Source organism: Pseudoxanthomonas sp. Soil82 (assembly GCF_040446535.1).
Lineage (GTDB): Bacteria > Pseudomonadota > Gammaproteobacteria > Xanthomonadales > Xanthomonadaceae > Pseudoxanthomonas > Pseudoxanthomonas kaohsiungensis.
In genome coordinates this window covers 735,362-790,800 of the sequence record NZ_JBEAAK010000001.1, presented here as the reverse complement: position 1 = coordinate 790,800, position 55,439 = coordinate 735,362, and the positions used below count along the sequence as shown (strand labels likewise).

Here is a 55,439-nt window from a genome sequence, read left to right as displayed (position 1 = left end):
TCGTCGTCCTGGTTGGTGATCTCGAAGTCGACGCCGGCCTTCATCCGCAGGCCCAGGCGCTGGATCCGGCTCTCGATCACCTCCGGGCGGCCGATCAGGATCGGGAAGGCCACGCCCTCGTCGATCACCGTCTGCACCGCGCGCAGCACCACCTCCTCCTCGCCCTCGGCGTAGGCCACGCGCTTCTTGTCGGCGCGGGCGCGGTCGTAGACCGGCTTCATCATCAGGCTGGTGCGGTAGACGAACTGGCCCAGCTTCTCGCGGTAGGCGGCCATGTCCTCGATCGGGCGCTCGGCAATGCCCGAGTCCATCGCCGCCTGGGCCACCGCGGAGGACAGCTCGACCAGCAGACGCGGGTCGAACGGGCGCGGGATCAGGTACTCGCGGCCGAAGCTGGGGATGTCGTCGCCGTAGGCGCTGCCCAGGTCGGAAGCCTCGCGCCGGGCCAGCGCGGCGATCGCGTGCACGCAGGCGACCTTCATCGCCTCGTTGATGCCGGTGGCGCCCACGTCCAGCGCGCCGCGGAACAGGTACGGGAAGCACAGCGCGTTGTTGACCTGGTTCGGGTAGTCCGAACGGCCGGTGGCGACCACCGCATCCGGGCGCACGCGCTTGGCGTCCTCGGGCAGGATCTCCGGGTAGGGGTTGGCCAGGGCCAGGATGATGGGGTTGTCCGCCATCGTGGCGACCATTTCGGGCTTGAGCACGCCGCCGGCGGACAGGCCGAGGAAGACGTCGGCGCCCTTGACGATCTCCTCCAGGGTGCGCGCCTCGGTGTCGCGCGCGTAGCGCTGCTTGTCCGGGTCCAGGTCGGTGCGGCCGGTGTGGATCACCCCGCCGCGGTCGAAGGCGGTGATGTTCTCCGGCTTCAGGCCCAGCGAGACCAGCATGTCCACGCAGGAGACGCCGGCGGCGCCCATGCCGGTGGTGGCCAGCTTCACGTCCTCGATCTTCTTGCCGACCACGTGCAGCGCGTTGACCACCGCGGCGCCGACGATGATCGCGGTGCCGTGCTGGTCGTCGTGGAACACCGGGATATTCATCCGCTCGCGCAGCTTGCGCTCGACGATGAAGCACTCCGGCGCCTTGATGTCCTCCAGGTTGATGCCGCCGAAGGTCGGCTCCAGCGAGGCGATGATGTCGACCAGCTTGTCCGGGTCGTTCTCGTCGATCTCGATGTCGAACACGTCGATGCCGGCGAACTTCTTGAACAGCACGCCCTTGCCTTCCATCACCGGCTTGCTGGCCAGCGGGCCGATGTTGCCCAGGCCGAGCACGGCGGTGCCGTTGGTGACCACGGCCACCAGGTTGCCGCGGACTGTCAGCTCGCTGACCTGCCTGGGGTCCTCGACGATCGCCTCGCAGGCGTAGGCCACGCCGGGGGAGTAGGCCAGCGCCAGGTCGCGCTGGGTGAGCATCGCCTTGGTCGGGGCGACCTTGATCTTTCCGGGGCGCGGGTGGCGGTGGTAGTCGAGGGCGGCCTGCTTGAAGTCTTCTTGTTCGGACATGTCCGTCACGGCGAGGGGCAGGCACGGGATTCTACGCGGACCCCGCTGGCGGGGTCCCGGCTGTGGCCGCCGCGCGGGCTGACGGAATCGGCACAGGCGGTTGCGGCAAGGGGGTGACACCGGTTGCAGGCGGCTACCGGCCCGGATGGTGCGGGGCGGCGTGGCGCGGTCCGCGCGCCTCTCGTATGAAAAAGTTTTCCAGCCCCTGTGCGACGTGGTACATAGGTTGCGGGCAGGAAGGCGGGGGCCACGGGCCGGATCGGGATGCAACACGATAATTTGTTTCAGCCGGCGGGCGGTGAGTTGGCCGGCAAGGGCCTGGGCGCCGGCCAGGCGGTGTTCGACGCCAAGGAAGTCGCCGCGGCCGGCTGGCGCATCCTCGAGGGCGAGGTCAGCCTGCCGGTGGCGGTGCTGCGCGACTCGGCCCTGGCCCACAACCTGGACTGGATGCGCCGGTTCATGGCCGCCTACGGGGTCGAGCTGGCCCCGCACGGCAAGACCACCATGAGCCCGGAGCTGTTCGCGATGCAGCTGCAGGCCGGCGCCTGGGGCATCACCCTGGCGACCGCGCCGCAGGTGCGCGATGCCTGCCGCCACGGCGTGCGCCGGGTGCTGATGGCCAACCAGCTGGTCGACCGCGCCAACATGGCCATTGTCGCGGGCCTGCTGGCCGACCCGGGGTTCGAGTTCTGCTGCCTGGTCGACTCGGCGGCCAATGCCGATGCGCTGGGCGCGTTCTTCGCCGATCGCGGTCAGCGCCTGCGGCTGCTGCTGGAAGTGGGGGTGGCCGGCGGCCGCACCGGCGTGCGCGACGACACGCAGGCGCGCGAGGTGGTCGCGGCCGTCGCCCGCTGGCCGCAGTCGCTGGCGCTGGTCGGGGTGGAAACCTACGAAGGCGTGCTCAAGGACGAAGCCGGCGTGCGCGCCCTGCTCCGCCGCACGGTCGCCACGGTGCAGACGCTGCGCGAGGCCGGCGCGTTTGTCGAAGAGCAGGTGCTGCTCTCCGGTGCCGGCTCGGCCTGGTACGACGTGGTCGCCGAGGAATTCGCCGTGCTGGCCAAGGACCCCGGCGTGCGCGTGCTGCTGCGCCCGGGCTGCTATCTCACCCACGACGTGGGCGCGTATCGCGAAGCCGACGCGCGCATCCACGCCTCCAACCCGGTGGCACGGCAGATGGCCGAAGGCCTGCGCCCGGCGCTGCAGCTGTGGGCCTGCGTGCAATCGCGGCCCGAGCCCGGCCGGGCCATCGTCGGCCTGGGCAAGCGCGACGCGGCGTTCGACGCCGGCCTGCCGCTGCCGGCGCTGCACTACCGCGCCGGCGACGACGCGCCTCGCGACGCGCCGGCGCACTGGCGGCTGGGCGCGATGATGGACCAGCACGCGTTCCTCGAGCTGGCCGCCGATGACGACCTGCAGGTCGGCGACCTGCTGTGCTTCGACATCTCCCATCCGTGCCTGACCTTCGACAAGTGGCGGCACCTGCTGCGCGTGGACGACGCTTGGCGGGTGACCGGCGCGGTGCGCACCTGCTTCTGACGGAGCCTGCATGAGCGATCCCGCATGACCCCAGGAAGCCTGCTGCTGCTCTACGCCGCGATCGCGATCTGCGCGCTGGTCGTGCTGATCGCGCGCTACCGGCTCAATCCGTTCATCACCCTCACCCTGGTGTCGCTGGGCCTGGCCCTGGCCGCGGGCATGCCGGCCGGCGAGATCGTCGCTGCCTACGAGCAGGGCGTGGGCCGCACCCTGGGCCATATCGCCCTGATCGTGGCGCTGGGCACCATGCTCGGCAAGATGATGGCCGAGTCCGGCGGCGCCGAGCGCATCGCGCGCACGCTGATCGCGTGGTTCGGCCCGAGGAACGTGCACTGGGCGATGATGCTGGTGGCGTTCGGCATAGGGCTTCCGATCTTCTTCGAGGTCGGCTTCGTGCTGCTGGTGCCGATCGTGTTCAACGTCGCCCGCCGCACCGGAGTACCGCTGCTGCTGGTCGGGCTGCCGATGGTCGCCGGACTGTCGGTGGTGCACGGGCTGGTTCCGCCCCATCCGGCGGCCATGCTGGCGGTGAAGGAATACCAGGCCGACGTCGGCCAGACCGTGTTCTACGCGCTGCTGGTCGGCCTGCCGACCGCGGCGCTGGCCGGGCCGGTGTTCGCCAGGTTCGTCGCCCCGCGCGTACGGCTGCCGGCGCACAACCCGATGGAAGCGGCACTGCTGGACGCAGGCCACGGCCGCGTGCCGGACGAACAGTTGCCCGGCTTCGGCATCACCGTCGCCACCCTGCTGCTGCCGGTGGGGCTGATGCTGCTGGGCGGCTGGGCCGACGTGCTGGCCACGCCGGGCACCCAGGCCAACGAATGGCTGCGCTTCCTCGGCAATTCGGTGGTGGCGCTGCTGCTGGCCACGCTGCTGAGCTTCGTCACCCTGGGCCTGATGCGCGGCTTCAACCGCGAGCAGATCCTGAAGTTCTCGCAGGAGTGCCTGGCGCCGACCGCGGCGATCACCCTGCTGGTCGGCGCCGGCGGCGGACTCAACGGGATCCTGGTCAAGACCGGCGTGGCCGCGGAGATCACCGCGCTGTCGCAGCGCTTCGAGCTGTCGCCGCTGCTGATGGGCTGGACCGTGGCCGCGCTGATGCGCATTGCCACCGGCTCGGCGACGGTGGCGATGAGCACCGCCGCGGGGATAGTGGCTCCGATCGCGCTGGCCGCCGGCTACCCGCACCCGGAACTGCTGGTGCTGGCCACCGGCGCCGGCTCGCTGATCCTGTCGCATGTCAACGACGGCGGCTTCTGGCTGATCAAGGAGTACTTCAACATGTCGGTGGCGCAGACGTTCAAGACTTGGACGGTGCTGGAGACGCTGGTATCGCTGGTCGCACTGGCGCTGACCGCGCTGCTGGCGACGGTGCTGGGCGCGTGACCGTGCACGATTTCGTCTACCAGCTGCGCCAGCGCCTGGACGGTTTCAGCCCGGTGGAGCGGCGCGTCGCCGATGCGATCCTGGCCGACATCCCGGCCGCGGCGCAGTCGGGCGTGGGCGAGCTGGCCGCGCGCGCCGGGGTGAGCGTGGCCGCCGTGTCGCGCTTCGCCAAGGCGGTCGGCTGCGCCCATGTACGCGAGTTGCGCGCTCGCCTGGCCGAGGCCGGCGCGGTCGGCCGGCGCTTCCTCGAGCAGGCCGACGCGCCGCCGCTGCCGGCGCTGCACGCGCAGATCGCCGGCGACGTCGAAGCGGTGGTGCGCCGCAACCTGGCCGGCCTGGCCGAGCCGGTGGTCGGCTCGCTGGCGCAGGCGCTGGCCGGCGCGCGCCGCGTGCACGTGTTCGGCATGGGCGGCAGCTCGGCGGTGTTCGCGCAGGAACTGCAGCACCGGCTCACCCGCCTGGGCCTTCCCGCCGCCGCCTGCAGCGACGCGGTGGCCATGCGCATGCTCGCCGCGGCGATGGAGCCGGGCGACGTGGTGGTCGCGCTGTCGGTGGGCGGGCTCAACCCGGAACTGCGCGAGGCACTCGAAATCGCCCGCGGCTACGGCGCGCGGCTGGCGGCGATCACCCGCGCCGGCACGCCGCTGGCCGCGCAGGCCGAATGGCTGCTGCCGCTGGTGCTGGACGAGACCGATTTCGTGTTCAAGCCCTCGGCCTCGCGCTACGCGGTGCTGCTGGCGATCGACGTGCTGGCCACCACCGTGGCCCTGTGCGATGCGGCCGGCAACCGCGAGCGGCTGCGCCGGACCAAGCTGGCGCTGGACAACTGGCGCGGCGGCGGCGACGAACGCCTGCCGCTGGGGGACTGACGTGGGCCGCAAGCGCTCCCCTGCCCGCCATGACTACGACCTGGTCGTGCGCGGCGCGTGCGTGTACGACGGCAGCGACGCGCCGGGCGCGGTCGTCGATGTCGGCGTGCGCGACGGCTGCATCGTCGCGGTCGGCACGGTCGAGGGCAGCGCCGGCGAGACCGTCGACGGCAACGGGCTGGCGCTGGCCCCGGGCTTCATCGACGTGCACACCCACGACGACCTGGAAGTGATCCGCCAGCCGGCGATGCCGGCCAAGCTGAGCCAGGGCGTGACCACGGTGGTGGTGGGCAACTGCGGGATCAGCGCCAGCCCCGTGCGGCCGGGCGGCGGCGCGGGTGGCGGCGGTGGTGGCGGCGTCCCGGATCCGATGAACCTGCTCGGCGCCGACGAAGAGTTCGCCTATCCGCGCTTCGCCGACTACCGCGCGGCGGTCGAGGCGGCGCGCCCGGCGGTGAACGTGGCCGCGCTGGTCGGCCACACCGCGCTGCGCCAGAACCACATGGACCGCCTCGACCGTGCCGCCAGCAAGGCGGAGATCGCGGCCATGCGCGCGCAACTGCGCGAAAGCCTGGACGCCGGCGCGCTTGGGCTGAGTACCGGCCTGGCCTACGCCTCGGCGCTGCAGGCCCCGGACAGCGAGGTGCTGGCGCTGTCGGAGGAACTGGATGGCCGGCGCCATGCCTATGCCACCCACCTGCGCGACGAGTTCGCGCGGATCGTGCCGGCGATGGAAGAGGCGGTGGCGGTCGGCCGCCACAGCGGCGCGCCGGTGCGGATCTCGCACCTCAAGTGCGCCGGCGTGGACAACTGGGGCCGCAGCGGCGAAGTGCTGGCCGCGCTGGAGCATGGCGCGGACGGCCACGACGTGGCCTGCGACTGCTATCCCTACGCGGCCAGTTCCTCGACCCTGGACCTGAAACAGGTGACCGGCGACTACGACATCCTGGTCACCTGGTCGGACCCGCATCCGGACCAGGGCGGCCGCCTGCTGGCCGATATCGCCGCCGACTGGCACACCACGCTGGTCGGCGCGGCCCGGCGGCTGCAGCCGGCCGGCGCGGTCTACCACTGCATGGACGAGGCGGACGTCCGCCGGATCCTGGCCCACCCGCTGACCATGATCGGTTCCGACGGCCTGCCGCGCGACCCGCGCCCGCATCCGCGGCTGTGGGGCACCTTCCCGCGCGTGCTCGGCCATTACGTGCGCGATGCGGGGCTGTTCCCGCTGCACACCGCCGTGCACAAGATGACCGGCCTGCCGGCCTCGCGCTTCGGCCTGCACGACCGCGGTGTGATCCGCGCCGGCATGGCCGCCGACCTGGTGCTGTTCGACCCGGCCACGGTGCGCGACGTGGCCGACTTCCACGATCCGGTGCAGCCGGCCGCGGGCATCCACGCGGTGTGGGTCAACGGCCGCCGCGCCTACGACGGCCAGGCCGTGGCTACCGGGCGCCACGGCCGCTTCCTCGCGCCGCGCTGACTTCCTTCCGTTCCCAGGAGACGATCCATGAGCGACATCATCCGCTACGGCGCCGAGGGCGGCACCGGCCAGGGCCGGCAGCACATGCCGTTCTCGCGCGCCGTGCAGGCCGACGGCTGGCTGTATGTGTCGGGGCAGGTACCGATGCGCGACGGCGAGCTGGTCACCGGCAACGTTACCGAGCAGGCGCACGTGGTGATCCAGTCGCTGCTGGCGATCCTGGCCGAGGCCGGCTACGGTCCGGAGCACGTGGTCCGCTGCGGGGTGTGGCTGGACGATGCGCGCGACTTCTACGCGTTCAACAACGTGTTCCGGCACTACTTCGGCGAGCACCCTCCGGCGCGCGCCTGCGTGGAATCGCGGATGGTGGTGGACTGCAAGGTCGAGGTGGACTGCGTGGCGTACAAGCGGCCGGCGTGATCACGCTGCTCCTGCCGGTTCGTCGGCGACCCGGCGCCACTGGCAAAGGGGGAGCGGCTCGCGGACCGGGCGGCGCGGTCGCCCATGAGGATGGGCTTCTACAGGGACGCGCACGCCGCGCAACCAATCGCGCACCGCCACGCTTCCCGTGTAGTCGCCCATGAGGATGGGCTCCTACGGGGGCGTACGCGCCGCCAGGGGCATGCGCACCGGCACCGACGCGCCGGCGAGGACGTGGGCACTGCGGCGCCTGCAGGGAGGTCCGCAGCGCCGCGCTGTTTGTAGGAGCCGATTCATCGGCGACCCGGCGACGCCCCGCATTGGCGATGCCGTCGCGGACCGGGCGGCACCCTCGCCCATGAGGATGGGCTCCTACAAGGACACGCGCGCCGCCGCGGTTGACGTCAATCCAGCGGGCAGTCGGCGATCCGGTCCATCCGGATGCGGTTGGCGAACAGCGAGAACGCGAGCATGCCGGCCAGGCCGCTGGCGCGGTGCGCCCACGGCGGCAGCCAGCGCGGCGGCGCGAGGGTGCCGTCATCGAACAGCGGTTCGAAGCGGACCAGGTCGTCCAGGGTCATCTTGCCGGCGAACAGCCAGCGGCACAGGCGCAGCCGGTCCTGCTGCAGCGCGCGGCGGAAGAAGGTGTGCACGCCGATCAGCCCGCGCAGATACACGGTGTCCTTGGTGAAGGCGTGGCCGCCGGTAAGCGGCACGCCGCGGAACACGCGCTGGGCCGAGACGAAGCTCTCCGCCTCGTTCTGCCCACCATCGAGGAAGTAGCGGAACACCTGCAGGAAGTCGGCGCCCTCCAGCGCCATGGCCACCGCCTCGATGCGCAGGCTGATCCGCTTCATGCGCTCGATGTCGATGCTGCCGGTGATCTGCTCGGCGAACGTGGCCAGGCCCTCCTGGGTGGCGGTGACCCGCGGCGAGGCCAGGCCCAGGCTGCGCAGGTGCGGCTGCTCGCGGCCGTTGATCGCGGTGAGCGAGTGCACCAGCGCCTCGTGGTGGAACAGCTGGCGGCGGTCGTAATCGCTGAAGGCGGCGCCGGCGCGCAGGCGGATCCGCGACGGCCCGGCGGCGGCCTTGGCGATCAGCTCCGGATCCAGCTCCACCGTGATTACGCGCGCGCCGAAGAACCCGTCCAGGTCGCGCTGCAACTGCAGCGACAGCGCGGTCGCCGAGATCGGCACCTGTTCCTGCGGCGCGAGCAGCTCGTGGTCCAGCTCGCTGGCGATCTGGATGAAGTGCCCCGCGGCCTCGCGTGCGGTGGGGCCGTCGCCGGGCAGCACCTCGTCCGGGCGGCCGAACAGCGCGATCGACTCGGTGCAGGCCTGCGCCGTGCCCAGCACCTCCAGCAGTGCGGCGGCGCGGCTCCAGCTGGCCGCGGATTCGCGCAGGTAGTCGCCGAGCGGATGGCCGGGCTCGGCCGCGATGGCGATCGCGTCCAGTTCGCGCCGTTGCGCGCTGAAGTCCAGTGGCCGATAGGCGACCTCCGGCAACGCCGCCACGCCGCGATGCCAGCGCTCCAGGAACCTGACCTGGACCCGGGCCGGCCAGCTGGCCAGCGCCAGCAGGCGGATGTCGCGCACCGCCTCGACCATGCGCGCGTCGAGCGCGGCGTGGTGGACCACGTCGCGCGGCGCGCCGGTCATGATGGCGGGCCCGCTCATCCGGCCAACCGGGCTCGCAGGCCGGCGAGGGGCAAAGCGACCACGCGGATGGGCAGGGGCATCGGCATACGCTGGCGCAGGAGGTCGCAGCCAGTCTAGCCAAGCCGTCCGCCGGCCGGCATTCACGGCGGGGAAACGCCCGCGCGGGAACTCTGCTGGCGAGCCGCTTGCCCTGGCCATCGGCGACCGGGTCCTCACCCTGCCGCTGGCGGTGTCGGGTTCCGGTGCGCGCTACGCCGACGCCCAGGGCAACGAGCTGTGGACCAAGGGCATGGAGGACGGCAGGTTGACCCTGGCCGGCGAGTCGCCGCGCACCTGCGTTGCGGCGGAGTAGCCGCCCGGCCGCGCGTCAGCGGCGCGGGTACTTCTCGTCGATGCGCTTGCGCAGCGCCTTGTTCTGCACGCGCGCGTCGGACTTCTGCGCCAGCCGGGTGGCCAGGCGGTCGGCGGCGCCGGCGATCTCGTCGCGCAGCTTGAGGTAGTTGGCAACCCGCGCCGGGTCCAGCGCACCGGCCTCGATCGCCGCGCGGATCGCGCAGCCCGGTTCGCTGCGATGGGCGCAGTCGCTGAAGCGGCATTGCGCGGCGACCGCCTCGATGTCGGCGAAGCCGCCGTCGGCGAGTTCTTCCTCGCCGGTGGGCTTGAGCTCGCGCATGCCGGGGGTGTCGATCAGGCAGGCGCCCGACGGCAGCGCGATCAGCGCGCGGTGGGTGGTGGTGTGGCGGCCGCGCGAATCGTGCTCGCGCACCGCGCTGGTGCGCATGCGTTCCTCGCCGAGCAGGCTGTTGGTCAGGGTCGACTTGCCCGCGCCGGAGGAACCGACCAGCACCGCGGTGCACCCCGGCGCCAGCCACGGCGCCAGCGCGGCGACCGCGTCGCCGTCCTTGGCGTTGAGCGCCAGCACCGGCACGCCCTGCGCGCGCAGGTCGGCCAGCGCGGCCAGTGCGCTGTCGACGTCGGCGCCCTCGCGGTCGGCCTTGGTCAGGACCACGACCGGCTGCACGCCGCCACCGCCGACCAGCAGCAGGTAGCGCTCGATCCGGCGCGGGTTGAAGTCCGCGTCCAGGCCGCAGACCACGAACGCGGTATCGACATTGGCCGCGATCACCTGCTGCTGGTAGTGCTCGCCGGCCGCGGCGCGCTTGATCGCGCTGCGCCGCGGCAGCAGGGCCAGGATCCGGCGGCCGTCGTGCAGCACCCAGTCGCCGACCGCGGCGCGTTCGTGCAGTGGGATGCCGTCGGCGGTGAATACCGGGCGACGCTGCCATTCCGGCGGCGACTCGGCGCGGAAACCCGTGTCGGGGGCGTCGGCGAGCACGTAGCCGGTGCGGTGCTGTTCGCTCACCCGCGCCGGGCGGGCGCCGGGATGGCCCGCCGCCAGCGCCTGCCAGTCCGTGTCCTCCGCTTCGCCCACCCACGGCCAGCCGATGCGGCGCAGGGAGGGGTAGTCGGGGGCGGCAGGCGTCATTGGCGCATTGTAGTCAGCCCCGGGCGACGAACCCAGCGGAACGGACCGACGCCCTGCCCCCTCGTACGAACAGGTGCCGTGTCACGCACGCGGGTCCGGCGGCAGGCACGCCGACCTGCCGGCTGCCCCGGGCGGTGGTTCAGTCCGCGGCGGCGGTGGCGCGCCCGTCGCGATCGAGCAGGCCGTGCATGGCCAGCCAGCGCACGTAGGCATCGAACCAGCCGGTGCTGGTGGTGGTCTTCGGGTACATGCCGAAGCCGTGCCCGCCCTGCTCGTAGAAGTGGAACTCGACCGGGCGCTTGGCCGCGCGCCAGCTTTCGACCAGCCCGAAGCCGCTGTTGGCGAACAGGCCGTCGTCGGCGGCCAGGGCGATGAACAGCGGCGGCGCATCGGCCGGCACGGCCACCGGCGCCAGCGGGCCGTAGATGTTGGCGATGAACGCCGGCTTGGCCTCTTCGCCGGCCAGGGTAGTGGCCATGGTCAGCATGGCGCCGGCGGAAAAACCGACCATGCCGATCCGCTGCGGATCCACGCCCCACTCGTCGGCGCGCGCACGCACCAGCGCGAAGGCGGCGCGGGCATCGGCGATCTGCGGGCCCAGGCCGGCGATCGCCTCGGCCGGATCCGGGCGCCGTGGCGGGCCGCCGGCGAACATCTCGCGCATCGATTGCGCGAAGGCGTCCATGTCGGCCGGGGTCTGGTTGAGCCGGTACTTCAGCACGAACGCGGCCACGCCTCGGTCGGCCAGCGCGCGGGCCACGTCCCAGCCCTCGTTCTCCATCGACAGGGTGCGGAAGCCGCCGCCCGGGGCGACGATCACGGCGGTGCCGGTGGCCTTGGCCGGGTCGGGCAGGAACGGGGTCAGGGTGGCCACGGTGACGTTGCGCGCGAAGACCCTCTCGTACTGGCGATGCCACGACTCGGCGGTGCCGGCCCCCGGCAAGGCACCGGTGCCCAGTTCGATGGCATCTGGCTGGGCCGGGATCGCGATCGGGACCATCGCGTCGTCCTGCGCCCGTGCGGCCGGCACGGCGGACAACCCGGCCAGAGCGAACAGCCAGGCCGCCGCGTGGGCGAACGCGGCAGTGCGCAGGAGCGCGCGGGGAGTGGACGTCATCGGGTTGCCTCCAGGATGGGACGATTCGAGTACGGATGCATGCGCGCTGGCGAGCATAGGCCAGCGTCCGCGGCGCAGTGATCAGGAGTTGCGTGGCCGACATAACGCCTTGGTGATGGCTGTGCGGCGCGGAATGGGCGCACCGGCCTGCGGCCCCCCCATCCGCGGCCCGGCCCGGGCTCCGTTGCGACAGAAACAGATCGCGCCGGCGCGGCCGTGCCGTCCCCAATGGCAACAGGCACTTGCGGGCGCTTTTTTCGCTACCATGCGAACCTCTTCCCCACCCCCCGCCGGCGTGCCGCCATGTCCACCGAGAAACCGCTCAGCGTCCGCGAGCGCCTGTCAGAAGTCCGCTACGAGATCCGCGGAGAACTGGCCCGGCGAGCGCATGCGCTGGAGGCGGAAGGACGCACGCTGATCAAGCTCAACATCGGCAATCCCGGCGCGTTCGGTTTCCGCGCCCCCGCGCACCTGCAGCGGGCGATCATCGACGACATCGACCACACCGACCCCTACACCCACCAGCTCGGCCTGCCGGCCGCGCGCGAGGCGCTGGCCTCGGCCTACCGCGCGCGCAACGCGCCACACGTGGACAGCGACCGGGTGTTCGTCGGCAACGGCGTGTCCGAGCTGATCGACATGACCCTGCGCGCCCTGCTCAATCCGGGCGACGAAGTACTGGTGCCCTCGCCCGACTACCCGCTGTGGTCGGCGGCCACCATCCTCAACGACGGCCGCCCGGTGTACTACCGCTGCGCGCCGGAGAACGGCTTCCTGCCCGACCCGGTCGAGGTCGAGGGCCTGGTCTCCTCGCGCACCCGCGCGATCGTGCTGATCAATCCGAACAACCCGACCGGCGCGGTCTACCCGCGCGAGCTGCTCGAGCGCCTGGTCGCCATCGCCCAGCGCCACAACCTGCTGCTGCTGGTCGACGAGATCTACGACCAGGTGCTGTACGACGGCGCCGCGTTCGAGCCGCTGGCGCCGATCGCCGGCGACCACCCGTGCATCACCTTCAGCGGCCTGAGCAAGGTCCATCGCGCCTGTGGCTGGCGGGTCGGCTGGGCCGTGCTCACCGGCACCCGCGAGCGCACCTCCGAGTACCGCAACGCGCTGGACCTGCTGTCGGGCCTGCGCCTGTGCGCCAACGTCGCCGGCCAGTACGCGATCGCCGCGGCGGTCAACGGCCCGGACACGATCAGCGAACTGTGCGCGCCCGGTGGGCGCCTGTACGAGACCCGGCGCGCGGTGATCGAGGCCTGCGCGGCCAGCGAGCACCTGCGCCTGGTCGAACCGGCCGGCGCGCTGTACGCGTTCCCCTCGGTGGTCGGCCCGGCCGCGCGCGGCTTCGACGACCACCAGTTCGCGCTGGAGCTGCTGGAGACCGAGGGCGTGCTGATCGTGCCCGGCTCCAGCTTCAACGTGCCCTACCGCGACCATTTCCGCGTCACCCTGCTGCCGCAGGCCGGGGTGATGGGCGAGGTGTTCGGGCGTATCGACCGTGCGCTGGCGCGCCGTGCCGAAGCGGCGACCAAGGTCGTGCCGCTGAAGGCCAAGTCGCGCACCGCGGCGGCCTGAGCACGACCCGTCGCGCGATGACCGGCACGGCCGATCCGACCTCCGCCGCCGCACCGGCCTACCTGGCACTCGGCGATTCCTACACCATCGGTGAAGGCGTCGAGCCGGCCGGGCGCTGGCCGGTGCAGCTGGCCGCCGCCTTGCGTGGCGAAGGCATCGCGGTCGCCGATCCGCGGATCATCGCCACCACCGGCTGGACCACCGACGAACTGGATGCGGGCATCGACAGCGCGCACTCGCAGGCGGCGATCGGCCACGACCATGCGCTGGTCAGCCTGCTGGTCGGGGTCAACAACCAGTACCGCGGCCGGCCGCTGGACGAGTTCCGCGTCCAGTTCGCCGCGTTGCTGCAGCGGGCGGTCGCCTTCGCCGGCGGCGAACCGCGGCGGGTGCTGGTGCTGGCGATCCCCGACTGGGGCGTGACCCCGTTCGCCTTCGCCCAGTCCCGCGATGCCGGCCTGGTCGGCGCGCAGGTTGACGCGTTCAACGCGGTCTGCCGCGAGGAGGCCGCACGCGCCGGCGCGCACTGGATCGACATCGCCCCGGTGAGTCGCGCCCGCGGCGGCGAGGCCGGGATGCTGGTCGACGACGGCCTGCATCCGTCGGCGGCGATGTACGCGCTGTGGACCGCGCTGGCGCTGCCCGCCGCGCGGCAGGCGCTGGGCCGGTGATCGATGCGTCCGCCACCGCTGCGCGCAACGATCCGGCGCGCCGGCCGTTGCCCGGCGCGCGCGCGCAGGTGATCGCGCGTGCGTTCCTGCCCGACTGGCCGCTGGGCAACCGCTACCACTACTACTACGCGCAGGCCAAGCTGCGCAGCGACCCGCTGTATCCGGGCGTGTGCGAGGCCTTGCGCGACACCCGCGCACCGGTGCTCGACCTGGGGTGCGGCATCGGCCTGCTGGCGCATGCGCTGGACCAGGACGGCATCGGCGTGCGCTATTTCGGCGTGGACAACGATGCGCGCAAGATCGCCTCGGCGCGCCGCGCCGCCGCGCGCGCCGGCCTGCTCGACGCCGGCTTCGAGACCCTGGACCTGTCCAAGGCGCTGCCGCCGCACCGCGGTAGCGTCGCTATCCTGGACGTCATGCAGTTCTTCGAGCCGGCGCGGCAGGTCGCCATTGTCGATGCGCTGGTCGGGATGCTAGACCCCGGCGCGGTCCTGGTGATCCGCACCGGCCTGGACGATGGCAGCCCGCGCGCCCGCATCACCCGCGCCGGCGATTTCCTCGCCCGCGGCTTGCGCTGGATGAACGCAGCGCCGCGCCATTATCCGGAAGCGGCGATGCTGCGCGCGCGCTTCGAGGCGGCCGGGCTGCGCAGCGAGTTCACCCCGCTGTACGGCGACACGCCGTTCAACAACTGGCGGGTCGTAGCCTGGCGCGAGTAGCCGTGACCTGTTGAAGCGTCAGCTCCGGACGGGGCCGCCGTGACCTGTTGAAGCGTCAGCTCCGGACGGGGCCGCCGTGGCTTGCGGATATGTCCCACCCTTCGGGACGACGTCCTGTCTTTACGAAGGGCCGTGGCACATCCATGTGCCACTTGGGACATATCCGCAAGCCACGGCGTCCTTCGTGGACGTCAGGATGGTGGCTTCGATCATCGTGCAAAAGAGCCGGCTCCCACTTTCAGGGTGGCGATGGCCGCCTGTGGGCACGCGCTCCTAATCCGCCAACTCCGCCGAAGACACGGAATGAATCCCCGGCCGCGCGCACAGCGCCGCCTCCACCAGCGCCGCGGCGATCCGCGATGCCGGATTGATCCGCCAGGCGCGCGGCAGCAGCGGTCCCAGCGCGCCCAGCACCACCGCGGCGACGCTTTCGCCGGTGCGCTTCTCGCTGCGCTCTCCGCCGATCAGCCCGGGCCGCACGAAGGTCAGTGACGGATAGCCCAGCCCGGCGAGGTCGCGTTCGAGCTCGCCCTTGACCCGGCTGTAGAAGAACAGCGCCCGTGGATCGGCGCCCTTGGCCGAATTCAGCGCATAGGCGCCGGCGCCATGGCGACGCGCCAGCTCGGCCACGCGCATCGGATAGTCGTAGTCGACCCGGCGGAACGCTTGGCGGCTTCCGGCGATGGCCATCGTGGTCCCCAGCGTGCACACGACCGCGTCGACCGCCCACCAGGAGGCATCCTCGGGCAGCTGCTCGTAGTCGAGCTGCACGTCCAGCAGCTTGCGATGCGGGGGCAACGGCCGGCGCGTGGGCGCGACCACGCGCTTCACGCGCGGATCGGCCAGCAACAGCGCCAGCACCTGTCGCCCCACCAGGCCGCTGGCGCCGGCGAGCAGCACGGTTCGGGCGGGCGCGTGGTCGTCCATGGCCACACCCTAGCCCATCCCATGCCGGCGCGTCCCCGCGCGACCGGGCGACACGCTACGCCGGCGGTTCGAGCGTCGCGTAGCCGCGCTCCTCGAGCAGGCACAGCGTCGCCTCGACGATCTCAACGCTGCGGCCGTGCGCGGCGCCCTCGTGTAGCAGCACGATCGCGCCGGGAGCCAAGTCGCGGCTGATGCGTTGCAGGACCCGCAACGGATCGCCGTCGACCGCGTCGTAGCCGCGCGCGGTCCAGGCCACGCGCGCCAGTCCATGCGCGCGCAACGGCGCGGCCACGAACGGGTTGGTATGCCCGACCACCGAGCGGAACCAGCGTGGCGGCGCGCCGGCCAGGCGGGCCAGCGCCTGCTGCGCCTGCCCGACCTGGGCGGCCATCGCACGCGGCCCCAGCGCCCAGAAGCGGCCGGACGGATGGGTCTGGCTGTGGTTGCCGATGCCATGGCCACGGCGGAGGATCTCGCCGACCAGGCCAGGGTGCGCCTGCGCCCGTTCGCCGACCAGGAAGAACGTGGCGCGCGCCCGGTGCCGGTCCAGCGCAGCGAGGATGGCGGCGGTGTCCTCGGATGGACCGTCGTCGATGGTCAGCCAGACCGCGCGTTCGTCCCCCGGCAGGCGATCGAGGACCGGGGCGTACAGGCGGGCCCGGGGCATGAACACCGGGATGACGAAGGCCAGGTGCGAGAGCACCAGCGCCGGCAGGCCCCAGGCCCAGCCCAGCCGCCACCACAGCAACGCCACCGCCAGCTGCGACAGCAGCAGCCAGGCCAGCCAGGCGTGGGGATGGCGCGGGACGCGATGCAGCGTTGCCGGAGTGGTCATCGCCGCATGATGCCACGGGGGTAGAATGGCCGGCCCGACGTTCCCCTACGCGAGTCCCGCCATGTCCCTCGATCCCGCCCTGCGTTCGCGCATCGAATCGCTGCTCCAGGCCAACCGCGTGGTGCTGTTCATGAAGGGCCAGCCGGGCATGCCGCAGTGCGGCTTCTCGGCCAAGGCCACCGGCGTGCTCGAGGACCTGGGCGTGGAGTACGCGCACGTCAACGTGCTGGCCGACCAGGAGATCCGCGAGGGCATCAAGGTGTTCGGCAACTGGCCGACCATCCCCCAGCTGTACATCGACGGCGAGCTGGTCGGCGGCAGCGACATCATCGAGCAGCTGTCGGCCAGCGGCGAGCTGTCGCAGCTGCTGGGCCTGCCGGCCCCGGACCGCACGCCGCCGCAGGTGACCGTGACCGACGCGGCCGCCGAGAAGCTGCGCGGCGCGCTGGCCGATGCCGGCAATGCCGCGCTGTCGCTGGGCATCGACGCGCGCTTCCAGCCGCGTTTCCAGATCGCGCCGCGCAACGAGAACGCGATCGCGGTGGAAACCAACGGCCTGCGCATCCAGTTCGACCCGGCCAGCGCGCGCCGCGCCAACGGCATCACCATCGACTGGGTCGACGATTTCCGCGGCCAGGGCCTGGCGATCGACAACCCGAACGCGCCCAGGCCCGTGCAGGCGATCACCCCGGCCGAAGCCGACCGCCAGGTGCGCGCCGGCGAGCTGGTGCTGGTCGACGTGCGCCCGGCGGACGAGCGCGCGATCGCCTCGGTCGGCGTCGCCCACCGCACCTTCGACGGCGGCGGCCGCGATGACCTGGAGGCGCTGCCGAAGGACACCCGCCTGGCGTTCCTGTGCCACCACGGCGGTCGCAGCGGCCAGGCGGCCGAGGAGTTCCGCGGCAAGGGCTTCACCAACGTGTTCAATGTCGAAGGCGGCATCGACCGCTGGGCCGGCGAAGTCGACGGCAGCGTGCCGCGCTACTGAGCGGCCGCCCATGTAGGAGCCCATCCTCATGGGCGACGCCGAGGCGCATCCGGCTCCCGCGATGCCCGAAGTCCCGGGTGCCCCGGGTCGCCGATGAATCGGCTCCTACAGGTTCAGAAGCCCCCACCTGCGTCCAGCCACGCCTGTTCCTCAGGCGTGCTCTCCCGCCCCAGCGCCCGGTTGCGGTGCGGGAACCGGCCGAAGCGCTCGATGACCTGCAGGTGCTCGATCGCGTACTTCGTGTACAGCTCCACGCCCAGCGCCTGGAACAGCTCCACCGAGCGCCGCTGGTCGGCCATCTCTTCCGAGTGTTCGAACGGCAGGTAGAAGAACGCGCGCAGCATCGGCTCGAACGCGGCGTCGTGGCCGGCGGCCAGCGCGCGCCCGGCGTAGTGGCGGGCCAGGCCATCGCTGGCGAAGGCGTGGCCGCTGCCGCGGAAGATGTTGCGCGGGATCTGGTCGAGCAGCAGCAACAGCGCCAGCGCGCCCTCGGCCGTGTCCAGCCAGTCCTCGTGTTCGCGCCGCGCGGCGGCCAGGTGGGCATCGAGGAAGCGCGACTCGCATTGGCGGTCGAACGCCTCGCCACCGTTGAACCATGCCTGGGCCCCGGCCTCGCGCCAGAACCGCACCACCTCGGTGGCGGTCGTGGTCATCGTTCTTCCTCCTGGTGTCGTCGGCGCACAGCATGCCGCAATCGCCATCGCGACCGCGTGCATCCGCGTGGCGGACGGCAAGGCCCCGGCAACCGCGGCCCGCGGAGGGCGATCCGTGACCGGCGCGCGCCTGCGCCCAGCCATCGGCACATTGCACCGCGCACGCCGGGCGGCTAGGTTCGGGGATCAGGTCCATCCGGGGAAATCCATGCGCCACCTCCTGCTCGCCGCCGCGGGCCTCGCCCTCGGCACGGCCGCCTGCGCCGCCGCGCCGCCGGCCGCGGCCGCCTCGCGCTTCACCGACGATCCGTATCCCAGCACCTACCGGCCGCTGCCTTCCGAGCCCGTCCTCCTGCGCAACGCCACCGTGCTCACCGGCACCGGCCAGCGCCTGGACGGTGCCGACGTGCTGATGCGCGACGGCAGGATCGTCCAGGTCGGCGCGGCGCTGCAGGCCGACCCCGGCGTGCGCGTGGTCGATGCCACCGGCAAGTGGGTCACTCCCGGCATCATCGACGTGCATTCGCACCTGGGCGTGTACCCGAGCCCGGGGGTCAAGGCGCACAGCGACGGCAACGAGAGCACCGCGCCGGTGACCGCCAATGTCTGGGCCGAGCACTCGGTATGGCCGCAGGACCCGGGCTTCGCCGCCGCGCTGGCCGGCGGCGTCACCACGCTGCAGGTGCTGCCCGGCTCGGCCAACCTGGTCGGCGGCCGCGGCGTGACCCTGCGCAACGTGCCGGCCACCAGCTACCAGGCGATGAAGTTCCCGGGCGCGCCCTGGGGCCTGAAGATGGCCTGCGGCGAGAATCCCAAGCGCGTGTACGGCGGCAAGGGCACCACGCCGTCGACCCGGATGGGCAATGTCGCCGGCTACCGCGCGGCCTTCATCGACGCCAGCGAGTACCTGCGCAAGAACGGTGGCGGCAAGCCGCAGGAAAAGCCCAAGCGCAAGTGGTGGCAGTCCGACGACGACGGCAAGGGCGACAGCGCCGGCGACGCCGGCGGCAAGCGCGACCTGAAGCTGGACACGCTGGCCGGCGCGATCAACGGCGACATCCTGGTCCACATCCACTGCTACCGCGCCGACGAGATGGCCACGATGATCGACCTGGCCAAGGAGTTCGGCTTCAGGATCGCCGCCTTCCACCATGGCGTGGAGGCCTACAAGCTCGCCGACCGGCTGGCTGCCGAAGGCATCTGCGGCGCGCTGTGGGCCGACTGGTGGGGCTTCAAGATGGAGGCCTTCGACGGCATCCAGGAGAACATCGCCCTGGTCGACCGGCCGAAGAACGGCTGCGCGATCGTGCACTCGGATTCGGACGAAGGCATCCAGCGGCTCAACCAGGAAGCGGCCAAGGTCATGGCCAACGCGCGCCGCGCCGGGATGGAGATCCCGCCCGAGCGCGCGATCGGCTGGGTGACCTCCAACGCCGCGCGCTCGCTGGGCGTGGCCGACCGCACCGGCAGCCTGGAAGCGGGCAAGCTGGCCGACGTGGTGGTCTGGAACCGCGATCCGTTCAGCTCCTACGCGCAGGCCGAGCAGGTCTACATCGAGGGGGCGCGCGTGTACGACCGGCACGATCCCGCGCGGCAGCCGCGCTCGGACTTCATACTCGGGCAACCGGCCGCCGCGCCGGGAGGTGGCCTGTGAACCGTCGCCACGCTTGCATGCGCACGCCCCGCCTCGTAACCGCCCGCGTCGGACGCGGCCTGCTCGCCACCGCGCTGTCGCTGCTGGCGCTGGGCCTGGCCGGCGCCGCCGGCGCGCAGGCTCCCGGGTCGTCGGACCCGGGACAGGGCGTCCTGATCCGCAACGCCACCGTGCATACCGCCGGCCCGCAGGGAACGCTGCGCAACGCCGACGTGCTGGTCCAGGGCGGCACGATCCGCGCCGTCGGCCCCGGCCTGTCCGCGCCGGCCGGGGTGGCCACGGTCGAGGCCGGGGGCCGGCCACTGACCCCGGCCCTGTTCGGCGGCATCACCGACATCGGCCTGGAGGAAGTTTCCGGCGAAGAGCCCACCGTCGACGGCGAGCTGTCGCTGGAAGACCAGCCGGTGCGCCCGGAGTTCGACGTGACCCTGGCCTACAACCCGGCCTCGGTGCTGGTGCCGGTGGCACGGGTGGAAGGGCTGGGCTTCACCCTGCTGGCCGCCGGCAGCGACAAGTCCTTCGTCGCCGGCCAGGGCGGCGTGGTGCGGCTGGATGGCAGCGCCGACCCGATCGGGCCGCGCGCGCTGTTCATCCGCCTCGGCGCCGGTGCGGCCAACCTGAGCGGCAAGTCGCGCGCGGCGCAATGGATGCTGCTGGACCAGATGGTCGCCGAGGCGCGCGGCCGGGTGCCGGCGGATTCGCCGCATGCGCTGCTCACGCCCGCCGGGCGCGCGGTGCTGGCGCGGTTCCTCGGCGGCCAGGGACGGATCGTGGTCAAGGTCGACCGCGCGGCCGATATCCGCCAGCTGCTGCGCTGGGCCGCGCGCGAGAACGTGCGCGTCGCCATCGCCGGCGGCGCCGAAGCCTGGCAGCTGGCGCCGCAGATCGCGCAGGCACGGGTGCCGGTGTTCGTCGACGCGCTCGCCGACCTGCCCGGCAACTTCGACCAGATCGGCGCGACCCTGCGCAACGCCGCGCTGCTGCAACAGGCCGGGGTGGAGGTCAGCTTCACCCAGGCCGGCGACGCCTCGCACAACGCGCGCAAGGTGCGGCAGCTGGCCGGCAATGCCGTCGCCAATGGCCTGCCGTGGGAAGCGGGCCTGGCCGGGCTGACCTCGGTGCCGGCGCAGGCGCTGGGCGTGGGCGACCGGATCGGCACGATTGCCGTGGGCCGCAGTGCCGACCTGGTGCTGTGGACCGGCGACCCGCTGGACGTGATCAACACCGCCGAGCAGGTGTGGCTGGGCGGGCGGGCCATGCCGATGCGCTCGCGCCAGACCGAGCTGCGCGACCGTTACCTGCGCGGCGTGGGCGAGAACGGGTTGCCGCCGGCGTACACGCACGGCCCCTGATCGGGACGGACATCGATCCGGGCCGCGATGCCGCCCTCGTAGAGCGGGGCTTGCCCCGCTGCTTGCACCCGGGCCGGGTCAAAGGCAGCGGGGCAGGCCCCGCTCTACGGTTCAGGCCGACCATTCTCTGCTGTGAGGTGCTGCGCGCCTGTCGCCACGGACGGGCGCCGCACCGGACGCCCTGGACGGCCGCAGCGGCGTAAGCTTCCTCACTCATATCGTTGGGAGGGACGGACGTGGCCGACATCAATCTCTGGGCGGTGCTGCTCGCGGCAGCTTCGGCATTCCTGCTTGGGGGGATCTGGTACGGGCCGCTGTTCAAGCACGCCTGGTGCCGGGAAGCCGGGGTCGACCCGGACAAGCCCAACGGGCATCCGGCGGCCGTGTTCGGTGGCGCGTTCGTGCTCAGCCTGGTGGCCGCGGCGGTATTCGCGGTCTTCCTCGGCGCGGCGCCGCCGCTCGCCTCCTCGGTCGGGGCCGGGGTGGCGGTGGGCCTGGGATGGGTGGCGACCAGCTTCGGCATCAACTACCTGTTCGCCGGCCGCTCGCTGAGGCTGTGGCTGATCGACGGCGGCTACCACACCTTGCAGTTCGCGCTGTACGGGCTGGTCCTGGGCCTGTGGCACTGACCGGAGTGACGGGCATGGGCGCGCACTGGTACTTCGACTTCGTCTCGCCGTTCTCCTACCTGCACTGGCAGAAGATGCGGCCGCTGGTCGAGGCCGGCCGGGTGGAGGCGGTGCCGATCGTGTTCGGCGCGGTGCTGCATGCGCTGGGGATCCTCGGCCCGGCCGAGATCCCGAAGAAGCGCGAGTTCATCTACCGCCAGGCGCTTTGGCAGGCGCGCCGCGACGGCGTTCCCCTGCGCTTTCCGCCGGCGCATCCGTTCAACCCGCTGCCGGCGCTGCGGCTGTGCGTGGCTGCCGGTGCCACATCGCCGGCGATCGGTACGGTCTTCGATGCCATCTGGGCCGAAGGGCTGGCCGGGGATGCGCCGCTCGTGCTCGATGGCCTCGCCGCCCGCCTGGGGCTGGCCGATGCGGCCGCCGCCATCGCCGACCCGGTGGTGAAGGACCGGCTGCGCGCCAACACCGACGCCGCGCTGGCGGCCGGGGTGTTCGGCGTGCCGAGCCTGGCCGTGGAGGGCGAGCTGTTCTGGGGCAACGACAGCCATGACCTGATGCTGGCCGCGCTCGAGGATCCCGGCCTGCTTCGCCAGGGCGAGCTCGCCGGCGTGGCCGCGATCCCGGTGGGGGTCGAGCGGCGGCGCTGAGGCCGCTTCCGGCAGTCGCCACGGGCGCCGCTTTTGCGATAGGGTTCACGCACAAAACGTGCAGGCCTACACGGGAGGGGCTCATGCGCATCGGAATCGTGGTCGACTCGACCTGCGACCTGCCAGGGGATTACATCCAGAACAACAACGTCGTCCTGCTGCCGATCACCGTGCGCATCGGCGAGGCGGTCCTGGCCGACCACCGCGACGAGGAGGCCACGCTGAGCTTCCTGCATGCGCACGTGGCCGAGCGCGGCCACGAGGCCGAGACCGTGCCCTATTCGGTCGAGCAGATCCGCGACCTGTTCCTCGGCAAGCTCGTCGTCGACTACGACCACGTTTTCTGCCTGACCGTCACCAAGACCCGCAGCCCGATCCACGAGCATGCGGTGCAGGCCAGCTTCGCGATCCTCAACGACTACAAGCCGGTGCGCCAGGCCGCCGGCTACAACTCGCCGTTCGCGCTGCGGGTGATCGACAGCCAGAACCTGTTCGCCGCCCAGGGCATCGGCGTGGTCGAGGCCGTGCGCATGCGCAAGGCCGGCGAGGGCGTGCAGAAGATCCGCGAACGGCTGGAAGAGCTGGCGCTCAACACCCACGGCTACATGGTCCCGCCGGACCTCTACTACCTGCGCAACCGCGCCCGGACCAAGGGCGACCGCAGCGTGAGCCTGTTCAGCGCCGCGCTGGGCACCGCGCTGGACATCAAGCCGATCCTGCACTGCCATCGCGGCGAGACCGCGCCGGCCGGGAAGATCAAGGGATTCGAGACGGCGGTGCAGAAGCTGTTCGACTTCACCGTGCAGCGCATCCACGCCGGCCTGATGACCCCGACCCTGTGCGTCAGCTACGGCGGCGAACTGGCCGAGCTGCGCGCGCTGCCGGGCTACGCACGCCTGCGCGAGGCCTGCGCGGCCAACGACGTCGAGCTGTTCGAGAGCGTGATGAGCCTGACCGGCATGGTCAACGTCGGCAAGGGCGCGGTGGTGGTGGGCTTCGCCGCGCCCCCGCACAAGTTCGCCTGAGCCGCTGCCGTTGCCCGGTGCGCCCGGTACCGGGCGGCGGGCGGAGCCGGAGGTCGCGTGACACCGGCTTCGCAGGCGCGCCGCTAGATTGGATGCACCGTCACTTCCGGAGCCACGCATGGCCATCCGTTACCAGATCCGCCTACCCGATCCCGCGCAGGCGCGCGGCAGTGAACCGTCGCTGGCCTTCCACGCGCACGGCGCCGAGGCCTTCGCCGAGCAGTTGCAGCAGGCGCTGAGCACGCCGGTCCTGTTCGAACGCTGGCGCGCGCTGCAGGCCGAGCCGGACGAGGTCGATCCCTCGCTCGGCGTCACCGATCCGGATGCGCGCGTGACCGGCGAGCAGCGCGACCTGGCGATCAACCTGGTCGCGCTGACCACCCTCCCCGGCGACATCCTCCAGCACCGCCTGCGCCTGCTCGCCGGCAACCGCTGGGAGATGCGCAACGTCAGCCACGGCTGAGGTGGCGGCGCAGGTACTGCTGGCCTGGAGCGGCGGCAAGGACGCGGCCTGGGCGCTGCACGTGCTGCGCCAGCGCGACGACGTGGAGGTGGTCGGCCTGCTGACCACGGTGACCACCGAGTACCAGCGCGCCTCGATGCAGGGCATCCGCGTGGAGGTGCTGCGTGCGCAGGCCGCCGCGGTCGGCCTGCCGCTGCTGGAAGCCGGCATTCCCGCGCATTGCGACAATGGCACCTACGACGCGGCGATGGCGCGCGCGCTCGCCGAGGCCGCCTCGCGCTGGCCCCGCCTGCGCACGGCCGCGTTCGGCGATCTGTTCCTGGCCGACATCCGGGCGTACCGGGCGCAGCGCCTGGCCGCCGCCGGCTGGGAACTGCTCACGCCGCTGTTCGATGCCGACACGGCCGCGCTGGCGCGGCAGATGCAGGCCGGCGGCCTGCGCGCGCACCTGTGCTGCGTCGACACCCGGCAGCTGGACGCGGGCATGGCCGGCCGCGCCTTCGACGAACACCTGCTGCGCGAGCTGCCCGCCGGCGTCGATCCGTGCGGCGAGAACGGCGAGTTCCACACCTGCGTGTCGGCGGGCCCGATGTTCGCCGCGCCCCTGGACCTGCGCCGCGGCGACACCGTCCTGCGCGACGAACGCTTCGCCTACACCGACTTCAACCTCGCGCCCGTGTAGGACATCCCGTTGGGCGGACCGGGCACCCGTCCGCCATCAACGGTACGGACGCCGCTGCGGCCCGCCCATGCCGGTACCGTTCCTCGCCCCTTCCTGTAGGAGCCCATCTTCATGGGCGACCGCCGTGATGCCCGGGCCGGAGGGTGGCGGACGAGTGGCTGGGTCGCCCATGAAGATGGGCTCCTACACAGGGAAAGGCGACCGAATACGCCGGCAGCCGGGGCGCGCGTCAATGCCTGCCGCACCCGCCATGGTGCTCGTGTGCCACGCCGGCATGCTCCTTCGCTTCGCCATGCAAGGCGGCGGCATGGTGTGCGATGTGTTCGCCGATGAAGCTGGCGATGAAGTAGTAGCTGTGGTCGTAGCCGGGGCGCATCCGCAGCTGCAGCGGATGGCCGGCGGCGACCGCGGCGGCCTGCAGCAGTTGCGGGCGCAGCTGCGTGTCGAGGAATTCGTCGTCGCCGCCCTGGTCGACCAGCAACGGCAGCTTCTCCGTGGCCGAGCGCACCAGCTCGCTGGCATCCCATTGCTTCCACGCCTGGCGGTCCTCGCCCAGGTAGGCGCCGAACGCCTTCTCCCCCCACGGCACCTTCGACGGCGCCACGATCGGCGAGAACGCCGACACGCTGCGGTAGCGGCCCGGGTTGCGCAGGGCCACCACCAGCGCGCCGTGCCCGCCCATCGAGTGGCCGCTGATCGCGCGTGCATCGCCCACCGGGAAGTGCGCCTCGACCAGCGTCGGCAGTTCATCGGCCACGTAGTCGAACATGCGGTAGTGCCTGGCCCACGGCTGTTCGGTGGCATTGAGGTAGAAGCCGGCGCCCTGGCCCAGGTCGTAGCCGTCCGCATCGGCGACACCGTCGCCGCGCGGACTGGTGTCCGGCGCGACGATGACGACGCCATGCTCGGCCGCGTAACGCTGCGCGCCGGCCTTGGTGATGAAGTTCTGTTCGGTGCAGGTGAGCCCGGACAGCCAGTACAGCACCGGCAGCTTCGCGCCCGGCGACGCAGCCTGCGGCGGCAGGTAGACGGCGAAGCTCATCGTGCAACCCAGCACTTCCGACTCGTGCCGGTACACGTCCTGCCAGCCGCCAAAGCAGGCGCGGTGTTCGATGCGTTCCATCAGCAACTCCTCAACTAGGGCGCTCGACCGGGTTACCAGCCCCCTTTGGTAAAGGGGGCGCGGCGGCAGCCGCGGGGATTTGGAGGTAAAGGAGAACGGGGCCCGCGCTTGCGCCATGGCGCAAGTGCGGGAGGCGGCGCCTGTTCTCAGGCGTTGCCGCCCCCGTACCTGACCACCGAGCGGATCGACTTGCCTTCGTGCATCAGGTCGAAGGCGGTGTTGATCTCGTCCAGCGGCATGGTGTGGGTGACGAACGGAGCCAGTTCGATCTTGCCGGCCATCGCGTCCTCGACCATGCCCGGCAGCTGGCTGCGGCCCTTTACGCCGCCGAAGGCGGTGCCCTTCCAGGTGCGGCCGGTGACCAGCTGGAACGGCCGGGTGGAGATTTCCTGCCCGGCACCGGCCACGCCAATGATCACCGACTGGCCCCAACCACGGTGCGCGCATTCCAGCGCCGCGCGCATCACGTTGACGTTGCCGATGCATTCGAACGAATGGTCCACGCCCCAGCCGGTCATCTCCACCACCACCTGCTGGATCGGCTTGTCGTGGTCCTTCGGGTTGACGCAGTCGGTGGCGCCGAACTGGCGCGCGAGCTCGAACTTGGCCGGGTTGGTGTCGATGGCGATGATCCGCCCGGCCCTGGCCTGGCGCGCACCCTGGATCACGGCCAGGCCGATGCCGCCGAGGCCGAACACGGCGACCGAATCGCCTTCCTGCACCTTGGCGGTGTTGTGCACCGCTCCAATGCCGGTGGTCACGCCGCAGCCGAGCAGGCAGACATGTTCCGGATTGGCCTGCGGGTTGACCTTGGCCAGCGAGACTTCGGCCACCACCGTGTACTCGCTGAAGGTCGAGCAGCCCATGTAGTGGTAGACCGGTTCGCCGTTGTAGGAGAAGCGGCTGGTGCCGTCGGGCATCACGCCCTTGCCCTGGGTCGCGCGCACGGCCACGCACAGGTTGGTCTTGCCGCTGGTGCAGAACAGGCACTGGCCGCATTCGGCGGTGTAGAGCGGGATCACGTGGTCGCCCGGCTTCACCGAGGTCACGCCCTCGCCCACCTCGACCACGATGCCGGCGCCCTCGTGGCCCAGCACCACCGGGAACAGGCCTTCCGGGTCGTCGCCGGACAGGGTGAACGCGTCGGTGTGGCAGACGCCGGTGTGGGTGATCCTGACCAGCACTTCGCCGGCCTTGGGCGGGGCGACGTCGATCTCGACGACCTGCAGCGGCTGGCCGGGGCCGAAGGCGACGGCGGCACGGGATTTCATGGCATGGGCTCCTGCGATGTTGCGGAAAGACGGTCGGGGAACACGGGCGCCGTGGCGGCGGCGCTCACTTGAGGTAGGAACGCACCAGCCCGGTCATCTCCTCGATGCGGGCCTGGCGCTGGGCGTCGGTACCGGCTGGCTGGCCGAACTCCTCGCGGATGTGCGCTTCCATCACTTCGGACATCAGGCCGTTGACGGCACCGCGGATGGCGGCGATCTGCTGCAGCACCGCGCCGCAATCGGCGCCGCCTTCCAGCGCGCGCTCCAGCGCTTCGGTCTGGCCGCGGATGCGGCGCAGCCGGGTCAGCACGCGCTTCTTCTCGTGGGCGGTGTGCGGCATGGCGACGGCTCCTGGATACTGGGGGATAGTATCAGCGGCCAGGCCATCCGTCACCCGCGCCCCGCCTCAAGTCCGCGCCCTCGCGGCCGACAACGGTCCCATGGAACGTCCGTCCGATCCGGCGGCAGGGAACCGCCAGATGCTCAAGACCATCGATGTCGACCAGCTGCGGCCGGGCATGTTCATCCAGCGCCTGCACGGGTCCTGGCTCAAGCACCCGTTCTGGCGCGCGTCGTTCCTGGCCAGCGAGCAGGACGTGGAGCGGATCCGCGCCAGCGCGGTGGAGTCGGTGGAGATTGACGTGCGCCGCGGGCTGCATGCGCCGCCGGCCGATCGGCGCCAGGCGGTCGATCCAGGCGGGCACGAGGCGTCCGCCTCCGTCGGTGCGGCGGCCGACCCGGATCCAGCGACCGGGGCTGGATCCCGGGCCGACGCGGTCGCCGGCCCGCACGCAGCCGCCGACCTCGGCTCCGAGCTGACCCGCGCGCGCCGCATCTGCCAGGAAGGCCGCGACGCGGTGGAGGCGATGTTCCGCGAAGTGCGCATGGGCCGGATGGTCGATCCGGCGGCGATGCTGCCGCTGGCCGACGAGATCACGGCGTCGGTCGACCGCCACCCCGGCGCCCTGATCTCGATCGCCCGGCTCAAGACCGCCGACGACTACACCTACCTGCATTCGGTCGCGGTCAGCGCGCTGATGGTCGCGTTGGCGCGCCAGCTCGGGCTCGACGAGGCGCAGTGCCGCGAAGCGGCGATGGGCGGGCTGCTGCACGACCTGGGCAAGGCCTGCATGCCGCTGGACATCCTCAACAAGCCCGGGCGGCTGACCGACGAGGAGTACGCGGTCATGCGCACCCACCCGGAGGAAGGCGAGCGCCTGCTGCGCCACAGCGGCCTGGAGAACGCGGCGGTCCTGCACATGGTCCGCCACCACCATGAGAAGTACGACGGCGGCGGCTATCCGGCGCGACTGCCCGCCGATGCGACCCCGCTGCTGACCCGGATGAGCGCGGTCTGCGACGTGTACGACGCGATCACCTCCAACCGCCCCTACAAGGAAGGCTGGGATCCGGGCGAATCGCTGCGCCGGATGGCGTCCTGGAAGGGCCACTTCGACCCGGCGGTGCTCAAGGCCTTCATCGCCAGCGTCGGCATCTACCCGATCGGCACCCTGGTGCGGCTGTCCAGCGAGCGGCTGGCGGTGGTGCTGGAGCAGGGACCGGGTGCGCTGTCGGCGCCCCGGGTGCGGGTGTTCTTCTCGGCGCGGCTGCGCAGGCAGGTCCTGCAGCAGGACCTGGACCTGTGGGCCCCGGGCTGCGGCGAACGCATCACCGGGATCGAATCGCCGCGGCAGTGGGGTTTCCGCGAGCTGGAGAAGCTGTGGGCGCCCTAGGCGCGCCGCGTCACTTCACCCGGCGACCGTGCTTGACCACGATGTCCACCCGCTGCAGCAACGCCACCTGCTTCAGTACGTCGCCCTTGACCGCGATGATGTCGGCGTACTTGCCCTCGGTCACCGTGCCGTAATCCCTGTCGGCCTTCATCGCCACCGCCGGCCAGTAAGTGGCCGCGCGGATCGCGTCGATCGCCGGCACGCCGAGCCGGTTCACCCACACATCCAGCTCGTTCCAGGTGCTGCCGCTGTGGAACTTCATCGGGATGCCCGAATCGGTGCCGATGAGCAGCTGCACGCCGTTCTCGCGCAACTGCTGGAACTTGCGCTGCAGGGTCGGCCAGCGCTGCGGCGTCTGCTGGAAATAGGAGATGCGTTCCGGGTGCGCCAGCGACTGGCGGATGTCCGCCACGATCGCCGGCGGCAGGCCCTCATGCCAGTCGCTGCCGTCGATGAATTCGTGGTTCTTCACCGTATAGGGGAAGTTGTAGAGGCCCTCGATCGTCGGCGTCCAGAACAGCGGGCCGGCGGCCATGTTGGCGGTGCGCTCGCGCAGCGCGGCGATCACGTCGGGCGGATATTCGGGCGCGGCGGCCAGGCCGGTGTGTTCGAAGCAGTCGACGCCGGCTTCCAGGCCGCGGCGGATCTCCTCGGGTCGGTGCGCGTGCGCCACCACCGGCAGGCCGTGCCGGTGCGCCTCGTCGACGATCGCCCGCAACTCGGCCTCGCTCATCCCGTCCTGGTCGATCAGCTTGACCACGTCCACCCCGGCCTGGGCGATGCGGCGCACCTTGGCGCGCGCATCGGCCGGCGAATCCACGCCCCAGCGGAACTGCTCGGTGCCCGGGTAGGGCTTCTTCTGGATGAAGGGGCCGGACACGAACAGGGTCGGCCCGGGGATGCGCCCGGCGGCGATCGCGTCGCGCACGGCGATGCTGTCCTCCAGCGGACCGCCGAGGTCGCGCGCACCGGTGACGCCGGCCAGCAGCAGCTGCCTGGCCGAGGCCGGCATGATCACGTCGCGGAACTGCGCCGGATAGGTGCGGTCCCAGTGCTCGTAGTCGGCGTGGCCGTTGATCATCAGGTGCACGTGCATGTCCCACAGGCCGGGCAGCACGGTCATGCCTTCGGTCGAAACCACCGTGGCGTCGGCCGGGACCGGCAGGGTGTCGACCGTGCCGACCGCGACGATCCGCTCGCCCTCGACCAGGACCACGCTGTCGCGGATCGGATCGGCCAGAGTGCCATCGACCAGCGTGCCGCCGACCAGCGCCAGCGTCTGCGCCGCCGCGCCTTGCGCCAGCAACGAACCCACCACCAGCCACATGCTCCTGCCCGCCTTGCCCATGCCCTGCTCCCCGTCCGCTAAAGCCGCAGCCTAACCGGCGGCCGCGGCCCGCGACAGGACCGCCGGCACGGTACGACGCCTGCAAGGTTGTCCTCGTCGCGCTGCTTCCGGCGTGTCCTGTCTGCGAACCCTTCCACGCCACCGTCCCCCGCACGCCGCGCAGACCCGACATGAACCCCATCCGCCATCCGCTGACGCTCGCCCTGGCCGCCGCCGTGTCCGTCGCCCTGCCCGCCAGCAGCGCGCCGTCCGGTCCCGAAACCCAGGTCTGGATCGACGTGGCGACCCACCACCAGGCCGGCATGCCCGACATGGGATCGATGATGGGCGGCATGGGCGGACTGGCCGCGAAGATGATGGGCGGAGGCCAGGGGACGTTCGCGTATCCCGACGCGCGGCATCCGATGATGACCGGCAAGTTCTTCGACATCGCCATGCTCAACACGCTGGCGCCGGGCAAGGAAGCCGAACAGCAGGTCCCGGCGGGGCTGGGCCTGGGCGCGTCGCTGCCCTTGCTGCCGCCGACCGCCAGCGTCGGCCGTGAAGCCGGCGGCACGACTGGAATGCCCGACGGCGAGATCCACATCAAGTATTACTGGGGCTGCGGCAGTGATGTCCGCGCCGGCCAGCCGCGCGAACTGCACATGCGCGCCAGGGGCGGCAAGTTCGAGATGAGCGGCGACCCGATGCAGGGCCGCTACGCGCCCGACCGCGGCGTCGACCCGAACCCGTCCTACGTGCTCTGGCCGAACCCGAAGACGCGCAACCGCGCGCCGGCCAATGCCTCGCTGGTCGGCCAGCACCGCATCACCGGGCAAGGGGTGCCGGAGTCGCTGGAGTTCGAACTGCAGCAGGCCGCCGACTTCATGCCGAAGATCGCGCTCACGCAATCGGGCGAGCTGGCCAGCGGACTGACCCTGGGCTGGCAGCCGGTCGATCGCGCCAAGGCCTACTTCCTGCACGGCCTGAGCCTGCAGGACAAGACCATCGTGATCTGGAGCAGCGCCGAGGTGCCCGATGCGGGCCAGGGCGTGGTCGACTACCTCACCGGCGCGCAGATCGACCGCTGGCTCAAGGAGAAGGTGTTGCTGCCCCCGTCCACCACTTCTTGCGCGATCCCGAGGGGGATCTTCGCCGACGCCAGCAGTGGCCAGGCCAGCCCGGGCATCCTGAGCATGATCGCCTATGGCCCGGAGACCCACGTCGCCTGGCCGCCGAAGCCGGCCGATCCGAAGCAGCCGTGGGATCCGGAGTGGAACGTGCGCGTACGCACCAAGTCCACCGCCGGCGCACTCCTGGGCATGGACCTGTCCGGCATGCAGGGCATGGACGGCATGGATGCCGGCGATGCGGCCACGCCGCAGGATCCGGGACAGAAGAAGCCCGAGGAAGGCGCGACCAAGAAGCTGCTCAAGGGCCTGCTGCGCAACCTGTGATCGCGTCCGGGGATGGCCCGGCGCGGCCATCGGCCCGCGCCGGACGCGCGCTCAGTAGGCGAATTCGCCGAACACCCGGTCGATGTCGCCCTTCCATGCGCCATGGAACAGCTCGAGCTTGCGCTCGGCGGCGGTCTGCCCGCTCTCGGCGATCTCCACCAGCGTTTCCAGGAAGCGGGTCTCGTCGATGCCGTCGTCGTTGAGCGCGGCGCGGCGGCGCAGGCCGGCGACGGAAATCTTCAGCGCTTCGACCGCCAACTCGCGCACCGTCGCGCCACGGGCGCTGCCGAGGCGGGCCGGCAGCTTGAGCGCGTGCTTCGGCACGCCGTCGCGCAGCGCGTGACGCTCGGCGGCGCTGAAGTCCCTGACCAGGTCCCAGGCCGCGTCCAGCGCCGCGTCGTCGTACAGCAGGCCCACCCAGAACGCCGGAAGCGCGCACAGGCGCGACCACGGGCCACTGTCGGCGCCGCGCATCTCCAGGTACTTCTTCAGCCGCACTTCCGGGAAGGCGGTGGTCATGTGGTCGGACCAGTCGCGCAGCGTCGGCAACACGCCCGGCAGCACGTCCAGCTCGCCCTTGAGGAACTTGCGGAACGACTTGCCCGACGCGTCGACGTAGACGCCGTCGCGGTAGGAGAAGTACATCGGCACGTCGAGCAGGTAGTCGATGTAGCGCTCGTAGCCGAAGCCATCCTCGAACACGAAGTCGAGCATGCCGGTGCGGTCCGGATCGGTGTCGGTCCAGATGTGCGAGCGGTAGCTGAGGTAGCCGTTGGGCTTGCCCTCGGTGAACGGCGAATCGGCGAACAGCGCGGTGGCCACCGGCTGCAGCGCCAGCGACACGCGGAACTTCTTCACCATGTCCGCTTCGGAGGCGTAGTCCAGGTTGACCTGCACCGTGCAGGTGCGGGTCATCATGTCCAGGCCGAGCTGGCCGACCTTGGGCATGTAGGACTTCATGATCTGGTAGCGGCCCTTGGGCATCCACGGCATCTCGTCGCGACGCCACTTGGGCTGGAAGCCCATGCCGAGGAACCCCAGCCGCAGTTCGTCGGACACCTGCCGCACCTCGTTGAGGTGGGTGCCCAGTTCCACGCAGGTCTGGTGGATGGTTTCCAGCGGCGCGCCCGACAGCTCCAGCTGCCCGGCCGGCTCCAGCGTGACCGACGCGCCCTCGCGGAGCAGGGCGATGACCCGCCCGTTCTCCTCGACCGGTTCCCAGCCGAACCGCACCAGGCCCTTGAGCAGCGCCTCGATGCCGCGCTCGCCGTCAAACGCCGGCGGCCGCAGGTCGTCCAGGCGGAAGCCGAACTTCTCGTGCTCGGTGCCGATGCGCCACTGGTCGCGGGTCTTTTCCCCGGACGCGACGTACTCCAGGAGCTGGCTGCGCTGGGTGACCGGGGTATCGGCGACGTGGCTCGGGCTCGACAAGGGCAGGCTCGCAGGCAGCCGTGGGGGCCGCGGGGCAGCGCACTATAGCCTGCCGCGGTAAAGGCGACGTTGCCGCTCCTGCGCCTCAGCATTCCGCCCATGCGCACCCGCGACAGCCGCGCCCGCGCCCGGGTTAGGCTATGCCGATGCCGAACCGCGCGCGCCCCCGGACCCACGCCGAACTGCACCGCACCGACCGCGTCGGCTGGCTGCGCGCGGCGGTGCTCGGTGCCAACGACGGCATCGTCTCGGTCGCCGGCCTGGTGGTCGGCGTGGCCGCCAGCGGCGCGGACTCCGGCGCGATCCTCACCGCCGGCATCGCCGGCACCGTCGCCGGCGCGATGTCCATGGCCGCAGGCGAATACGTGTCGGTGCAGTCGCAGGCCGACACCGAGCGGGCCGACATGGCGATCGAGCGGCGCGAGCTGCGCGAGCAGCCGGAAGCGGAGCTGCGCGAGCTGGCCCGCATCTACGAGCAGCGCGGACTGGACCCGGCGCTCGCGTTGCAGGTGGCCGAGCAGCTCACCGCGCACGACGCGCTCGGCGCCCATGCCCGCGATGAACTCGGCATCAGCCACAGCCTGCGCGCGCGCCCGGTGCAGGCCGCGCTGGCGTCGGCGGCTGCGTTCTGCGCCGGCGCGACGCTGCCGATCATGGCGACGCTGCTCGCCCCGCAGTCCCATGCGGCCATGGTGGTCAGCGCCAGCACGCTGGTCGGGCTGCTGCTGTCGGGAGGCCTGGCGGCCTGGGCCGGCGGTGCCCCGGTGGCACGCGGGGCGGTGCGCGTCGCGTTCTGGGGCGCGCTGGCGATGGGCGCCGCGCACCTGATCGGCGGCCTGTTCGACGTGGCGGTGTAGGCACCCGACTTGCGCGACCCGGGGGTGCCGGCACAGGCGACGCCCTCGTGGATCCGACGCCCGGGTCGCCCATGAGGATGGGCTCCTACGGCAGTTCCAGCCAGCCGGCGACGACCGCGCGGGCTTCGTCCACGCCCTGCTTCGATTCGCTCGAGAAGGTCTGCAGGCCGATGCCGGCCTCGCCGAACGTGGCCTGCAGCTCCTTGCGCACCGCCTGCAACACCTGCGCCTGCTGGCCGCGGCCGAGCTTGTCGGCCTTGGTCAGCAGCGCATGCGCCGGCAGGCCGCGCGCGACCGCGTACTCGAGCATCTGCCGGTCGTAGTCCTTGAGCGGGTGGCGGATGTCCATCACCACGACCAGCCCGCGCAGCGCCTCGCGCTGGCGGAAGTAGCGGTCGATGAATCCCTGCCAGTGCGCCTTCATTTCCATCGGCACCTTGGCGTAGCCGTACCCCGGCAGGTCGACCAGGTAGCGCTGCGGCTGGACCTCGAAGAACACCAGCTGCTGGGTGCGTCCGGGGGTCTTGGACACGCGGGCCAGTGCGTTCTGCCGGGTCAGCGCATTGAGCGCACTGGACTTGCCGGCATTGGACCGGCCGGCGAAGGCGACTTCGAGCCCCCCATCGGCCGGAAGCTGGGCGGGCGTGTGCGCCGAGCCCAGGTAGCGGGCTTTTTCTAGTGGATTGGACATGGCCATAGGATCGCACGTCGCGCGCCCTGGGCCCCGCGACGACGCGGCGGCCGGCGCTTTCGTTGACCGTCGCGCCCCGCGACAGGGATAATCCCGACGTTTCGCGGCCGTTCACGGGCCGCCTCGATCGGGTTCCCGGAGCTCTAGCATGCGCCACGCTCGCGTTTTAAACCTTGCCGGACTGGCCGTCGCGGTCACCGCCGTCGCCGCCTATGCCGCCCAGACCACGGTGGTGCCGGTGCCGGACAACGCGCCCGTGCAGACCGCACCGCTGGAAGTGGACCTGAGCAAGACCCACTGGGGCGACGCCGAAGCCGGCGCCGGCAAGGCCGCTGCCTGCGCCGCCTGCCATGGCGCCGACGGCAACCCGGTCGACCCGATGTACCCGCGCATCGCCGGCCAGAGCGAGCGCTACATCGCCAAGCAGCTGGCCCTGTTCGCCAGCGGCGAGCGCCACAGCGGCCTGGCCGCGGTGATGGCCCCGTTCGCCCAGGCGCTGAGCCCGCAGGACATGCGCGACGTGGGTGCGTTCTTCGCCCAGCAGAAGGCCGGCGCCGGCGTGGCCGACGACACCGAGGTGGCCGATGGCCCCTACGCGGGCCTGAAGTACTACGAGATCGGCCAGCAACTGTTCCGCGCCGGCGATGCCGAACGCGGCATCCCGGCCTGCGCGTCCTGCCACGGCCCCACCGGCGCCGGCAACCCGGGCCCGCCGTACCCGCACATCGGCGGGCAGATGGCCGAGTACTCGGCCCGGCGCCTGCAGGAATACCGCGCCGGCACCACCAGCGAGAAGGACGCGGCCTCGTTCCACATCATGGCCAAGGTCGCCAACAAGCTGACGGACCAGGAAATCGGCGCGCTGGCCAGCTACCTGCAGGGCCTGCACGACCATGCCGACGATGCCGAGCTCGCCGCGGCCGAACCGCGCTCCTGAACTTCGGCGCGCCGGCGCGGTCTGACCACCGTAGTCCCTCTCTCTTGAACTTGCGCCGGCCCCATGGCCGGCGTCTTTTTTCCGCCGGGCGCCACCGCCCGGACCACGCCGGAGACCCCGATGAAGGCAGTGCTGACCGGACTTCTGCTCGCCGCCCTGGCCTGGCTTCCGGCCGCCGCCGCCGCGCCGGCCGGGTCGGCGCCGCAGGCCGGCCACGACTACATCGAGCTCCCCGCGGCCCGGTCCTGGGCGGCCAGGCCCGGGCGGATCGAGGTCGCCGAGGTGTTCGGCTATTCCTGCCCGCACTGCGCCCACCTGGAGCCGCTGCTGGCCGAATGGAAGGCGAAGCTGCCGCGCGACGTCGACTTCGTGGCCGTGCCCGCCGCCTTCGGCGGCCCCTGGGACACCTGGGCCCGCGCCTACTTCGCCGCCTCCAGCCTGGGCCTGATGCCCCGCGCCCACCAGGCGACCTTCGACGCCGTGCACCGGTCCGGCTCCCTGCCGCGCAACCCCAGCGCGACGGAACTGGCCGCCTTCTTCGCGGGGTATGGTGTCGATGCGGCGCGCTTCCAGGCCGCGATGGCCGACCCCAAGGTCGACGCGCAGGTGCGGCAGGCCGCGGCGCTGGCGCAGGCCTGGGAGCTGGAAGGCACGCCCGCCCTGGTGGTGGCCGGCCGTTACCGGGTGCTCGGCCATGATTTCGAGGACATGCTGCGCATCGCCGACTGGCTGATCGCGCGCGAGCGCCAGGCCGGGCGCAAGCCGTGACCGCCGGGTTGCCGGCCCCGACCGCGCATTGACGCCCCGTACCCCATCCTTTCCGTACCCAGGAGACCACCCGCCATGACCAAGCGCCACCTGCTCAGCCTGTCCCTGCCGCTGCTGCTGGCCCTGACCGCCTGCTCCGGGCCGGAGGCCCCCGCCCCGGCGGCCACGCCGGCACCGGCCGCGCCCGCCGAAACCGCTGCTCCGTCCGCCCCCGCCACGCAGCCGGGCGAAGCCGCGGCCACGGCCGCCGAACCCGCCCAGGCGGCCGCGCCGGCGCCGGCACCGAGCGCGCCCACCGGCCCGGCCCCGGTCGCCGGCGTGGACTACATCGAGATCGCCAACGGACAGGCCTTCCAGCCGGCGGCCGGCAAGATCGAGGTCGCCGAAGTGTTCGGCTACACCTGCCCGCACTGCGCCCAGTTCGAGCCCGAGTTCCAGGCATGGAAGCAGCGCCAGGCCGCCGACGTGGCGGTGGTCCAGGTGCCGGCGGCCTTCGGCGGCTACTGGCTGCCGTACGCGCGCGCGTTCTACGCCGCCGAGGCGCTGGGCGTGCTGCCGCAGAGCCACGACGCGATGTTCAACGCGATCCACGTGCAGCGCAGCCTGCCGGTGAACAACAACGTCACCGCCGAGCAGATCGCGCCGTTCTACGCCCAGTACGGGGTGGACGCCAAGCGCTTCGCCGATACCTTCAACAGCTTCGGCGTGGACGCCAAGATCAACCGGGCCAAGCAGTTCGCGGTGAAGACCCGGATCGAGGGCACCCCGGCGATCGTAGTCAACGGCAAGTACACCGTGCCGGTGGACCAGCAGGGCTTCGGCAAGATGCTCAACACCGTCGACTGGCTGGTCGCCAAGGAGCGCGGCGGCGCGAACTGACGCGCCGTCGCACGCTCCGATGGGCTCCCCCGCGCCCTCGACCGGCACAGCCAGGCCACCGGAGGTCGCCGACGCGACCTCCGGCGCGCGCCGGCTGCGCCTGCTCAGCGCCAACATCCAGGCCGGCTCGAGCACGCGCCGCTACAGCGACTACGTGACCCGCAGCTGGTCGCATGCGCTGCCGGCCGGCAAGCGCACCAGCCTGGACGCGATCGCGCAGCTGGCCAGCGGCCACGACATCGTCGGCCTGCAGGAAAGCGACCCGGGCAGCCTGCGCTCGGGCTTCACCAACCAGACCCATTACCTGGCCCAGCGCGCCGGCTTCCACTACTGGACCCACCAGCCCAACCGCAGCGTCGGCGGCGTGGCCTCCAGCGCCAACGGCCTGCTCAGCAAGCTCGAGCCGGTGAGGACCAGCGACCATTCCCTGCCCGGCCGGATCAAGGGCCGCGGCGTGCTGCTGGCCCACTTCGGCGACGACCGCCCGGGCCTGACCGTGGCCGTGGCGCACCTGTCGCTGGGGGCGAAGTCGCGGCTGGCGCAGCTGTCCTTCATCGCCGAAGTGCTGCAGGACCATCCCAACGCGGTGCTGATGGGCGACTTCAACTGCCTGCCCGACCAGCCGGAGATGGAGGTGCTCTACCGCAACACCACCCTGCGTCCGCCCGAATGCGTGGTGCCGACCTTCCCGAGCTGGAAGCCGCAGCGGGCGATCGACCACATCCTGGTCAGCGGCGACCTCAAGTGCCTCGGCTCGCAGGCCTTCCCCGCCGCGTTCTCCGACCACCTGGCGCTGGCGATGGAGATCGAGGTGCCGGAGGATGCGCTGCGCACCTGAGCCGCTGGTTCGGCCCACGTCCTGGGCATCACACGACCTCGGGTTACCCGGATCCGGATAGACCACCTTCTCCGCGCTCCGCCGCGGCCGTTGCGGCGGCGGTGGATCTTCGCCCCCGGTCTTGGGCGTCCGGCGTCTTCGAGCAGGCCGGGCATCACCGGCCCGCGCCAGTGCAATGGCCAGCGCGTGGCATCCTTGCGGCTCAGAAGCCGTAGCGCAGGAACCCGCCGTCCACCGCGATGCATTCGCCGGTGACGTAGCTGGCCGCCGGCAGGCACAGGAAGGCGACCGCCGAAGCGACCTCTTCCGGCTCGCCGATCCGGCGCATCGGCGTGCGCCCGATCACTTCCTCGTAGTAATCCGGATCCGACAGCGGCCCGGAGGTCCGCCGCGTGCGGATGTACCACGGCGCCACCGCGTTGACCCGGATGCCGTCCTCGGCCCATTCGGCGGCGAGGTTGCGCGTCATCTGGTGCAGGGCGGCCTTGCTCATGCCGTAGACCACGCCGCTGCGCACGTGGGTGATGCCGGAGACGCTGCCGACGTTGACGATGCTCGACGCGGCATGCCGGGCCAGCAGCGGGTGCGCATAGCGCGACAGCTCGAAGGCGGCGAACAGGTTGGTCTCGAAGATCCCGCGCCACTCGTCCTCGGTGTAGTCCACCGCGGCCTTGGTGACGTTGCCGCCGGCGTTGTTGACCAGGACGTGCAGGCCCTCGCCCTGGTCCTCGACCCAGTCCAGGATCGCCTGGCGGTCGGCGTCGTCGGCCACGTCGGCGGCCATCGCCAGGATGTCCTGCGCCGGGTGGCGGTCGGCGAGCTCGTCGCGCGCCTCCTGCAGCGGATCCTCCTCGCGCGCCACCAGCAGCAGGTGCGCACCCAGTGCCGCGAGTTCGCGCGCGATCGCCAGGCCGATGCCGGCGCTGGCGCCGGTCACCAGCGCCAGTTGCCCGTCCAGCCGCCACCGGTTCGTCGTCATGGGCGTAGGATAGCGCCGGCCTTCCTCCGGAGCGCGCCGATGTCCGATACCGTCCATCCGTTCCCGTTCCGCCTGGCGCTGTGCGCGATCGCGCTGGTCGCCGCGCTCGCCGCCTGCCGCCGGGAACCGCCCCCGACCGAACATCCGCCCGAACCGCAGGCACAGGCGCACACCGGATTGCGTGATGCCATCCAGGCGCCGCAGGACAAGGCGCACGGCGTGGAGAAGACCGTGCAGGACGCGGCCGACCGCCAGCAGGCGGAGATCGAGGCGGCCGAAGGCGGCTGAGCCGCGCCATCGAAGACGCGGGCGCCCCGTAGAGCCGGCCCTGGCCGGCTTGTTGCTTGTAGAACCGGGCTCGCCCCGCCGCCTGCCGGCGTAGAGCCGGCCTTGGCCGGCTGCTTCCCGCCCGCCATCGTCATGCACAGCAGCGGGGCAAGCCCCGCTCTACGCGGGGCCGCGCCCGCGCGGGGGCATCACCACCCGCAGAAGCAATAGGCGAGCGACTTGACCGGCGTGCCGTTGCGGTCCTTGAGCGCGTTCTCGACGAAGCGCAGCTGCGCTTCGGCCTCGGGCATGGCCTGCGCCAGCGCCGCGCGTGCCAGGCCCGAATCCTGCAGCAGCGCCGCGCCGACCCGGCTGCCGGCGAAACCGGCCAGGAACTGCGCGAACGGGGTGGCCGGCTTGTCGATGTAGGTCACGCGGAACTTGTCCTTCTCGCCCAGCTTGGCGCGCGTGGCGGCATCGGCGACCGCATCGCCCAGGTCGCCCAGCTCGTCCACCAGCCCGCGCTCCTTGGCCTGCGCACCGCTCCACACCCGGCCACGGGCGACCGCGTCGACTTCTTCCACCGGCTTGCCGCGCGCGGCCGCGACCTTGCCGGTGAAATCGGCGTAGCCCTTGTCGATCACCGCCTGGATCACGCGCCCCACCTCCGGATCCATCGGCCGGGTGACGTCGAACGCACCGGCGAAGCGGGTGGTGCTCACGCCGTCGGTGTGCACGCCGATCTTGTCCAGGGTGCGGGTGAAGTTCGGGATCAGGCCGAAGATGCCGATCGAGCCGGTGATCGTCGACGGATCGGCGTAGATCCGGTCGGCGTTCATGCTGATCCAATAGCCGCCCGAGGCGGCCAGGTCGCCCATCGACACCACCACCGGCTTGCCGGCGGCCTTGAGCTGCTCCACCTCGCGGCGGATCTGCTCGGAGGCGAACACCTCGCCGCCAGGCGAATCCACGCGCAGCACCACCGCCTTCACGTGCTCGTCGTCGCGCGCCTGGCGCAGCAGCGCCGCGGTGGACTCGCCGCCGATCCGCCCGGCCGGCTGGTCGCCGCCGCTGATCTCGCCCTCGGCCACCACCACCGCCACCTGCGGGCGGCGGTCGACCGGCGAGCGCTTGCTGTCCAGCTGCACCAGGTAGGCATCCAGGTCGACGCTGCGGAAGCCGCGCTCGTCGTCCTCGTCGGCCACGCCACGCTCGGCCAGCAGCTGCTCCACTTCCTCGCGGGTCTTGAGCCCGTCGACCAGCTTCATCGACTGCGCATGCTTGGCGATGTCGCCACCGGCGGCCTCGATGCCTTCGGGCAACGCGTCGATCTGCGCGGCCAGCTGCGCCGGGTCGAGCTTGCGCGCCGCGCCGACGTCGGCCAGGTAGCGCTGCCACACGTCGTTCATCCAGTACAGGTCGGCTTCCTTGGCTTCCGGCGAGGCCGCATCGAGGATGTAGGGTTCGGCGGCCGACTTGAACTCGCCGACCCGGAACAGGTGCACGTCCACGCCGAGCTTGTCCTGCAGGCCGGTGCGGAAGTACTGGCGGTAGCGCCCCAGCCCTTCCAGGAGCAGGCCGCCCATCGGGTCGAGGTAGATCTCGTCGGCCTGCGCGGCCAGCAGGTACTGGCCCTGGCCGATGTTCTCGCCGAACGCCACCACCTGCTTGCCGGAGGCGCGCAGTTCGCCCAGCGCCTGGGCCACCTCGCGCATCGAGGCCATGCCCGAGGGTTGCAGCTTGTCCAGCTGCAGCAGCACGCGCTCGATGTGCTTGTCGTCCCTGGCTGCCTCGATCGCGCGCAGCAGGTCGCGCAGCTGGATCTCCTCGGCCGAGCGGTCGCCCAGCGCGCGCGCCAGCGCGCGGGTCACCGGGTCGGCGGTGAACTGCTCCACCAGCCGTCCTTCCGGCGCGATCACCAGGGTCGTGCGCTCCTGCAGCGGCTGCACGCCGCTGCCCTTGCCCAGCGCGGCGATGAACAGGATCAGGACCAGGAACAGCAGTCCGAAGAACAGCAGGTTGAGGATCAGCCGACGCGTGAAGTTCATCGCGTCCCACAGGCCGACGAAGAAGCGGCCGACGGGATTGGGGCGCGGCAGGGGGGGCGGGTTCATCGGACAACGGCTCCGGCAGGCGGGATGCGGGTTACGACTGCAGGATAGCCCGTGCGCCAGGGCCTTTCATGCGCCTGAAGTCAGGGTGCCGCCGGGTGCGGCCACAGGCAGCGGCAAACGGTTCAGGCGCCAGGACAGGCGCCAGCCCATCAACACCGCCGCCGCCGACAGGCCGACGATCAGGCCGGCCCACATGCCCTGCGGCCCCCAGCCCAGCCCCAGGCCGAGTCCGGCGCCCAGCGGCATGCCCAGCCCCCAGTACGCGGCCATCGCCAGGAACATCGGCACCCGGGTGTCGCGCAGACCACGCAGCGAGCCGGCCGACATCACCTGGATGCCATCCGGGAACTGGAACGCGGCCGCGTACAGCAGCAGGGTCGAGGCCAGCGCGGCCACCGCCACGTCGCGGGTGTAGACGGCGACGATCGCGTCGTGCCCCAGCAGCAGCACGACCGCCGAGCACAGCTGGGTCGCCAGCACGATCGCGTAGCCGGCGCGCGCGGCCCGGCGCACGCCCGCCGGGTCGCCTGCGCCCAGCGCGTGGCCGACCCGCACCGTGGTCGCCTCGGCCAGGCCCATCGGGACCATGAAGCACAGTGCCGAGACGTTGATGGCGATCTGGTGCGCCGCCGCCGGCACTTCGCCGAGCCGGGCGATCAGCAGCGCCGTGGCGATGAACAGCCCGCCCTCCATCAGCACCGTCACCCCGATCGGCAGGCCGGTGGCGAGCAGGCCGGCGATCACGCGCCAGCGCGGCCATTCCAGGTGCGCGAACAGGCCCAGCGGCGCGAACCGCGCCGACCGCCACAGGTACAGCGCGAAGCCCAGCGCCTGCAGCCACATCACCGTGGCCGACGCCGCGCCCAGGCCGGCGGCGCCCATTTCCGGCAGCGGGCCGACGCCGAAGGTCAGCACGTAGCCCAGCGGCGCCAGCACCGCCAGGCCGCCGAAGCCCAGCAGCATCGTCGGCAGCGTCCAGTGCAGGCCTTCGCTGAGGTAGCGCATGCAGAAGAACAGGGTCAGCGCCGGCACGCCCCAGCGCACCGCATGGGAGAAGGCGGTCGCGCCGGGAATGATGTCCGTCGCGATGCCGAACGCGCCCAGCGCCAGCGGCACCGCGCTGAGGAAGGCGAACATCAGCAGGCCCAGGCCCAACCCCAGCCAAAGCGCCTGCCGGAACAGCGGCGCGATCTCGTGGCGGCGGCCGGCGCCATCGAGCTGCGAGACGGACGCGGTCAGCGCGATGAGCGTGCCGATCGGCACCATCATCGGCAGCCACAGCAACGCGGTGCCGACCGTGACAGAGGCCAGCGTGCGCGTGCCGTGGTGGCCGGCGATGACGTTGTCGACGAAGTTGATCAGGCCGGTCGACACGTGGCCCAGCACCAGCGGCAGGGCGAGCGTGGCGGTGGCGCGCAGTTCGCGGCCGAAGCGCGGCGCGGATTCGGAAGGCATGCAAGGACACTTGGCGCGGGCTGCGGCCGTGCGGTCGGGCACTGGCACCGGGCTCCTGCGGCCCGCTATCTTAGCCTTGCCCCGGGGAAGCGACGAACACACGCCATGAGCGACAGCCCTCCTGCCGCCTGCGAGAACTGCGCCCAGCCATTGCAGGGCCGGTTCTGCCACGCCTGCGGCCAGGCCGCGCACAGCCCGGTACGCAGCTTCGCTCACGCGGTCGAAGAGGTATTCGAGTCCTTCTGGCACCTGGACGGGCGCATCTTCCGCACCCTGCGCCGACTGCTGGCGCCCGGCGCGTTGGCCGCCGACTTCCTGGCCGGGCACCGGGCGCCTTACGTGGCGCCGATGCGCCTGTTCGTGATCCTGTGCGTGCTGACCTTCTTCGTCGGCAAGCTGGTGGATTTCGGCGATTCGTCGGCACTGCCACCGGTACAGGTGAATGGATCGGGCAACAGCGACTTCGCCCGGGCCCGGTCGGTGGCCGAGGTCGAGCAGATCCGGGACAAGGCCATCACCGATATGGAACAGGCGCGCGAAAGCATGCCGGCGATCGCCGCGCCGGCGCGGCACGGCTTCGACCGGGGAATCGCCCAGATCCGCCGCCAGGCCGACCGGCGCATCGTCGAACTCGGCGGCACGCCTCGTGCCCCTGCGCCCGAAACCGATGCGGAGGCCGATGCCGAGCCTGCGAATCCCGATGCGATCGCCATCTCCAGCGGCACGACCGCCGACGGGTGGCTGGAGCGGCAGGGCCAACGCATGCTGCAGAACCTGCCGCGCATCGAGAAGGACCCGTCGCTGTTCAAGTACGCCTTCATGGGCAGCGTGCCCACCGCGCTGTTCGTGCTGGTGCCGCTGTTCGCGCTGCTGCTGAAACTGTTCTACCTCGATTCCGGCCGCCTGTACCTGGAGCACCTGGTAGTGGCGTTCTACAGCCACGCGTTCCTGTGCCTGGCGTTGCTGGCCCAGTTCGCGCTGCTGGCGCTGGACCATTGGATCGCGCCGCACCTGGCCTTCTTCGGCGCGATATCCGGGCTGGCAGCGGCCCTGCTGTGGCTGTGGATGCCGACCTACCTGCTGCTGATGCAGAAGCGCGTCTACGGCCAGGGCTGGACCCTGACTTCGCTCAAGTTCGTCGTGATCGGCGGCATCTATTCGGTCACGCTGATGCTCACCGTGATGGCGTTGATCGTGGTCAGCCTCGCCCGCGCCTGAGCGGTTGCGTCGTCACTGCTGGCGCTGGTCCAGCCAGGCCGTGCGCGCCGCGGGGGGCGTGGCCAGCAGTTCGCGGCGCAGCCGCTCGCGCTCGGCCGGCGGGGTGCGCAACGACAGCGCGCCGAGCCGGGCGCGCTGTTCGGGAGTAAGCGTGCGCAGTACGGCCAGCAGCGGTTCGCGCTCGTCTTCCGGCACGAACCCGACCAGCGGCTGCAGCAGCACGAAGTCCGCGCCGAGCACCGGGCCCAGGCGCCAGCCGCGGCGCTCCATCGCGTCCAGCGCGGCGAAGCGCGCGTGCAGCGCCGCCTGCGCGGCCGGATCGCGTGCCTGCAGCGCAACCGCCGCCGCATGCACTTGGGCCTGCTCGTGTGCATCCAGGCGTGCCCAGTCGGCACCGGTGCCGCCGGCATCCTGCAGCAGGTCCGCCGACGGCTGCGCCGGCTCCCCCTCCTGCTCCAGCCGCGAGGGCGGGGCGCCGGCCGCCAGCCAGGACAGCAGCGCCAGCCGGGCCACGACCGGATCCTGCACGCCCTCCTCCAGCGGTGCCGGCCAATCGACCGCGGCGACCGGCGGCGGATCGCCCTCCGGCAGCGGTTCGACCTGTACCGGCGGGTTGTCGTGCACGCGCAGGTCGTCGACTGCCGCGGCGGCGGGCGCGTCGGCACCGGCGACCGGCATCGCCGCGGGCCACCACCACAGCGCGGCCCCCAGCAGCAAGGCGCCGAGCACGGCGAAGGCGACCAGGAGCCAGGCAGATCCGCGCGGCTGCCCGGCGGGGCGCGAGCGCGCGTCCGGCACCGGCGCGGCGGCCTCCGGCGGCGCAGCGACCTGCTGGCCGGCCAGGGCCGCTTCGCGAAGCTGCATCAGCCGCACGAGCTGGCCGCTTTCCAGCTCGCGCCCGGCCTGCTGGATTGCCTCGGCCTGGTGACGCCATCCGGCCGCATCGGGACGGCCGTCGGGGTCGCGCGGACAGGCGTCGGCCAAGGCCTGCTGGTAGGCCTGGACGTCCACGCCCAGCACCTCCGCGGCGGTGGCCTCGTCCAGGCCGGCCACCTGGCGCAGCAGCAGCGCGCGGCGCACCGGAGGGCGCATCGACGCCAGGAAGCTCAAGGCCACGGGCCAGTCGCCCCCCGGCTCCTGCGGCAGGGCCAGCAGCAGCTTCCAGAAGCGGGTCGGCCATTCCGCCATGGGCATCCGCGCGGCCGGGCCGGGGAACGCGCGGATGGCCGCCGCCAGGGACCGCTCCGCCGCCCGCGCATCCCCGGATTGCAGCCACAGGAACAGGAAAGCGCGGCGCTCGGCGCCCCGCAGGAAGGCGGCCAGCGCCGCCGGCAGCCCTGACGAACCGCTCACTGCACCAGCACCCGTCGCATCTCCACCATTGGCCAAGGATAGGTCCCCGCCGGGGTGCGGCGCGTCTTGACACGCCGCCGGGCGCTGTTCCAGCCCGCTGGGACAAGGCTTGCCGCCCAAACGGTTGTGCACAGCGCAATTACTTTCGGCGCAAAACCGGCATTTTTGCCTTCACGCCCTCCGCTGCAGCGGTGTTTCACGGGCAAGCCGTTGATTCTTTTTTGTTTTTTCATATGGCGTTTTTTTGACCAACCTGACTGACAGGCTTGAATTCCCGTCTTTGCGGCGTGAAGCATCGCGGTGATGCACAAGGTTATCCACATCTTGTGTGGATAAGCACAAATATCCAAGTGTGACGGCGGTTTACATCCCATTTATCAGGTGCCACGCAGCAATGCGGTGCAAGCAGGGGTCGCTGCGGGCGGTCGGACGCTGGCTTTAGACTGGCCCGATATGCCCCCCTCCGACCCGATCGCCTGCCTGCAGGTCGCCTTGCCCGTGCCGCTGCCGCGGCTGTTCGACTATCTGCCGCCGGCCGGGCATGCGGCGACACCCGCCCTGGTCGGGCACCGGGTGCAGGTGCCGTTCGGCAGCCGCGAGCTGGTCGGCGTGGTGGCCAGCGTGGGCATGGCCGAGGCGGGCGTCGAGCTGCGCCAGGCCAGGGGCCTGCCCGATGCCGAACCGCTGTTCAGCGGCGAACTGCTGGACTCGCTGCGCTGGCTCGCCCGCTACACCCACGCCCCGCCCGGCGAAGTCTTCGCCACCGCACTACCGGCGCCGCTGCGGGCGGGCGAGCCCTTGCCCGATACCCATGCCTGGGCCTGGGTGCTGACCGAAGCCGGCGCCACCGGCCTGGCCGGCCTGCGTCGCAATAGCCGCCCGCGGCGGCTGGCGGAGCTGCTCGAAGCCGGGCCCGCGGACGAGGACAGGCTGGACCGGCAGCTGGAAGGCTGGCGCGACGCCGCGCGCGCCCTGGCCAAGCGCGGTTACGCCGAGCGCGTGGCGATTCCGGCCACGCCCGGCGCGCCGGATCCGCAGGCCGGGCCGCCGCCCAACCCGGAACAGCAGGCGGCGATCGACGCCATCGCCGCGGCCCGCGGCTTCGCCCCGGTGCTGCTGGAGGGCGTGACCGGCAGCGGCAAGACCGAGGTCTACCTGCATGCCATCGCCGACTGCCTGGCGCGCGGCCGCCAGGCGCTGGTGCTGGTGCCGGAGATCGGCCTCACCCCGCAGACCCTGGCGCGCTTCCGCGCCCGCCTCGGCGTGCCGATGCATGCGCTGCACTCCGGGCTGGCCGATGGCGAGCGCGCGCGGGTCTGGGCCGCGGCCTGGCGCGGCGAAGCACGGGTGGTGGTAGGCACCCGCTCGGCGGTGTTCACCCCGCTGCCGGAGGCCGGCCTGATCGTGGTCGACGAGGAACACGACGGCAGCTACAAGCAGCAGGACGGAATCCGCTACCACGCGCGCGATTTCGCCCTGGTGCGCGGCAAGGCGCTGGCGGTGCCGGTCCTGCTCGGCAGCGCGACGCCGTCGCTGGAGACGCTGCACAACGCCGGCGCCGGCCGCTACGCGCACCTGCGCCTGCGCCAACGCGCCGGCGAGGCGCGGCCACCGGCGGTGCGCATCCTCGACGTGCGCAAGCGGCCGCTGCAGGCCGGCCTGGCCCCGGAAGTGCTCGAGATGATCGGCGCGGCGCTGCGCGAAGGCGGCCAGGTGCTGGTGTTCAAGAACCGCCGCGGCTACGCACCGGTGCTGCTCTGCCACGATTGCGGCTGGAGCGCCCACTGCCCGCGCTGCAGCACGCCCGTGCAGAGCACGCCGCTGACCGTCCACGCCGGCGGCGGCAAGCTGGTCTGCCACCACTGCGGCCACCGCCAGTCGCGCCCGCTGGCGTGTCCGGACTGCGCCAGCCTGGCGCTGCAGCCGCAGGGCGTTGGCACCGAGCGGCTGGAGGAGCTGCTGGCCGAACGCTTCGCCGACTGGCCGGTGCTGCGCATCGACCGCGGCACCACGCAACGCCGCGACGGCCTGGCGAAACTGCTGGCCGAACTGGGCGACAGGCCCGGCATCCTGGTCGGCACCCAGATCCTGGCCAAGGGCCACGACCTGCCCCACCTTACCCGCGTGGTGGTGGTCGGCGTCGACGAAGGCCTGTTCTCGTCCGATTTCCGTGCCGGTGAGAAGCTGGCGCAACTGCTGATCCAGGTCGCCGGCCGCGCCGGCCGCGCGCGACGCCCGGGCCAGGTGTGGTGGCAGACCCACCACCCCGACCATCGCCTGCTGCACGACCTCCTCAACGGCGGCTACGACGCCTTCGCCAGGGACGAGCTGGCCCAGCGCGAAGCCGCCGGCTTCCCGCCGTTCGCGCACCTGGCGCTGCTGCGGGCCGAGGCGCAGCAGGCCGGGAACGCCGACGCGTTCCTGCGTGCGGCCAGGTCGATCCTGCACGACGCCGCCGATCGCATGGCCGCGCCGGGAATCGAACTGCTCGGTCCCGTGACCGCACCGATGTCGCGGCGCGCCGGCCTCTACCGGATGCAGCTGCTGCTGTCCGCGGCCACGCGCCCGGTCCTGCATGCGCTGCTCGACGCGGCGTTGCCCGCAATCCACGCCCTGCCCGAAGCACGGCGCACCCGCTGGTCGCTGGACGTGGATCCGATCGACCTCTACTGATCGCAATATCGCAATGGCAGCATCGACCGGGCACGCAGGCATGCCACGGATCGATGAAGCCTGCCCCCGTGGAGCCACGCCCGTTCCGGAGCAGGCGCGGCCGCGTGCGAATCAGGCCGCCTTGCCGGCCCCCGACTTCTTCGCCGCGGAGCTGCGGCCCGGCTTGTCGCGCACCAGCACGAGCTTGCCCTCCTGCTTGATCTCGAACAGGCCGCTGGCCTTGACCAGGTCGCTGAGCTTGCCGTAGCCGTAGTTGCGCGGGTCGAACGAGGCCTGGTTGCTAATCTGGCTTCCGACCACGCTCAGGTTGGCCCAGCCGTCGTCGCCGCTGCCGGACTCCACGGCGCTGCGCAGCATCTGCACCAAGCGGGTATCGCCGCGCAGCTCCTTCGCGGTCTTCTTCGCCGTCGCCTCGGCCTTGCCGTTGTCGGCCGGCGCGCCGAGCGCTTCGATGTAGGTGAACTTGGAGCACGCGTTGACGAATGGCTTGGGCGTCTTCTGCTCGCCGAAGCCGTAGACCTTGACCCCGTCGGTGAGCAGGCGCATCACCAGCGGAGTGAAGTCGGCATCGCTGGAGACGATGGCGAACCCGTCCAGGTTGCGCGCATAGAGCAGGTCCATCGCATCGACCACCATCGCCATGTCCGAGGCGTTCTTGCCTGACGAGTAGGCGAACTGCTGGATCGGGCGGATGGCGTACTCGTGCAGCACCGCTTCCCACTGCTTGAGGTTGGAACTCTTCCAGTTGCCGTAGGCGCGGCGCACGTTGGCCACGCCGTGGCGGGCCACCTCGGCCAGGATGACGTCGATCTTGCCCGCCGGCGCGTTGTCCGCGTCGATCAGCAGGGCGATGCGCTTTTCCGCTTCGGCCATCGGTTCGCTCCCTGGTCCGTGTGCCGCGCAGTCTTGCACAACCGCGGCGCCTGCGGGTCGACGCGGGTCCGTGCCAGAATCGGCCGATGGAACCCGCCCGCGAACTCACCCCGGCCCGCCGCCTGCGCAGCATCTTCAGCGGCTCGGTCGGCAACCTGGTGGAGTGGTACGACTGGTACGTGTACGCGGCGTTCTCGCTGTATTTCGCCGAGGTGTTCTTCCCCGGCGGCGACCGCACCAGCCAGCTGCTGAAGACCGCCGCGATCTTCGCCGTCGGCTTCCTGATGCGGCCGCTCGGCGGCTGGCTGCTGGGCCGCTACGCCGACCGGCACGGGCGCCGCGCCGCGCTGCTGCTGTCGGTGTGGATGATGTGCGCCGGCTCGCTGGTCATCGCCTTCACCCCGGGCTACGCCAGCATCGGCGTCGCCGCGCCGATACTGCTGGTGCTGGCGCGGCTGCTGCAGGGACTGTCGGTCGGCGGCGAGTACGGCACCTCGGCCACGTACCTGAGCGAGATGGCCGGCCGCGAGCACCGCGGCTTCTGGTCTAGCTTCCAGTACGTGACCCTGGTGATGGGCCACCTGGTCGCGCTGGCGGTGCTGCTGGCGCTGCAACTGCTGCTCACGCCCGAGCAGTTGCGCGAATGGGGCTGGCGGATCCCGTTCGCGATCGGCGCGCTGGCGGCGATAGCGGCGCTTTGGCTGCGGCGGAACATGGCGGAAACCGAATCGTTCGCGCGCAGCGAGGCCGATGCCTCGGCCGCGCAGCAGCGCCGCCAGGGCACGTTGCGGGTGCTGCTGCAGCATCCGCGCGCGCTGCTGACCGTGGTCGGGCTGACCATGGGCGGCACGCTGGCGTTCTATACGTACACCACCTACGTGCACAAGTTCCTGGTCAACAGCGCCGGCCTGTCCAGCCAGGACGCGGCGCGGGTGAACGCCTCGACGCTGTTCGTGTTCATGCTGCTGCAGCCACTGGTCGGCGCCTTGTCGGACCGAATCGGGCGGCGCCCGGTACTGATCGCCTTCGGGGTGCTGGGCACGCTGCTGACCGTGCCGATCCTCAGCCGCCTGCAGTCGGTGGGAAGCGCGGGCGAGGCGTTCTGGCTGGTGATGCTGGCGCTGGTGGCGCTCAGCGGGTACACCGCGATCAACGCGGTGGTGAAGGCCGAGCTGTTTCCCGTGGAGATCCGCGCGCTCGGGGTTGGCCTGCCCTATGCGTTGACGGTGGCGGTGTTCGGCGGCACCGCCGAATCGGTGGCGCTGTGGTTCAAGCGCGCCGGGCTCGAAAGCGGCTTTTACTGGTACGCCACCGCCTGCATCGCAGTCTCGCTGCTGGTGTACGTGTGGATGCCCGATACGCGCCGCCATTCCAGGATCGACCAGGACGATGCGGCCGCGCCGCGCGGAGGAACCCGGTGAACGACCACGACCGCCTTCCCCACCTGCTCGTGGTCGGCGGCGGTTTCGCCGGCCTGTGGGCCACGCGCGCGCTGGCGGGCGCGCCGCTGCGCATCACCCTGCTCGACCGCAGCAACCACCACCTGTTCCAGCCGCTGCTGTACCAGGTCGCCACCGCCGGGCTGTCGGCACCGGACATCGCCGCGCCGCTGCGCCACATCCTGCGCCGGCAGCGCAATGTCGAAGTGCGGCTGGGCGAAGCGACGTCGATCGATCCGGCGCGCAGGCAGGTCGTGCTGGCGGACGGCACCGCGTTGGATTTCGACTACCTGTTGCTGGCCAGCGGCGCGACCCACGCGTATTTCGGCAACGACCAGTGGGCCGGGCATGCGCCGGGGTTGAAGTCGCTGGATGACGCGCTGCACCTGCGCCGGCGGCTGCTGCTGGCCTTTGAGCGCGCCGAAGCCTGCACCGATCCTGGCGAGCGCGCGGCATGGCTGAGCTTCGCCATCGTCGGTGGCGGTCCGACCGGGGTCGAGCTGGCCGGCACCCTGGCCGAGATCGCCCGGCACACGCTGAAGGACGAGTTCCGCCACATCGATCCGGCCAGCGCGCGGGTGCGCCTGGTCGAAGCCGGGCCTCGGGTACTGGCGTCGTTTCCCGAGGAACTCTCGCACCGCGCACGCCGGCAGCTGGAGAAGCTCGGCGTGGAGGTGTCCACCGGCGTGCCGGTGACGGCCATCGACGGCGCCGGCTATCGCCTGGGCGATGCGTTCGTGCCGGCACGAACCGTGGTCTGGGCCGCCGGCGTGGCCGCCTCGCCGCTGGCGCGATCGCTGGGCGTTCCGCTGGACCGCGCCGGCCGCGTGCCGGTCGAACCCGACCTCAGCGTGCCCGGGCAACCGCACGTGTTCGTCGCCGGCGACCTGGCCGCGGTGAAGCAGGCCGACGGCGCCGCGGTCCCAGGCGTGGCGCCGGCGGCCAAGCAGATGGGCCGGCACGTGGCCGTGGCGATCCGCGCGCGCCTGCACGGCGCTGGCGCGCGACCGTTCCGCTACCGCGACTTCGGCAACCTGGCCACGATCGGGCGCATGGCCGCGGTGGTCGACCTGCACGGGTTCAAGCTGTCAGGGCTGCTGGCCTGGTGGTTCTGGCTGGCGGCGCACGTGTTCTTCCTGATCGGCTTCCGCAACCGGCTGGTGGTGCTGCTCAACTGGGCCTGGGCCTACTGGAGCTACCAGCGTGCGGCGCGGATCATCCTCGGCAAGGGTGGGGACGGGGAACGGCCGCCGGCGCAACCGGAATAGCCACCGCTGCTCTGGCCCCCGCCGGCCAGCGGCCGGCCGACAGGCGGCGGTCGCACCGCCGGGCGGAAGCGAGGCCACGGAGTACGGCAGCGAGCCGGTGCAGCCGCGCCGGACGGGCATGACAATCGCGCGTACCGCTGCGATCCTTGCCCTCGCCTCCCTGCATGCGGCCGCCGTGTCCACCCTCCTGCTGCTGTTCGACCTGATCGGCACCTTCGTGTTCGCGCTCAGCGGCGGCACGCTCGCCGTGCGCCAGCGGCTGGACCTGTTCGGCGTGCTGGTGCTGTCGTGCGCGGCGGCCGTATCCGGTGGCCTGGCCCGCGACGTGCTGATCGGCGACCAGCCCCCGTCGGCGCTTGCCGACTGGCGCTACCTGGCCACCGCGATGCTGGCGGGCGTCGTCACCTTCTACCGGCACGAGTCGATCGAGCGCCTGCGCAATCCGGTGCAGTTGTTCGACGCGGCGGGCCTGGCGCTGTTCGCCGTGCTCGGTACAAGCAAGGCACTGGCCTTCGGGCTCTCGCCCTTCGCCGCGACCCTGCTCGGCATGATGAGCGGCATCGGCGGCGGCATCGCCCGCGACCTGCTGGTCGCGCGCACCCCGGTCGTCCTGCAGGCGGAGCTGTACGCGGTGGCCGCGCTCCTGGGCAGTGGCGTGGTCGCGCTGGCGCACGTCACCGGCTTTCCGCCGTACCCGGCGATGGCAGCCGGTGCGCTGGCCTGCTTCGGCCTGCGCTACATGGCGATCCGCCACGGCTGGCAGTTGCCTGTGGCTCGGGTGCCGGAAGACCCGCCGGGCTGAAGGCCGTGGCGTCTGGAAGACCCGCATGCGCCTGCGTGCCTGGGTGCCTGGGTGCCTGCGCCGGGTAGCGTGCGCGCATGCCACCTGCCCATGGACACTACCCATCCGCGCCCGGAGAGTTGACCGGAAAGCAAACGGCCCGGACTTCTAGCCCGGGCCGTTGCGGTGCACTGGATGTCCTTGGTCAGGCCGCCAGCAGCGCCCGCATCTTCTTCATCGCATTCGCCTCGATCTGGCGGATGCGTTCTGCCGACACGCCGTACTCGTCGGCCAGTTCCTGCAGCGTGACCTTGCTGTCGGCATCCAGCCAGCGGCGGGCGATGATGTCGCGCGAGCGCGCGTCCAGGCCGGCCAGGCCCTCGCGCAACATTTCGAGCTGGTGGTCCTCGCTGTCGGCGCGCTCATACGCCTGCGAAGGATCCTCGTCCTGCGCCATCAGGTAGGCGGCCGGCGACGGCGGGGCGTGTTCGTCGTCCTCGTCGGCCGGTGCGTCGAAGCCGATATCGCGACCGGACAGGCGCGCCTCCATCTCCAGCACTTCGCGCTCGGAGACGTTGAGGTCCCTGGCGACCGCAGTGACTTCGGCCGCGTTCATCCAGCCCAGGCGGGTCTTGGCCTTGCGCAGGTTGAAGAACAGCTTGCGCTGGGCCTTGGTGGTGGCGACCTTGACGATGCGCCAGTTCTTGAGGATGAACTCGTGCATCTCGGCACGGATCCAGTGCACCGCGAAGCTGACCAGGCGCACGCCCATGTCCGGGTCGAAGCGCTTGACCGCCTTCATCAGGCCGATGTTGCCTTCCTGGATCAGGTCGCCCAGCTGCAGGCCGTAGCCGCTGTAGCCGCGGGCCACATGCACGACGAAGCGCAGGTGCGAGTGGACCAGTTCGCGGGCGGCGTCCAGGTCTTCCTCGTCGCGGAAGCGACGGGCTAGGTCCTGCTCCTCATCGACGGTCAGCACCGGGATCTGGTGCACCGCGCCGATATAGGCCTCGAGCGATCCCAGCGGACTGGGAATCGGCAGGTTGCTGGTGACGAGACTGGTCGAGCGGAGGGTCTGGGTCATGGCGGCCATATTAGCAATCGGGTGATTGGACTGCTAACGCCGGAGATGGTTCCCAGCATTGCATCCATGCAACAGCACGGCGGATTCTATCCAGCAAGATCAATGACTTGCTGGCACGCGACTGAACGCCAGCCAAGGGCGGGCGAGGCATCGCGCACCGGGCCCTGCCAATCGGTGTGAGGGCCCGGCGGCGCCTTTCAAGGGGGCCATGACCTTTGGGCCATGGCCCCCGATCCAGGGCTCAGTGGCGGGCCAGCTCGGGCAGGTCGAACACCAGCACCTCGGCGCCTTGCCCACGCTCGATCCGGACGTCCGGCTCGTCGCGATACAGCAGGGCGTCGCCGGCGCCCAGGTCGCGGCCGTTGACCGTGGCCGTGCCGCGGACCAGGTGGACGTAGGCCAGCCGGCCCGGGGCGATCGCCTGGGTGGCTTCCTCACCCGCGTCGAACAGACCGGCGTACATCCGCGCGTCCTGGTGGATGCTGACCGACCCGTCGGCGCCGTCGGGGCTGACCACCAGCCGCAGGCGACCGCGCTTCTCGCTGTCGTCGAACCGCTTCTGCTCGTAGCCCGGCTCGATGCCGGTGCGCTCGGGCAGGATCCAGATCTGCAGGAAGTGGGTGGTACCGGCGCTGTCGTAGTTGAACTCCGAGTGGGTCACGCCGGTGCCGGCGCTCATCCGCTGGACCTCGCCCGGGGTGATGGTCTCGACATTGCCCATCGAGTCCTTGTGCCCGAGCGCGCCCTCCAGCACGTAGCTGATGATCTCCATGTCGCGGTGGCCGTGGGTGCCGAAGCCCTGCCCGGCGGCCACGCGGTCCTCGTTGATCACCCGCAACGGCCCCCAGTGCACATGGTCCGGGTCGAAGTATTCGGCGAAGGAGAAGCTGTGCCAGGAGTCCAGCCAGCCGTGGTTGGCGTGGCCGCGTTCGCCGGCCGGTCGCAGGGTGATCACAGGGCACCTCCGGTGCTGAGGACGGGGGAGAGCTTGCGGTCGCGGCGCCAGGCATCGACGCTGAAGGCGCCGGCGCCGTTGGCGGCCAGCATCAGGAAGCCGCCGCCCAAGGCGACATTCTTCATCAGGTGGATGAACTGGTTCTGGTCCGCCAGGTCGGCATGGAACAGGAAGCCGGCAGCCAGCGAGAACACCGCCAGCGACAGCGCCGCGCTGCGCGTGAACACGCCAGCCAGCACCGCCAGGCCACCGCCGATTTCCAGGGCGATCACCAGCGGCAGCAACGCGCCGGGCACGCCCATCGCCTCCATGTACTGCTGGGTGGCGAGGTAGCCGGCGAGCTTGCTCCAGCCGGAAGCGATGAAGATCAGGGACAGGCCGATGCGGCCCAGGAGCGCATACAGGTGGTTCATGGAAAACCTCGGACAGGAACGCGGGGCGGATTCGCGGGATGCGGATCGGGGGGCCCTGCGACTGGCCGGCAGAATGAACCTCTTCACCAATGGAATAAACATGTAGATATTCCACTGGTTGTTCTATTTATGTCGTTCACGCGGATCGAGGAGCCGGCCGAGATCGAGTCCGGCCATTCAGGCATCGGTGAGCGGGGGCGACGGCGTCGCGTCGTGGGAAGCTTTCCAGCGCCGGGTGTCCGGCCTCCCGGCGCCTACGTGGCGCGCAGCAGCGCCTCGACCTCGGCCCGTGGCGGCAGCGACCAGTCCACTGGTCCCTGCCCGCGCCGGGCCAGGTACTCGTTGGCCGAGGCGAAATGCCCGCAACCCAGGAACCCCCGGTGCGCCGACAGCGGCGAGGGATGCGGCGCCTTCAGTACCCGGTGGCGGCGCGGGTCGATGACCTTGCCCTTGGCCTGGGCATAACTGCCCCACAGCAGGAACACCAGGCCTTCGCGTTCCTCGGCCAGGGCCTGGATGGCGTGGTCGGTGAATCCCTCCCAGCCTTTGCCCTGGTGGGCGCCGGCGCGCCCCTCTTCCACGGTCAGTACCGCGTTGAGCAGCAGCACGCCGCGCCGGGCCCAGGGCAGCAGGCAGCCGTGCTCCGGGCGCGGCAAGCCCAGGCTGGTTTCCAGCTCCTTGAAGATGTTGAGCAGCGACGGTGGCACCGGCACGCCCGGCAACACCGAGAAGCACAGGCCATGCGCCTGGCCGGGGCCGTGGTACGGATCCTGGCCGAGCACCACGACCTTGACCTGCTCGAACGGGGTGGCGTCGAAGGCGGCGAAGATCTGCGGCCCCGGCGGGTAGATGCGCGCGCCGGCCGCCTTGCGCTGGCGCAGGAACTCCGACAGTGCCTGCATCTCCGGGCGCAGCAGCCAGTCGCCGATGCGCGCCTTCCAGGACGGTTCCAGCCGGATCCGGTCTTCGCCG

The 55,439-nt window shown here is 71.6% G+C and carries 53 protein-coding genes (2 of these 53 running past the window's edge); 30 read left to right on the top strand and 23 right to left on the bottom strand.

What is annotated here, in order from left to right; genetic code table 11:
• On the bottom strand, positions 1–1,508 hold the 5' portion of the coding sequence (locus tag ABKA19_RS03460; RefSeq protein ID WP_353687665.1) for an NADP-dependent malic enzyme. 787 nt of this gene lie to the left of the window's left edge; the window shows 1,508 of its 2,295 coding nt (coding positions 1–1,508); the start codon lies at positions 1,506–1,508; its stop codon lies off the left edge, out of view.
• 264 nt (positions 1,509–1,772) lie between these two features.
• On the opposite strand from ABKA19_RS03460, the gene ABKA19_RS03455 reads away from it, so the two are divergent.
• The 5 genes from ABKA19_RS03455 to ABKA19_RS03435 are packed head-to-tail and all read left to right on the top strand — an operon-like array spanning position 1,773 to position 7,202.
• The gene (locus ABKA19_RS03455; RefSeq protein WP_353687664.1) at positions 1,773–3,044 is read left to right on the top strand and encodes an amino acid deaminase; all 1,272 of its coding nucleotides are present in this window, start codon (positions 1,773–1,775) and stop codon (positions 3,042–3,044) included.
• Positions 3,045–3,068: 24 nt separating this feature from the next.
• Entirely contained in the window at positions 3,069–4,430 is a 1,362-nt protein-coding gene (locus tag ABKA19_RS03450) for a GntT/GntP/DsdX family permease (protein WP_353687663.1), read from the top strand.
• The gene (locus ABKA19_RS03445) at positions 4,427–5,299 is read left to right on the top strand and encodes a MurR/RpiR family transcriptional regulator (RefSeq protein ID WP_353687662.1); all 873 of its coding nucleotides are present in this window, start codon (positions 4,427–4,429) and stop codon (positions 5,297–5,299) included. Before ABKA19_RS03450 ends, ABKA19_RS03445 begins: the two co-directional genes overlap by 4 nt.
• Before the next feature lies 1 nt (position 5,300).
• On the top strand, positions 5,301–6,782 hold the full coding sequence (locus ABKA19_RS03440) for an N-acyl-D-amino-acid deacylase family protein (protein WP_353687661.1): 1,482 nt from the start codon (positions 5,301–5,303) through the stop codon (positions 6,780–6,782).
• A 27-nt stretch (positions 6,783–6,809) separates the two neighbouring features.
• Positions 6,810–7,202 (top strand): RidA family protein, encoded by a 393-nt coding sequence (locus tag ABKA19_RS03435; protein ID WP_353687660.1) that lies wholly within the window; start codon positions 6,810–6,812, stop codon positions 7,200–7,202.
• A gap of 404 nt (positions 7,203–7,606) precedes the next feature.
• Here ABKA19_RS03435 and ABKA19_RS03430 read toward each other — a convergent pair whose 3' ends face one another.
• Complete coding sequence (locus ABKA19_RS03430; protein ID WP_502945695.1) at positions 7,607–8,878, bottom strand: flavohemoglobin expression-modulating QEGLA motif protein; 1,272 nt, start codon at positions 8,876–8,878, stop codon at positions 7,607–7,609.
• On the opposite strand from ABKA19_RS03430, the gene ABKA19_RS03425 reads away from it, so the two are divergent.
• Complete coding sequence (locus ABKA19_RS03425) at positions 8,787–9,212, top strand: MliC family protein (protein WP_353687658.1); 426 nt, start codon at positions 8,787–8,789, stop codon at positions 9,210–9,212. The two genes, ABKA19_RS03430 and ABKA19_RS03425, sit on opposite strands and share 92 nt — an antisense overlap.
• Positions 9,213–9,227: 15 nt before the next feature.
• On the opposite strand, the gene rsgA is transcribed toward ABKA19_RS03425, so the two are convergent.
• On the bottom strand, positions 9,228–10,346 hold the full coding sequence (gene rsgA / locus ABKA19_RS03420; RefSeq protein WP_353687657.1) for a ribosome small subunit-dependent GTPase A: 1,119 nt from the start codon (positions 10,344–10,346) through the stop codon (positions 9,228–9,230).
• A 139-nt stretch (positions 10,347–10,485) separates the two neighbouring features.
• The gene (locus ABKA19_RS03415; protein ID WP_353687656.1) at positions 10,486–11,463 is read right to left on the bottom strand and encodes an alpha/beta hydrolase; all 978 of its coding nucleotides are present in this window, start codon (positions 11,461–11,463) and stop codon (positions 10,486–10,488) included.
• 303 nt (positions 11,464–11,766) lie between these two features.
• Here ABKA19_RS03415 and ABKA19_RS03410 point away from each other — a divergent pair, with 303 nt between their 5' ends.
• Genes ABKA19_RS03410 through ABKA19_RS03400 form a run of 3 tightly spaced genes read left to right on the top strand, consistent with a single transcriptional unit; the run spans position 11,767 to position 14,431 of the window.
• Complete coding sequence (locus ABKA19_RS03410; RefSeq protein WP_353687655.1) at positions 11,767–13,041, top strand: pyridoxal phosphate-dependent aminotransferase; 1,275 nt, start codon at positions 11,767–11,769, stop codon at positions 13,039–13,041.
• 17 nt (positions 13,042–13,058) lie between these two features.
• Complete coding sequence (locus ABKA19_RS03405; RefSeq protein ID WP_353687654.1) at positions 13,059–13,712, top strand: SGNH/GDSL hydrolase family protein; 654 nt, start codon at positions 13,059–13,061, stop codon at positions 13,710–13,712.
• 47 nt (positions 13,713–13,759) lie between these two features.
• The gene (locus ABKA19_RS03400) at positions 13,760–14,431 is read left to right on the top strand and encodes a methyltransferase domain-containing protein (RefSeq protein ID WP_353688037.1); all 672 of its coding nucleotides are present in this window, start codon (positions 13,760–13,762) and stop codon (positions 14,429–14,431) included.
• 273 nt (positions 14,432–14,704) lie between these two features.
• Here ABKA19_RS03400 and ABKA19_RS03395 read toward each other — a convergent pair whose 3' ends face one another.
• Both ABKA19_RS03395 and ABKA19_RS03390 read right to left on the bottom strand, forming a co-directional pair.
• Positions 14,705–15,358 carry a Rossmann-fold NAD(P)-binding domain-containing protein gene (locus tag ABKA19_RS03395; RefSeq protein WP_353687653.1) on the bottom strand — a complete coding sequence of 218 codons (654 nt, stop codon included), beginning with the start codon at positions 15,356–15,358 and terminating at the stop codon, positions 14,705–14,707.
• A 55-nt stretch (positions 15,359–15,413) separates the two neighbouring features.
• The gene (locus tag ABKA19_RS03390) at positions 15,414–16,193 is read right to left on the bottom strand and encodes a polysaccharide deacetylase family protein (RefSeq protein WP_353687652.1); all 780 of its coding nucleotides are present in this window, start codon (positions 16,191–16,193) and stop codon (positions 15,414–15,416) included.
• A gap of 61 nt (positions 16,194–16,254) precedes the next feature.
• On the opposite strand from ABKA19_RS03390, the gene grxD reads away from it, so the two are divergent.
• The gene (gene grxD / locus ABKA19_RS03385; protein ID WP_353687651.1) at positions 16,255–17,181 is read left to right on the top strand and encodes a Grx4 family monothiol glutaredoxin; all 927 of its coding nucleotides are present in this window, start codon (positions 16,255–16,257) and stop codon (positions 17,179–17,181) included.
• Positions 17,182–17,294: 113 nt separating this feature from the next.
• On the opposite strand, the gene ABKA19_RS03380 is transcribed toward grxD, so the two are convergent.
• Positions 17,295–17,834: a DUF924 family protein gene (locus ABKA19_RS03380; protein WP_353687650.1), complete on the bottom strand. Its 540-nt coding sequence runs from the start codon at positions 17,832–17,834 to the stop codon at positions 17,295–17,297.
• Positions 17,835–18,042: 208 nt separating this feature from the next.
• Here ABKA19_RS03380 and ABKA19_RS03375 point away from each other — a divergent pair, with 208 nt between their 5' ends.
• The 7 genes from ABKA19_RS03375 to ABKA19_RS03345 all read left to right on the top strand — a co-directional run bounded on the left by ABKA19_RS03375 (position 18,043) and on the right by ABKA19_RS03345 (position 24,283).
• Entirely contained in the window at positions 18,043–19,488 is a 1,446-nt protein-coding gene (locus tag ABKA19_RS03375; protein WP_353687649.1) for an amidohydrolase, read from the top strand.
• 17 nt (positions 19,489–19,505) lie between these two features.
• Complete coding sequence (locus tag ABKA19_RS03370) at positions 19,506–20,840, top strand: amidohydrolase family protein (protein WP_353687648.1); 1,335 nt, start codon at positions 19,506–19,508, stop codon at positions 20,838–20,840.
• 236 nt (positions 20,841–21,076) lie between these two features.
• The gene (locus ABKA19_RS03365) at positions 21,077–21,469 is read left to right on the top strand and encodes a DUF1761 domain-containing protein (protein ID WP_353687647.1); all 393 of its coding nucleotides are present in this window, start codon (positions 21,077–21,079) and stop codon (positions 21,467–21,469) included.
• 14 nt (positions 21,470–21,483) lie between these two features.
• Complete coding sequence (locus ABKA19_RS03360) at positions 21,484–22,113, top strand: 2-hydroxychromene-2-carboxylate isomerase (RefSeq protein WP_353687646.1); 630 nt, start codon at positions 21,484–21,486, stop codon at positions 22,111–22,113.
• Between the two features lie 83 nt (positions 22,114–22,196).
• Entirely contained in the window at positions 22,197–23,138 is a 942-nt protein-coding gene (locus tag ABKA19_RS03355) for a DegV family protein (RefSeq protein WP_353687645.1), read from the top strand.
• Positions 23,139–23,256: 118 nt separating this feature from the next.
• Entirely contained in the window at positions 23,257–23,601 is a 345-nt protein-coding gene (locus ABKA19_RS03350) for a hypothetical protein (protein ID WP_353687644.1), read from the top strand.
• 1 nt (position 23,602) lies between these two features.
• Positions 23,603–24,283, top strand: a complete 681-nt coding sequence (locus tag ABKA19_RS03345; RefSeq protein ID WP_353687643.1) for a Dph6-related ATP pyrophosphatase — start codon at positions 23,603–23,605, stop codon at positions 24,281–24,283.
• A gap of 229 nt (positions 24,284–24,512) precedes the next feature.
• On the opposite strand, the gene fghA is transcribed toward ABKA19_RS03345, so the two are convergent.
• The 3 genes from fghA to frmR form a co-directional block, all read right to left on the bottom strand.
• The gene (gene fghA, locus ABKA19_RS03340) at positions 24,513–25,406 is read right to left on the bottom strand and encodes an S-formylglutathione hydrolase (protein WP_353687642.1); all 894 of its coding nucleotides are present in this window, start codon (positions 25,404–25,406) and stop codon (positions 24,513–24,515) included.
• A gap of 146 nt (positions 25,407–25,552) precedes the next feature.
• Entirely contained in the window at positions 25,553–26,677 is a 1,125-nt protein-coding gene (locus ABKA19_RS03335; RefSeq protein ID WP_353687641.1) for an S-(hydroxymethyl)glutathione dehydrogenase/class III alcohol dehydrogenase, read from the bottom strand.
• 64 nt (positions 26,678–26,741) lie between these two features.
• Entirely contained in the window at positions 26,742–27,017 is a 276-nt protein-coding gene (gene frmR, locus ABKA19_RS03330; RefSeq protein ID WP_162378153.1) for a formaldehyde-responsive transcriptional repressor FrmR, read from the bottom strand.
• A gap of 139 nt (positions 27,018–27,156) precedes the next feature.
• On the opposite strand from frmR, the gene ABKA19_RS03325 reads away from it, so the two are divergent.
• Entirely contained in the window at positions 27,157–28,410 is a 1,254-nt protein-coding gene (locus ABKA19_RS03325; protein ID WP_353687640.1) for an HD-GYP domain-containing protein, read from the top strand.
• A gap of 10 nt (positions 28,411–28,420) precedes the next feature.
• Here the strand turns inward: ABKA19_RS03325 and ABKA19_RS03320 are convergent, their stop codons facing one another.
• A complete protein-coding gene (locus tag ABKA19_RS03320) occupies positions 28,421–29,758 on the bottom strand; it encodes an amidohydrolase family protein (RefSeq protein WP_353687639.1) in 1,338 nt (445 codons plus the stop codon).
• A gap of 170 nt (positions 29,759–29,928) precedes the next feature.
• On the opposite strand from ABKA19_RS03320, the gene ABKA19_RS03315 reads away from it, so the two are divergent.
• On the top strand, positions 29,929–31,194 hold the full coding sequence (locus tag ABKA19_RS03315) for a hypothetical protein (protein WP_353687638.1): 1,266 nt from the start codon (positions 29,929–29,931) through the stop codon (positions 31,192–31,194).
• Between the two features lie 51 nt (positions 31,195–31,245).
• On the opposite strand, the gene ABKA19_RS03310 is transcribed toward ABKA19_RS03315, so the two are convergent.
• Positions 31,246–32,625 carry a glutamate--cysteine ligase gene (locus ABKA19_RS03310; protein WP_353687637.1) on the bottom strand — a complete coding sequence of 460 codons (1,380 nt, stop codon included), beginning with the start codon at positions 32,623–32,625 and terminating at the stop codon, positions 31,246–31,248.
• Positions 32,626–32,771: 146 nt separating this feature from the next.
• Here ABKA19_RS03310 and ABKA19_RS03305 point away from each other — a divergent pair, with 146 nt between their 5' ends.
• Positions 32,772–33,482, top strand: coding sequence for a VIT1/CCC1 transporter family protein (locus ABKA19_RS03305; protein ID WP_353687636.1), 711 nt, complete (start codon positions 32,772–32,774; stop codon positions 33,480–33,482).
• Positions 33,483–33,567: 85 nt separating this feature from the next.
• Here ABKA19_RS03305 and yihA read toward each other — a convergent pair whose 3' ends face one another.
• Complete coding sequence (gene yihA / locus ABKA19_RS03300) at positions 33,568–34,173, bottom strand: ribosome biogenesis GTP-binding protein YihA/YsxC (protein ID WP_353687635.1); 606 nt, start codon at positions 34,171–34,173, stop codon at positions 33,568–33,570.
• A gap of 148 nt (positions 34,174–34,321) precedes the next feature.
• Between yihA and ABKA19_RS03295 the strand changes: the two genes are divergently transcribed.
• From ABKA19_RS03295 to ABKA19_RS03280, 4 genes are all read left to right on the top strand, one after another.
• Entirely contained in the window at positions 34,322–35,110 is a 789-nt protein-coding gene (locus ABKA19_RS03295; RefSeq protein WP_353687634.1) for a c-type cytochrome, read from the top strand.
• Between the two features lie 120 nt (positions 35,111–35,230).
• Complete coding sequence (locus tag ABKA19_RS03290) at positions 35,231–35,878, top strand: thiol:disulfide interchange protein DsbA/DsbL (RefSeq protein WP_353687633.1); 648 nt, start codon at positions 35,231–35,233, stop codon at positions 35,876–35,878.
• 75 nt (positions 35,879–35,953) lie between these two features.
• Positions 35,954–36,757 (top strand): thiol:disulfide interchange protein DsbA/DsbL, encoded by an 804-nt coding sequence (locus ABKA19_RS03285; protein WP_162378162.1) that lies wholly within the window; start codon positions 35,954–35,956, stop codon positions 36,755–36,757.
• A gap of 100 nt (positions 36,758–36,857) precedes the next feature.
• Positions 36,858–37,595, top strand: coding sequence for an endonuclease/exonuclease/phosphatase family protein (locus ABKA19_RS03280; protein ID WP_162378206.1), 738 nt, complete (start codon positions 36,858–36,860; stop codon positions 37,593–37,595).
• 202 nt (positions 37,596–37,797) lie between these two features.
• On the opposite strand, the gene ABKA19_RS03275 is transcribed toward ABKA19_RS03280, so the two are convergent.
• A complete protein-coding gene (locus tag ABKA19_RS03275; RefSeq protein ID WP_162378163.1) occupies positions 37,798–38,574 on the bottom strand; it encodes an SDR family oxidoreductase in 777 nt (258 codons plus the stop codon).
• 39 nt (positions 38,575–38,613) lie between these two features.
• On the opposite strand from ABKA19_RS03275, the gene ABKA19_RS03270 reads away from it, so the two are divergent.
• Entirely contained in the window at positions 38,614–38,862 is a 249-nt protein-coding gene (locus tag ABKA19_RS03270) for a hypothetical protein (protein ID WP_353687632.1), read from the top strand.
• A gap of 188 nt (positions 38,863–39,050) precedes the next feature.
• Here the strand turns inward: ABKA19_RS03270 and sppA are convergent, their stop codons facing one another.
• Together sppA and ABKA19_RS03260 are read right to left on the bottom strand one after the other, a co-directional pair.
• Positions 39,051–40,955, bottom strand: coding sequence for a signal peptide peptidase SppA (gene sppA / locus ABKA19_RS03265; RefSeq protein WP_353687631.1), 1,905 nt, complete (start codon positions 40,953–40,955; stop codon positions 39,051–39,053).
• 66 nt (positions 40,956–41,021) lie between these two features.
• On the bottom strand, positions 41,022–42,410 hold the full coding sequence (locus tag ABKA19_RS03260; RefSeq protein ID WP_353687630.1) for an MATE family efflux transporter: 1,389 nt from the start codon (positions 42,408–42,410) through the stop codon (positions 41,022–41,024).
• 105 nt (positions 42,411–42,515) lie between these two features.
• Here ABKA19_RS03260 and ABKA19_RS03255 point away from each other — a divergent pair, with 105 nt between their 5' ends.
• Entirely contained in the window at positions 42,516–43,628 is a 1,113-nt protein-coding gene (locus tag ABKA19_RS03255; protein WP_353687629.1) for a DUF3667 domain-containing protein, read from the top strand.
• Positions 43,629–43,640: 12 nt separating this feature from the next.
• On the opposite strand, the gene ABKA19_RS03250 is transcribed toward ABKA19_RS03255, so the two are convergent.
• Both ABKA19_RS03250 and ABKA19_RS03245 read right to left on the bottom strand, forming a co-directional pair.
• Positions 43,641–44,981 carry a hypothetical protein gene (locus ABKA19_RS03250; RefSeq protein WP_353687628.1) on the bottom strand — a complete coding sequence of 447 codons (1,341 nt, stop codon included), beginning with the start codon at positions 44,979–44,981 and terminating at the stop codon, positions 43,641–43,643.
• The gene (locus ABKA19_RS03245) at positions 44,978–45,292 is read right to left on the bottom strand and encodes a hypothetical protein (protein WP_353687627.1); all 315 of its coding nucleotides are present in this window, start codon (positions 45,290–45,292) and stop codon (positions 44,978–44,980) included. Before ABKA19_RS03245 ends, ABKA19_RS03250 begins: the two co-directional genes overlap by 4 nt.
• 142 nt (positions 45,293–45,434) lie before the next feature.
• On the opposite strand from ABKA19_RS03245, the gene ABKA19_RS03240 reads away from it, so the two are divergent.
• Positions 45,435–47,654 carry a primosomal protein N' gene (locus tag ABKA19_RS03240; RefSeq protein WP_353687626.1) on the top strand — a complete coding sequence of 740 codons (2,220 nt, stop codon included), beginning with the start codon at positions 45,435–45,437 and terminating at the stop codon, positions 47,652–47,654.
• Between the two features lie 111 nt (positions 47,655–47,765).
• On the opposite strand, the gene ABKA19_RS03235 is transcribed toward ABKA19_RS03240, so the two are convergent.
• On the bottom strand, positions 47,766–48,527 hold the full coding sequence (locus ABKA19_RS03235) for an NYN domain-containing protein (protein ID WP_353687625.1): 762 nt from the start codon (positions 48,525–48,527) through the stop codon (positions 47,766–47,768).
• A gap of 86 nt (positions 48,528–48,613) precedes the next feature.
• Between ABKA19_RS03235 and ABKA19_RS03230 the strand changes: the two genes are divergently transcribed.
• From ABKA19_RS03230 to ABKA19_RS03220, 3 genes are all read left to right on the top strand, one after another.
• Positions 48,614–49,948 carry an MFS transporter gene (locus tag ABKA19_RS03230; protein ID WP_353687624.1) on the top strand — a complete coding sequence of 445 codons (1,335 nt, stop codon included), beginning with the start codon at positions 48,614–48,616 and terminating at the stop codon, positions 49,946–49,948.
• Positions 49,945–51,234, top strand: coding sequence for an NAD(P)/FAD-dependent oxidoreductase (locus tag ABKA19_RS03225; protein ID WP_353687623.1), 1,290 nt, complete (start codon positions 49,945–49,947; stop codon positions 51,232–51,234). Before ABKA19_RS03230 ends, ABKA19_RS03225 begins: the two co-directional genes overlap by 4 nt.
• 175 nt (positions 51,235–51,409) lie before the next feature.
• Positions 51,410–52,036: a trimeric intracellular cation channel family protein gene (locus tag ABKA19_RS03220; RefSeq protein WP_353688036.1), complete on the top strand. Its 627-nt coding sequence runs from the start codon at positions 51,410–51,412 to the stop codon at positions 52,034–52,036.
• Between the two features lie 184 nt (positions 52,037–52,220).
• On the opposite strand, the gene rpoH is transcribed toward ABKA19_RS03220, so the two are convergent.
• The 4 genes from rpoH to ung form a co-directional block, all read right to left on the bottom strand.
• Entirely contained in the window at positions 52,221–53,099 is an 879-nt protein-coding gene (rpoH, locus tag ABKA19_RS03215; protein ID WP_353687622.1) for an RNA polymerase sigma factor RpoH, read from the bottom strand.
• 241 nt (positions 53,100–53,340) lie between these two features.
• On the bottom strand, positions 53,341–54,054 hold the full coding sequence (locus tag ABKA19_RS03210; RefSeq protein ID WP_353687621.1) for a pirin family protein: 714 nt from the start codon (positions 54,052–54,054) through the stop codon (positions 53,341–53,343).
• A complete protein-coding gene (locus ABKA19_RS03205; protein WP_353687620.1) occupies positions 54,051–54,467 on the bottom strand; it encodes a DoxX family protein in 417 nt (138 codons plus the stop codon). Before ABKA19_RS03205 ends, ABKA19_RS03210 begins: the two co-directional genes overlap by 4 nt.
• A gap of 254 nt (positions 54,468–54,721) precedes the next feature.
• A protein-coding gene (gene ung, locus ABKA19_RS03200; protein WP_353687619.1) for a uracil-DNA glycosylase crosses the window boundary here: on the bottom strand, positions 54,722–55,439 show its 3' portion. The gene runs 5 nt beyond the window's last position; 718 of the gene's 723 nt are visible here — the last part of the coding sequence; its start codon lies off the right edge, out of view — the gene reads right to left on this strand; it ends in the stop codon at positions 54,722–54,724.

Bases quoted from the DNA above. Each gene is read 5' to 3' on its own strand.
- ABKA19_RS03455 (WP_353687664.1), top strand. From the start codon at position 1,773: ATGCAACACGATAATTTGTTTCAGCCGGCGGGCGGTGAGTTGGCCGGC.
- ABKA19_RS03450 (WP_353687663.1), top strand. From the start codon at position 3,069: ATGACCCCAGGAAGCCTGCTGCTGCTCTACGCCGCGATCGCGATCTGC.
- ABKA19_RS03435 (WP_353687660.1), top strand. From the start codon at position 6,810: ATGAGCGACATCATCCGCTACGGCGCCGAGGGCGGCACCGGCCAGGGC.
- ABKA19_RS03425 (WP_353687658.1), top strand. From the start codon at position 8,787: ATGTCGCGCACCGCCTCGACCATGCGCGCGTCGAGCGCGGCGTGGTGG.
- ABKA19_RS03430 (WP_502945695.1), bottom strand. From the start codon at position 8,878: ATGAGCGGGCCCGCCATCATGACCGGCGCGCCGCGCGACGTGGTCCAC.
- rsgA (WP_353687657.1), bottom strand. From the start codon at position 10,346: ATGACGCCTGCCGCCCCCGACTACCCCTCCCTGCGCCGCATCGGCTGG.
- ABKA19_RS03415 (WP_353687656.1), bottom strand. From the start codon at position 11,463: ATGACGTCCACTCCCCGCGCGCTCCTGCGCACTGCCGCGTTCGCCCAC.
- ABKA19_RS03410 (WP_353687655.1), top strand. From the start codon at position 11,767: ATGTCCACCGAGAAACCGCTCAGCGTCCGCGAGCGCCTGTCAGAAGTC.
- ABKA19_RS03405 (WP_353687654.1), top strand. From the start codon at position 13,059: ATGACCGGCACGGCCGATCCGACCTCCGCCGCCGCACCGGCCTACCTG.
- ABKA19_RS03395 (WP_353687653.1), bottom strand. From the start codon at position 15,358: ATGGACGACCACGCGCCCGCCCGAACCGTGCTGCTCGCCGGCGCCAGC.
- ABKA19_RS03390 (WP_353687652.1), bottom strand. From the start codon at position 16,193: ATGACCACTCCGGCAACGCTGCATCGCGTCCCGCGCCATCCCCACGCC.
- grxD (WP_353687651.1), top strand. From the start codon at position 16,255: ATGTCCCTCGATCCCGCCCTGCGTTCGCGCATCGAATCGCTGCTCCAG.
- ABKA19_RS03380 (WP_353687650.1), bottom strand. From the start codon at position 17,834: ATGACCACGACCGCCACCGAGGTGGTGCGGTTCTGGCGCGAGGCCGGG.
- ABKA19_RS03375 (WP_353687649.1), top strand. From the start codon at position 18,043: ATGCGCCACCTCCTGCTCGCCGCCGCGGGCCTCGCCCTCGGCACGGCC.
- ABKA19_RS03370 (WP_353687648.1), top strand. From the start codon at position 19,506: ATGCGCACGCCCCGCCTCGTAACCGCCCGCGTCGGACGCGGCCTGCTC.
- ABKA19_RS03360 (WP_353687646.1), top strand. From the start codon at position 21,484: ATGGGCGCGCACTGGTACTTCGACTTCGTCTCGCCGTTCTCCTACCTG.
- ABKA19_RS03355 (WP_353687645.1), top strand. From the start codon at position 22,197: ATGCGCATCGGAATCGTGGTCGACTCGACCTGCGACCTGCCAGGGGAT.
- ABKA19_RS03350 (WP_353687644.1), top strand. From the start codon at position 23,257: ATGGCCATCCGTTACCAGATCCGCCTACCCGATCCCGCGCAGGCGCGC.
- fghA (WP_353687642.1), bottom strand. From the start codon at position 25,406: ATGGAACGCATCGAACACCGCGCCTGCTTTGGCGGCTGGCAGGACGTG.
- ABKA19_RS03335 (WP_353687641.1), bottom strand. From the start codon at position 26,677: ATGAAATCCCGTGCCGCCGTCGCCTTCGGCCCCGGCCAGCCGCTGCAG.
- frmR (WP_162378153.1), bottom strand. From the start codon at position 27,017: ATGCCGCACACCGCCCACGAGAAGAAGCGCGTGCTGACCCGGCTGCGC.
- ABKA19_RS03325 (WP_353687640.1), top strand. From the start codon at position 27,157: ATGCTCAAGACCATCGATGTCGACCAGCTGCGGCCGGGCATGTTCATC.
- ABKA19_RS03320 (WP_353687639.1), bottom strand. From the start codon at position 29,758: ATGGGCAAGGCGGGCAGGAGCATGTGGCTGGTGGTGGGTTCGTTGCTG.
- ABKA19_RS03315 (WP_353687638.1), top strand. From the start codon at position 29,929: ATGAACCCCATCCGCCATCCGCTGACGCTCGCCCTGGCCGCCGCCGTG.
- ABKA19_RS03305 (WP_353687636.1), top strand. From the start codon at position 32,772: ATGCCGAACCGCGCGCGCCCCCGGACCCACGCCGAACTGCACCGCACC.
- yihA (WP_353687635.1), bottom strand. From the start codon at position 34,173: ATGTCCAATCCACTAGAAAAAGCCCGCTACCTGGGCTCGGCGCACACG.
- ABKA19_RS03295 (WP_353687634.1), top strand. From the start codon at position 34,322: ATGCGCCACGCTCGCGTTTTAAACCTTGCCGGACTGGCCGTCGCGGTC.
- ABKA19_RS03290 (WP_353687633.1), top strand. From the start codon at position 35,231: ATGAAGGCAGTGCTGACCGGACTTCTGCTCGCCGCCCTGGCCTGGCTT.
- ABKA19_RS03285 (WP_162378162.1), top strand. From the start codon at position 35,954: ATGACCAAGCGCCACCTGCTCAGCCTGTCCCTGCCGCTGCTGCTGGCC.
- ABKA19_RS03275 (WP_162378163.1), bottom strand. From the start codon at position 38,574: ATGACGACGAACCGGTGGCGGCTGGACGGGCAACTGGCGCTGGTGACC.
- ABKA19_RS03270 (WP_353687632.1), top strand. From the start codon at position 38,614: ATGTCCGATACCGTCCATCCGTTCCCGTTCCGCCTGGCGCTGTGCGCG.
- sppA (WP_353687631.1), bottom strand. From the start codon at position 40,955: ATGAACCCGCCCCCCCTGCCGCGCCCCAATCCCGTCGGCCGCTTCTTC.
- ABKA19_RS03260 (WP_353687630.1), bottom strand. From the start codon at position 42,410: ATGCCTTCCGAATCCGCGCCGCGCTTCGGCCGCGAACTGCGCGCCACC.
- ABKA19_RS03255 (WP_353687629.1), top strand. From the start codon at position 42,516: ATGAGCGACAGCCCTCCTGCCGCCTGCGAGAACTGCGCCCAGCCATTG.
- ABKA19_RS03240 (WP_353687626.1), top strand. From the start codon at position 45,435: ATGCCCCCCTCCGACCCGATCGCCTGCCTGCAGGTCGCCTTGCCCGTG.
- ABKA19_RS03235 (WP_353687625.1), bottom strand. From the start codon at position 48,527: ATGGCCGAAGCGGAAAAGCGCATCGCCCTGCTGATCGACGCGGACAAC.
- ABKA19_RS03230 (WP_353687624.1), top strand. From the start codon at position 48,614: ATGGAACCCGCCCGCGAACTCACCCCGGCCCGCCGCCTGCGCAGCATC.
- rpoH (WP_353687622.1), bottom strand. From the start codon at position 53,099: ATGACCCAGACCCTCCGCTCGACCAGTCTCGTCACCAGCAACCTGCCG.
- ABKA19_RS03205 (WP_353687620.1), bottom strand. From the start codon at position 54,467: ATGAACCACCTGTATGCGCTCCTGGGCCGCATCGGCCTGTCCCTGATC.